Genomic DNA, 52,008 nt, shown 5'->3' with positions numbered 1-52,008 from the left:
CAGCTAACAGTTCCTACTGCCAAGCCTGTAGTGGACTTTCACCACCAAGTTATCGCCCATGCTGGGCGCACAACAAAAAAGCATGCCCTCTCCGAAGAGAAGCACATGCTTATTCAATCTACTATTAGTTTTCTTCTGCTTTTTTCTTACGTTTCGCTGATTTTTCTCTTTCGTTCTTATCGAGAATTTGTTTACGGAGACGAATGCTTTCTGGAGTAATCTCACAGTATTCATCTTCACCCATAAACTCAAGCGATTCTTCCAATGTTAGTGTGCGCGGACGCTTGATAACGTTGGTTTGGTCTTTTGTAGCAGAACGAACGTTGGTTTGTTGCTTCGCTTTGGTGATGTTTACTGCAATATCATTTTCACGAGCATTTTCTCCTACAATCATTCCTTCGTAAATAGCAGTACCTGGTTCGATGAAAATAGTACCACGATCTTCGATTTGCATGATTCCGTAAGTAGTTGTTTTGCCTGTTTCAGTTGAAACAAGAGCACCATTACGACGGCCGCCAATTTTACCTGGCAACTCTGGCAAGTATGCTTCAAATGTATGGGACATAATTCCGTATCCACGTGTCATGGAAAGGAACTCAGTGGAATAACCAATCAAACCTCTAGTAGGAACAAGGAAAATAATTCGAACTTGTCCGTTTCCACTGTTTTGCATGTCTTGCATTTCACCTTTACGAAGGCCTAGTGATTCAATTACAGAACCCATATACTCTTCAGGGGTGTCGATTTGTACACGCTCAAACGGCTCACATCTCACACCATCAAAGGTTTTCACGATAACTTCCGGACGAGATACTTGTAACTCATATCCTTCACGGCGCATATTTTCAATCAGAATGGATAAATGAAGCTCTCCACGTCCAGATACAACCCATGCATCTGGGGAATCCGTGTTTTCTACCAATAAGGAAACGTCTGTATGAAGTTCTTTCATAATTCGTTCTTCTATCTTACGAGCAGTAACATACTTTCCTTCTCTTCCTGCAAATGGAGAGTTATTCGTTAAGAATGTCATTTGCAGCGTTGGTTCATCGATATGAAGTACAGGAAGTGCTTCTTGATGGTTTAGTGGAGTGATTGTTTCCCCTACGAAAATATCTTCCATCCCAGAAACAGCAATCAAGTCTCCTGCTTTCGCTTCATCAATTTCTACACGGCTCAACCCGAAGAAACCGAACAACTTCGTAACACGGAAGTTTTTAACAGATCCGTCTAATTTCAGCAAGGAAACTTGGTCCCCTACTTTAATCTTTCCACGGAATACACGTCCAATCCCAATACGACCTACGTAGTCGTTGTAATCAAGTAGCGCCACTTGGAATTGCAATGGTTCTTCTGAATTATCGATTGGTGCTGGAATATGTTCCATGATCATGTCAAAGATAGGATCCATTGTTGGTTGTTGTGCACTTGCATCGTCTGATAAGCTAGAAGTTCCGTTGATTGCAGAAGCATATACAACTGGGAATTCTAGTTGCTCATCGTCCGCTCCTAGTTCAATAAACAACTCTAATACTTCATCCACTACTTCAGCAGGACGAGCAGTTGGTTTGTCAATTTTATTTACTACTACGATTGGAATTAGTTTTTGATCCAAAGCTTTTTTCAATACAAAACGTGTTTGCGGCATCGTACCTTCATAAGCATCCACAATCAGTACCACACCATCGACCATTTTCATAATCCGTTCTACTTCGCCACCGAAGTCCGCGTGTCCTGGTGTGTCTAGAATGTTGATGCGTGTTCCTTTATAGGATACAGCCGTGTTTTTTGCTAGAATTGTAATTCCACGTTCTTTTTCAATATCATTGGAATCCATTGCACGTTCCGCTAAGTCTGTCCGTTCATCCAATGTGTCGGACTGTTTCAATAACTCATCTACCATTGTTGTTTTACCATGGTCAACGTGGGCGATGATCGCTACATTGCGGATATCATTTCTTACTGTCATTATTTTCCTCCAAATGTTTACTTGCCAAAAAGAAAGACCCTTGCATCCATTCGTCTAAGGGCCATTGAATCTTACTTGAAATAGTTGCTACAATATTGTTGATATACGGATACCTTTTTTAACTGTTCTATTGTATCACGGCATTACCTATTTGGAAAGAAAAAACACGAATATGAAAATATATTGTTATTAATTGATAAAAGTCTTCACAATTTCTTTATGCGCTAGTGGATTTGCGATTAAAATAGCGTTTTTCTTCATTAAATCAATCGGTTCTCCCGTCCGTTGCGTGAAGGTAAGACCTAGTTCCTGCGCCATCACATATCCAGGGGCGATATCCCATGTTTGTAGGGGTGTGGTTACATAGGCAGAAACGCGGTTCATTAACACCTGCACCATCTCTAATCCTGCAGATCCGATTAAACGAACGCCGAGCGCTTCATCAATTAATTGTTGTGCTTCTTCCATTTCAGATAGGGCCATTTTGGTGTTAATCGCGAGTAGACCTTCTTTTAACGGATGCTCTTCTATCGGCTCAAGGCGGCGTTCGTTACAATAAACACCCTCTCCTTGAACGCTATAATACACGTCTTCATGAATGACATCATTGATAAAGGCCAGTACCCCTTCCCCATCCTTAAATAAGGCGAGCATGGAGCAGAAATTACTTTTCTGCTTCACATAATTCAGCGTACCATCAATCGGGTCAATTACCCAGATGAATCCATCTAAGTCATTAATCTCATCATAGGTTCCTTCTTCTCCATAGATTTTGTGGTCAGGAAAATGAGCACGAATTTTTTCGACATAGAAGGCTTCGATGGATTTATCCATTTCCGTCACCAAATCACTTGGATTAGTTTTTTCTTCCACTTTTAATGAAGTATTTTGCAATGATTCACGCAGTAAATCGCCTGCTTCTTCTACCCAACCTTTTACAAGCTCTGCCATTTCTTTGTAATTCATTCATCTACCTACTTTCTTTTTCCATGTTGTGTCGGACTCATCTTGACCATGTCCCGTTCTGTCTCTCGTGCCATTTTCACTACTTGATACAAGGAATAGCCGGACTCTTTTTCAAAAGCATTTCCGTAGCGTTTTTCTTCTCCCTTAGAGGGAACCACTTCCTTGAAATGAAGATATCTCGTTAAAAATTCGTCTTTGCGAATTCCTTTTTCGTAGGCCATCTCTACTGCGACCCATAGCTGAACCACCGTGTTCATTTCCTCTGGTGTCCAATCCAAATCAATCGGATATTGATAATCTTGCATTGATTTTCTCCTTTTGCTTCTCTGTCTTACCTCTATCATATGAAAAAGAGGCCCTGAAAACAAGTTCAAGGCCTCTTAAAAGTTTATTCGATTAAATGTGGATTGGTAGTCCCAATGCCAATTCAGAAGCGTCCATTACTGTTTCGGACAAGGATGGGTGAGAATGAATCGTCAATGCGATATCTTCTGCGTTCATGCCGGATTCAATTGCCAAACCTAGTTCAGCAATTACGTCACTTGCGCTAACTCCCGCTACTTGTGCACCAACAATTAGGTTGTCTTCTTTTGTTGTAACTAAGCGAACGAAGCCTTCTGTTGCGTTTAGAGACAATGCACGTCCATTACCAGACAATGGGAATTTCGATGCTTTGACTTCAAGACCTTTTTCTTTTGCTCCTTTTTCAGTTAAACCAACTGTTGCCAATTCAGGATCTGTAAAGGCAACTGCAGGCATTGCAACATAATCGATTGCTGCAGCTTTACCAGAAATTGCTTCAGCAGCAATTTTAGCTTCGTAACTTGCTTTGTGAGCAAGTGCTGCGCCTGGAGTGATGTCTCCAATTGCGTAGATGTTTGGCACATTTGTACGTCCTTGGTTATCTACTTTAACTAATCCACGTTCAGTCATTTCAACACCAACAACTTCCAAACCAAGATCATCTGTGTTTGGACGACGACCAACTGTTACCATTACGTAATCTGCTTCAAGTGTTTCTTCTTTTCCAGCAGCTTCGTACTTCACAGTTACGCTATCGCCATTGTCAATTGCTTCTTTAGCCATTGCATTGGTAACAAAGTTAATGCCTTTATCTTTGAACGATTTTTCTACTAATTTTACCATGTCTTTTTCAAACGATGGCAACAATTGAGGAGAACCTTCAAGGATTGTAACTTCTGCGCCTAGGTTTGCGTAAGCAGTTCCTAGTTCTGTACCAACAACGCCACCACCAACAATAACAAGTTTCTTAGGAACTTCTGTCAAGTTCAATCCACCTGTTGAATCGATGATCCGTCCGCCAAATTTGAAACCTTTGATTTCGATTGGACGGCTACCTGTTGCAACAATTGCATTGTTGAACGTGTATGTTTGTGCAGCATCTTCCGTGAACACACGTAATGTGTTTGCATCATTAAAGAATGCTGTTCCCATGATGATTTCTACTTTGTTTTTCTTCAACAAGTATTCAACACCACTTGTCAACGTTTTAACAACTTTATTGTCTTTCCATTCTTGCGTTTTTGTGAAGTCTAACTTCACGTTTTCAGCCGTTACACCAAAGACAGCAGAATCTAGTGCTTCTTGGTAACGGTGACCAGCAGCAATCAATGCTTTTGAAGGAATACATCCAACGTTCAAACAAACACCGCCGATGGAGTCTTTCTCGATGATTGCTACTTTTTGACCCATTTGTGCGGCACGGATGGCAGCTACATAGCCACCAGGTCCGGAACCAATCACAACTGTATCTAATTCAACTGCGAAATCGCCTACTACCATTCTAAAATCATCCTTCCATCAATAGTAATTCTGGGTCAGCTAACAAACGTTTGATGTTGTTCAACGCTTTTTGAGCAGTTGCGCCATCAATTGCACGGTGGTCATAGCTCAATGAAAGCTTCAATACGCGTCCTACAGCAAGTTCACCGTCTGCATTTACGATTGGTTGTTGAGCAATTGTACCAATACCCAAGATCGCCACTTCAGGATGGTTGATAACTGGAGTAAACCAGCCGCCACCTACAGAACCTACGTTACTGATTGTGATGGAACCATTTCTCATTTCATTTGCTGCTAGTTTGCCATCGTGAGCTTTTGCAGCCAATTCGTTGATTTCATCAGCAATTTGGAACATACCTTTTGAATCAGTGTCTTTTACGTTTGGTACGAATAGACCTGCATCTGTATCGGTTGCGATACCGATGTTAAAGTAATTTTTGTAAACAATTTCTTGTGTTGCATCGTCAATAGATGCATTCAAGATTGGGAATTCACGCAATGTAGCAGTCAATGCTTTCACTACGTATGGCAAGAATGTCAACTTCGTACCGCGTGCTGCAGCAACATCTTTGAATTTCTTACGGTGATCCCAAAGTTTAGATACTTCTACTTCGTCATGGTGTGTTACGTGTGGAGCAGTATGTTTGCTATTCACCATTGCTTTCGAAATAGCTCTTCTCATTGGAGTCATTTTTTCGCGCGTTTCCATTTCAGCCACGTTTGAAGTGTATGGTTGAGCTGGAGCTGCTTCTTTTGCAGGTGCTGCGGCTTGTGCTGCAGGAGCTGCTGTTTCTTGTGTTTGCGCTGGAGCCGCTGTTGGTGCAGATGCTTGAGAACCAAAGTTGTCGATATCTTCTTTCGTGATACGTCCGCCTTTGCCAGTGCCGTTTACTTGCGTAATATCAATGCCTTTTTCACGAGCATGTTGACGTACAGATGGCATAGCCAAGATACGACGGTTAGGATCTACTGCCGCAGGAACGCTTCCTTGTCCTTCAGCAACTGGTTTGTCATAAGATACAGGAGCTGCTGCTGGAGTAGCAGGTTGCTCAGAGCCGCCAGCTGGAGATGCATTGTTATGTCCTGGAGCATCGATTTCTACCAATACGTCACCAATTGTTGCTACAGTACCTTCAGCAGCAACGATGCGTACAATTGTACCAGTAACTGGAGATGGGATTTCTTCAACGGATTTGTCATTTTGGATTTCTACCAATGTGTCATCTTCGTTGATTGTGTCGCCTTCTTTAACTGGCCATGATGCGATTTCACCTTCCATAATTCCTTCACCTAGTGCAGGTAATTTGAATTGGAATACGCCGCCGCCTGTTGCAGGTGCTGCTTCTTGTGCAGGTGCTGCCGCAGGAGCTGCTTCTTCTGCAGGAGCTGCAGTTTCTTCATCTCCTTCGTAACCTGGAACATCGATTTCTACCAATACATCACCAATTGTTGCTACAGTACCTTCAGCAGCAACGATTTTCAGGATTTTACCGGTAACTGGAGATGGAATTTCTTCGACAGATTTGTCGTTTTGGATTTCCACCAACGTATCGTCTTCGTTAATTGTGTCGCCTTCTTTAACTGGCCAAGAAGCAATTTCGCCTTCCATGATTCCTTCGCCTAGTGCAGGCAATTTGAATTTAAAAGCCATTATTTTAACATCCCTTCATTTAGATCTTCGTTCGTCTTCACAATAGAAGAGAAAATACAGTTCTAAAGCAGAACCGTATTTACTCTCATCTCATTCATTCTGATTAGAAGTTGTATACTTCTTTAATTTTGTTTTCGATGTCTGTTGCGTTTGGCAACCAGTCATTTTCAGCTTGTCCGAATGGGAATACTGTATCAGGAGCAGCAACACGTCCGATTGGAGCTTCCAAGGAAAGAATAGCACGTTCTGAGATCTCAGCCATTACCATTGCACCAACACCAGCTTGACGTTGTGCTTCTTGAACAACTACTACGCGTCCTGTTTTTTCAACAGAAGCGATGATTGTTTCTACGTCTAGAGGAGCGATTGTACGCAAGTCCACAACTTCAACAGAGATTCCTTCTTTTTCAAGTTTTTCTGCTGCTTTCACTGCTTCACGAACCATTGCACCGTAAGTGATAACCGATACATCTGCTCCCTCACGAGTAATAGCCGCTTTTCCTAGTGGAACAGTGTATGCTTCATCAGGAACTTCCTCACGGAACGAACGATATAGTTTCATATGCTCTAAGTAAACAACTGGGTCGTTGTCACGGATTGCAGAGATCATCAGACCTTTTGCATCGTAAGGGTTTGAAGGGATAACTACCTTCACACCAGGAGATTGTGCAATCAAACCTTCTAGGTTGTCAGAGTGCAATTCTGGAGTGTGTACGCCGCCACCGAATGGGGAACGAACAACGATCGGCATTTGACGAGTTCCGCCCATACGGTAACGGTAACGAGCCATTTGAGCTACGATTGAATCCATTACTTCAAATACGAATCCGAAGAATTGGATTTCTGGAACTGGACGGAAACCTTCTAGCGCTAAACCGATTGCTAGACCACCGATACCAGATTCTGCTAAAGGAGTATCGAATACACGGTCTTCACCAAATTGTTCTTGGAGTCCTTGAGTAGCACGGAATACACCTCCGTTTTTACCAACGTCCTCTCCAAAAACCAAGACATTTGGATCATTTTCAAGTTCATGTGCCAACGCATCTGTGATGGCTTGAATCATTGTTTTTTGTGCCATGATTATTTATTCTCCTTTGCTTCAAAAATTGCGATTTGTTCTTTAATGTTTTGACCTGGCTCATCGAACATGTTCTTCAAGAATGTAGAAACTTTTTGTTTTGGAGCTTGGTCAGCTTCTTTGATTGCATCTTTAATTTCTTCTTTTGCTGCTTCAATTACTTCGTTTTCTTTTTCTTCAGACCATAGTCCTTTAGCGCTCAAATATTTACGCATACGGATCAATGGGTCTTTTGCTTGCCAGCCTTCTAGCTCAGCAGTATCACGGTAACGAGTTGGGTCGTCTCCAGATAGAGTATGTGGACCAAAACGGTAACAAATTGTTTCAATTAATACAGGACCGTTTCCGGCAACAGCGTACTCACGTGCTTTTTTCGTAACAGCGTAAACGGCTAGGATATCCATACCATCTACTTGAACCCCTGGGATTCCAGCTGCTACAGCTTTTTGAGCTAGTGTTGGAGCTGCAGTTTGTACGTGACGAGGAGTCGAGATTGCCCATCCGTTGTTTTGTACAACAAAGATTGCAGGAGCTTTGAATGAACCAGCAAAGTTGATTCCTTCGTAGAAGTCCCCTTGAGAAGTACCACCATCACCTGTATAAGTGATTGCAACGTTTTTCTTCCCACGTTTTTTAAGACCAAGAGCTACTCCAGCGTTTTGGATGTATTGTGCACCGATGATGATTTGTGGTGGCAAAGCATTCAAATCTTCTGCGTAGTGGTTTCCTTGTTCATGTCCTCTTGACCATAGGAAAGCTTGTGTTAAAGGTAGACCATGTTTAATCAATTGAGGAACATCACGGTAACCAGGTAGGAGTACGTCCTCTTTTTCGATTGCTGCGATACTTCCTAGTTGACTTGCTTCTTGACCAGCAGTTGGTGCATAGAAGCCCAAACGTCCTTGACGATTCAAAGCAGTAGAACGTTCATGAAGGATCCGGGACCATACCATATCTGACATAAATTGAACTAATTCTTCATCAGAAAGATCTGGCATAAGGTCAGGATTTACAATCGTACCTTCCTCGTCCATGATTTGAACCATGCGAAAATCAGTGTTCGACGGGTTCAGTAATGCGTCAATATCAATGTTCGTTTTCTTTGTAGCCATGCTAACACATTCCTCTCTTTTCCTTGAAATTTCATCTGGCGATGATCTTTTGTACAGCCTGACGGAACTGTATTATTTTTGTTACTTCACCCTCTTAATTTACCACTGAGACGTCCGTAATGCAAGGCTGAGACGTTTATTTTTTCTTATTTCTCTGTTATCACAACAATGAAAACGATTGACACACCCTCTTTTGTTAAAAAATGAACGAATTGAAAACGATGTATTTTTTGTTTCGTTCTATTTTTTCTTCCTCATACTCCCTCATTTTGATGTGAACCTTCTGTTACAACCACCTTTTCGAACTGTATTATATCTATCATCGAAATCTACATGATATCTTCTTAAACATAGGGACAGGCCAGCTTTTCTGCTGTTTCTTTCTTGTGAAATTCTCATTTTACTTTCTCCTTGTTTTCTCTTTTACCAGAGAGCATCGAAACAACTTGTTCGTTTTATCACAAAAAGAAGATGAGAAAATTCTAATTAAAAAGAGCAGGAAAACAGCTGTTATTTCCCGTTTCCTGCTCTCTTTCTACTTAAACAATCCCCTGGAAAATCATGGCATCTGCCACTTTAACGAAGGATGCGATGTTCACACCCGCTAAATAATTGCCATCCATTCCGTATTCTTTCGCTGTTGTTTCTACTGTAGCAAAAATGTTCTTCATAATCTCTTGTAATTGCTCATCAACTTGCTCAAAGGTCCAGTGACCATGTTGCGCATTTTGTGCCATTTCCAATGCACTGGTCGCTACGCCGCCAGCATTTGCTGCTTTTGCCGGACCATAGTAGATGTTGTTGGCTTGGTATACTTCAATTGCCTCAATGGTACTTGGCATATTAGCCCCTTCACTAACACAGTATACATGGTTTTCCACCAACTGTTTCGCTTGTTCCTCGTCGATTTCATTTTGCGTAGCGCACGGGAGTGCAATATCATAAGGAACAGCTAAGTTCCAAACACTTCCTTCATGGTAGGCAGCGGATTCTTTTTGTTCTGCATATGCGGTCAAGCGCTCTCGTTGGTTTTCTTTGACGTCTTTCAATAGAGCCACATCTATTCCTGTTTCATCATAGATGTATCCATCTGAATCCGAACAAGCAATGACCGTTCCGCCAAATTCATGAACCTTTTCGATTGCGTAGATGGCTACATTCCCGCTTCCCGATACGACTACTTTTTGTCCGGCAAAAGATTTCCCATTTGCCTGAAGCATTTCTTGAGTATAGTAAACGAGTCCATATCCAGTTGCTTCTGTTCTGCCAAGGCTGCCGTTCATGGCAACGGGCTTCCCAGTAATCACACCTGATTGGGAGCCATTCAGTCGTTTGTACTGACCGTATAAGTAGCCAATTTCTCGTCCACCCACACCAATATCACCAGCAGGAATATCTTCTAACGGTCCAATATACTTTTGCAACTCAGTCATAAAGGATTGGCAGAAATTCATGATTTCTACGTCTGTTTTCCCTTTAGGATTAAAGTCAGATCCGCCCTTTCCTCCGCCAATTGGTAATCCGGTCAAGCTGTTCTTGAAGGTTTGTTCAAACCCCAAAAATTTCAAGATACTTTCTGTTACGGAAGGATGGAAACGAAGTCCACCTTTATAAGGGCCTAGGGCAGAATTAAATTGTACCCGGAAGCCTTTATTGACTTGGATGCGTCCGTCACGGTCCACCCAAGGAACACGGAACGTAATAATGCGTTCTGGTTCTACAAGGCGCTCCAAAATATTCCACTTCATGTACTGAGGGTTCTTTTCTAAGGCTGGTTCAATAGTATCGAATACTTCTTTTACCGCTTGCAAAAATTCGCGCTGATGTGGTCCCCTTTTTTCTACTTTTTCATACACTTCGTTCAGATATTCTCTCGCTGTCGCCATAGAAAGACACCTCTTTCTCATTTTTTTCTCATTTTGTTATTTTACCGTGTTTTATGCCAAATAACAACAAGATTTTCTTTCGCTTTTTCACAAAACTTATAGTAAGATAAATTGATGAATAGAATCAAGAAAGGATGTCTGTCATGATTACGATGAATGATATCGTTCGAGAAGGTCACCCTGCTCTACGTGAAGTCGCAGAGCAAGTTTCCTTCCCGTTAACAAATGAAGACCAAAAATTAGCCAAGGATATGATGACTTTTTTGAAAAATAGTCAAGATCCTGAATTGGCAGAAAAGTACGAGTTACGTGCCGGCGTTGGACTCGCTGCACCTCAGTTAGCTATTTCAAAACGCATGATTGCCCTCCTGATTCCGGGTGAGTACGAAGATGACCCGCCAGAGTTAGAAGAAGTGATGTTCAACCCTAAAATTGTTAGCCATTCGGTCGAATCGGCGTGTTTGAAAGACGGAGAAGGATGCCTTTCCGTAGACCGGGAAGTCCCAGGTTTTGTCGTGCGTCATAGCCGCGTTACCGTGACGTACCAAGATCGAGAAGGAAAATCATTCAAGAAGCGTTTCAAGGGATACCCTGCCATTGTCATTCAGCATGAAATTGACCACTTGAATGGGGTCATGTTCTATGACTATATCAATGAGAAGAGCCCGTTTGATTTAGATGATGAAGTAACAGTAATTGGTTAATTTTTCTTATCAGCTCCTACTTTTTAATGAGTAGGAGTTTTTTGTATTTACAAAAAGAACATATGTTCCTATAATGAAAGTAGTTAGGAGGCGTGGCGCATGATTTATATGGATTATTCGAACGAACCATCGAGAGATATTCTTTGTATTGATATTCAATCCTTCTTCGCATCCGTTGAGGCAGTTCACCGAAACCTTCATCCACGCGATACGTCTATTGCCGTTATCAGCAGGAAGGAACAGGGCGGTGGACTTATCTTGGCCGCCTCCCCTTTTGTAAAGAAGCAGTATGGCCTGAAGACCGGTTCAAGAGGTGACGAAATTCCGCCTCAATCACACATCTACACAGTCGCTCCCCGAATGGCTCAGTACTTAGAAATCAACCAGCAAATCAACCATCTTTACTTACAGTTTGTCGCTGAAGAAGATCTGCATATTTATAGTATCGATGAATCGTTTCTCGATGTTACTCGTTCTCATGCTATTCATGGAACTACCAGAGAAATTGCCAAGAAAATTCAATATGCGATTCATGAAAAATTTGGGTTGATTGCTACGATTGGAATCGGCGACAATCCCTTGTTGGCAAAGTTAGCTTTGGATGAAGAGGCAAAGAGTAACCACCCTTCCTATCTAGCAGAGTGGCGCTATAAGGATGTGAGCGATAAAGTATGGGGAATGAAGCAGCTGACGGATATGTGGGGGATTGGTGTCCGCACCGAACGAAGATTATTGAAAGCGGGCGTCTCTTCTATTCATGATTTGGCTCAAGCTGACATTCATGCGCTGAAGAAAATGTACGGCGTAATTGGGGAGCAACTTTTCTTCCATGCACACGGCATCGATCGCAGCATTCTTTCCAAGCGCTTTTTACCAGCATCAAAAGCCTTCAGTAAAAGCCAGGTCCTTCCACGCGTCTATGTAAATCAATATGAGCTAGAAGTGGTCATTCGTGAAATGGCCGATCAAGTAGCCGCTCGGTTGCGCGCCCATGAAGTAGAGACAAACGTCATTCATTTACGAGTGGGGTTTTCTCCTGATATAGCTGATCCTGGCTTCGCTCATCAAGTGAACGTCCATCCCACTTCCAGCAGCAAAGTCATTATCGAAGAATGCCTGCACATTTTCCGGCGCCACTACCGCGGGCAACCGGTCCGTAACGTCGCCATCAGCTGTGGAAAAGTTGCTCCAAAGTCCTTATTGCAATTTAACCTATTCGAACCACCCGAAAGCACCTTGCTCCAAGAGGAACTAGAGCGAACCGTTGATCGGATCCGGCGCAAGTACGGCTACCCTGCCTTGGTACATGCCAGCAGTTTGACTTCTGGTGCTACAGCAATTAAGCGTGCGACTCTGGTTGGGGGGCATCAGGGGTAAGATAGCCTTCATTGGGGCAAAGAGAAAACCTTGGCATGTAAGCTTGGGAGCTTATGGTGCCAAGGTAGAGGGAATTGTATTACAAGAATATATACTTTAGAAATAGCCATCTTACAGTATCTTATTCCTCTTCTGCCCCATTCCTGCCCCACGAACAAAAATAAATAAAAAGAAACGTTGATACAACAGGCCTAAAAGTCTGTTGGATCAACGTTTCTATCGTATGGAGACAAGGGGGATCGAACCCCTGACCTCTTGGCTGCCAGCCAAGCACTCTCCCAGCTGAGCTATGCCCCCGTAATTGGTTGTAGCAGCTTTCATTGCCACAACCAATATTTAATCATATGTTGATTATTTTGACAAGCATAATTTTTAATCTTGTTGTTGGAATTGACTGTTATAGAGGCGGTAGTAGAATCCTTCTTTCGCAATCAATTCATTATGGGTTCCTTGCTCGATGATTTGACCTTGATCCATTACGAGAATGAGGTCTGCATCACGAATCGTAGAAAGTCGGTGGGCAATAACGAAGCTGGTTCTACCCTGCATGATTTTTTTCATTGCTTTTTGAATCATCGCTTCTAGTCTTGTATCAACGGAACTGGTTGCTTCATCCAAAATCAATACTTTCGGATCGGCAATAAAGGTTCTTGCGATGGTCAATAATTGTTTTTGGCCGAGAGAAATGTTGGAAGCTTCTTGGTTAATAACCGTATCGTACCCATCGCTGAGCGTTTGGATGAAGTGGTCCACGTTCGCTGCTTCGGCGGCACGTCTTACATCATCGTCGCTCGCATCCAAATTTCCGAAACGGATATTTTCCTTGATACTGTCTTGATACAACCAAGCATCCTGCAAGACCATACCAAACTGTGACCGGTAATCTTGACGAGAAAAGTCTCGAATATCATGGCCATCCAGCTTGATGGAACCAGAATCTACATCGTAAAAACGCATCAGCAAGTTGATCATGGTCGTTTTACCTGCTCCAGTTGGGCCAACAATCGCTACGGTCTCCCCACTCTTCACATCTACATTGAAGTCTTTTATGAGCGGCTGGTCAGGATGATAACTGAAGGAAACATTTTCGAAAGAAATAGTTCCTTGAACATCCATCGTCAACGGTTTTTGCGCATCTTCTTGCATTTCTTCTTCATCTAAGAAGCCAAAGATCCGCTGTGTTGCTGCGGCAGCTGACTGGATGATAGCGGACAACTGCGTAATCATGGTGATTGGCTGATTGATTTGCCATACATATTGGGCAGCAGCCTGTACATTCCCAATCGTCATCGTGCCAGCTAGTACTTCTACTATTCCTAGTACGGCAATGGAAATATATGCGCCATTTGAAACCAATGCGGTCAAAGGCGTCATCAATCCAGAGATAAAGGCTGCTTTGAACCCCGCTTTTTGTAAGGAAGAATTAATTTTTTGGAACTCATCTACGGAGTCCTCTTCTTTACCATATAATTTCACGACAGAGAACCCGGTCAAGTTTTCTTGAACAAATCCATTTAGTTCTCCTAAATGCTTCGCCTGCGCCCGGAAATAAGGCTGGGACAGGTTTGTCACTTTTTTCGAGATGATATAGGACAACGGAATCATAACAAGCGCAATGAGTGTCAATCTCCAGCTAATAAATAGGAGCATCGACAATGCGAAGGTAATTCCTAAAATTGCATTTACGACTTGCAAGAGCGATTGTTGCAACGCATTGGAAATGGAGTCCACATCATTTGTCACACGACTCAAAATGTCTCCTAATGATTGGCTGTCAAAGAAGGAAACCGGTAATCGATTAATCTTATTGTCTAAGTCCGCCCGCAAATCGTTCATCGATGATTGGACAACCTTTGTCATCAAACGTTGCGAGAAGAAGTTGGTGGATTGATAGCAGAGCCCTCGAATGAAATAAAGGAACAAAACCCATTTCAAATAATCATAGTTAATGCTCGCTCCCGGTACACCGCTCAATATGTCGGCTATGTTTTTCCCAAGTTCGGTAATTCCTAATCCTAAAATATACGGTTCAATAACGGACATGATGGACATCAGAATCGTTAAGAAAATAGCGGCAAAAAAGGCAATCCGGTAATTTTTCAAGTATTGCCACAGACGAAAGAGATCGGTCACTTTCTTCGGTTCGTTCACATTCATGCCAATTCCTCCTTCCGCATTTGAGAAGCAGCAATGTCATAGTAAATCGGACTCGTTTCAAGCAACTCACGGTGCGTACCTTCTGCTACTACTTTTCCTTCGTTCAATACAATAATTTTATCAGCATGCATAATCGTTGAGACACGTTGCGCTACGATAATAACGGTAGACTGCCCGGTCTCTTGTTTCAATCTGCGGCGCAGACGCATATCGGTCTGATAATCCAGCGCTGAGAAACTGTCATCGAATATATAGAAATCTGGTTTTCTGACTACCGCACGAGCAATCGACAGACGTTGCTTCTGTCCACCAGAGAGGTTGCTTCCCCCTTCTGACAAGTGTTCCTCAAAGTGTTTGGATTTTTGCAAAATAAAATCCGTTGCTTGGGAAATTTCAGAAGCTTCTTCTAATTCAGGATGAGAAGCGTCCCCTTTCCCGTAGCGCAAGTTCTCCGCAATCGTTCCAGTAAAGAGGAGTGTTTTTTGCGGGATGTAGCCAATTTTTTGGCGCAATGCTTTTAAGTTATAGTCTCTTACGTCATGACCATCAATTAAAATTCTTCCTTTGGTCACATCATAGAAACGTGGAATCAATTGAAGAATGGTAGACTTCCCGCTCCCGGTACTACCAATGAAGGCGATGGTTTGTCCAGGTCCTGCTTCAAAGTTAATTCCTTCGATAACAGGCGTTTCCTGATTACCAGGATAAGAGAACGATACATTTTCAAAACGGATGAATCCATGTGTTTCGCTTTCTGTAACTCCAGTTTCGTTCGGCGAAATGGAGCTTTCAGTATCGAATACTTCTTGAATCCGACGAGCGGACACAGCTGCACGTGGGTACATCATAAATACAATCGCAAAGTTTAAGAATGAATAGAGTGCGTGAAAACTGTATTCGATATAAGCAACCATGGTTCCTATTTCTAAGTTTCCAGTCTCCAAAAGTCCAGCTCCAAACCAAACAATCCCAATGATAATGAGATTAATGACAAGTGAGAAGATTGGTTGCGTCCAAGCCATCAAGTAGAACAACTTTTTACTTACCGTACTGTACGCTGCATTGACGGTATCGAAGCGCTCCACCATGAATCGTTCCCGCACAAAAGCCCGAACGACGCGAAGACCCGCCAACGTTTCCCGTAAGCTGAGGTTGATGCGGTCCAAATTTCCTTGTTGCGCCTCTGACAGGGGCCGTGATTTTTTCCCGATGATTATAACGGAAATTAGTAAAACCGGAAAAGCAGGAATTAATACGGCTGAGAGGGAACGGCTGGTAATAAAAATCATGTAGAAGCTGGCAAACATCATTAAGATGGTTGCTAACCCCATTCGCAACACCATCTGACTAAACTGCATCAAGACGAATGCGTCATTCGTTACTCTCGTTACTAACGACGAAACGCCTAGTTGGTCAAACTCTTGATGTGAAAAAGTTTGAATTTTATGGTAGAGATCGTTCCGCATATCTGCTACCATTTTGGTGGTCAAGCTGCTGGTCGTAAACGCCACGGTTCCCCGCCCCAATAAACCAAGAACCACAAAGAGGATCATCATTCCAATCGTTCCGGTGAGTTGATTGCGGCTAATTCCAACGACAGCGCCATTAATCAGACGTGCCAGCATGGTCGGCAATCCCAGTTCTACAAAGATGAATCCGAAAGACCCAATTACATTGAGAAAGATCAGCCATTTATATTTTTTTATGTACTTCCATATTAAAGCCAAGCATGACGCCCCCATTGTTTAACAAATTATATCTATCTATTCTAACCAATCTCCACAGAAAGGTCTACTTAAAATTGGAAAGAAGAAGAGAAAGTTATGCCAAAGGACACGGTTTGTGGTAAACTGAAAAGAGAATTGTATAGAAAATACAATAATGGACCAGTTTGGAATGATGTTGTTTTTTCAATGCGAAATTAATATAGAAATACAGGAGTGATGATACATGTTATTTAAAGTAACGTACCAAGAAAACAAATTTGAGGTTCCTACTCGGGAAACAACGCAATCCCTTTATATGAAAGCAGAAAGCGTGGTTGAAGCACGTAGAATATTGGATGAACATACCCCCTACAATATTGAGTTTGTCCAACCAGTAGAAGGAAAACATTTGGAGTATGAACAAAACAGTCCAAACTTCCAAATCACGGAGTTCCCACAATGAAACCCAACGTTCGCAATAATGAGGTAGGCGTTTTTGCCCTGGGGGGGTTAGGGGAAATCGGTAAGAACATGTATGCCGTCCAATATCAAGATGAGTTACTAATTCTTGATTCCGGTATTATGTTCCCCGAAGATGATTTATTAGGGATAGACTATGTCATCCCAGATTACACCTATCTTGTTCAAAACAAACACAAAATTAAGGGCTTGTTTATCACCCATGGTCACGAAGACCATATCGGGGGAGTTCCTTATTTGCTAAAAGAATTAAATGTACCCATTTATGCGGGTGAAATTGCCTTAGCATTGATTCGGAACAAGTTAGAAGAGCACGGCCTATTGCGCGATGCCGTTTTGCATGAAATCAAAGATGACACCGTCATTAAGTTCCGCAAAACAAGCGTTAGCTTCTTCCGTACGAATCACAGTATTCCAGATACACGCGGAATCGTAGTGAAAACACCACCTGGTAATATTGTCTTCACCGGTGACTTTAAGTTTGACTGGACACCTGTTGATGGGAAAACAGCAGACTTACACTGGATGGCTCAGCTTGGTGATGAAGGTGTGCTTCTCTTAATGAGTGATAGTACAAATGCTGAAGTACCGAACTTTACACAATCGGAACAAGTTGTCGGGAAATCCATCTCGAACATTATTCAACGTGTAGAAGGAAGAATTATTTTCGCTTCTTTTGCTTCCAATATTTCTCGTCTACAACAAGTGACGGAAGTTGCGATTGCATCAGGAAGAAAATTAGCTATTTTTGGTAGAAGTATGGAAAATTCATTCCGCACGGCTCGGGAATTGGGCTACATTCACGCTCCAGATGATACCTTCATCGATGGACGCGAAATTAACCAGTACCCTGCTGATAAGGTTATGATTATTTGTACAGGTGCGCAAGGAGAACCAATGGCTGCTCTAAGTAGAATTGCCAATGGTACTCACCGCCAGATTACCATCCAACCAGGCGATACGGTTATTTTCTCCAGCTCACCGATTCCAGGTAACACCACCAGTGTCAACCGAGTAATCAACCAGCTGTTAGAAGCTGGCGCAAAAGTGATTCATGGGAAAGTAAATAACGTCCATACTTCCGGTCACGGCGGACAACAGGAACAAAAACTGATGTTGCGTCTAATGAAACCGAAGTACTTCATGCCGGTTCATGGGGAATTCCGGATGTTGAAAATCCATGCTGGTCTTGCAGAACAATGTGGGATTCCAAAAGAAAATTCCTTTATCCTAAATAATGGTGATGTACTTGCCCTAACCAATGAAAGTGCACGTGAAGCGGGTAGTTTCCCTGCGATGGATGTTTACATTGATGGGAAAGGAATTGGGGACATCGGCAATATTGTCTTGCGTGACCGCCATATCCTTTCTCAAGACGGCCTTGTAGTGATTGTTCTTACCGTTGACTTCAAACAAAAACAATTGGCAGCTGGCCCTGACATCTTGTCACGTGGATTCATCTACATGCGTGAATCAGGTGACCTGATCAGTGAAGCTCAATCGATGATTAAACACGAAATAAAACAAGTACTGAATGCAGAAGGTAAAGTCACTGAAAAACAATTGCGAGATGCGATTACTTCGACTGTTCAACCTTTCTTATATGAAAGAACCGAACGTCGTCCTATGATTGTACCGGTTGTTATGCCGTTATAATTCTAAAAAGAGAAGCAGATAGATTTCCCTTACTGGGAGACCTACCTGCTTCTCTTTTTGATTAGGCTTTTATTTCGTGGAAAATATATTCAGGTTCGTTGTTTTGTTCGTCAAAGGAAACTTCTAAATCATACCCATTAAAAAACCAATCATCAGCAGCATCAACAAAATAAGAAATCCCATTGAGCGTCGTCATCGCAATTGGATTTTTCGGTTCTACGACTTCAAGAGCAATCGAAAAACCTTCATGAATCTGACTTTTTCCGTAGACTTTCCCTAAGAAACGAACCCCTCTGCCTTCACTGACACCTAATTCACTTTCAAACCATTTTTGTGCTTTTTCAGTAACTTTAATTTCCATATTTGTACACGCCGGAATAATTCCGACTCCTCCTCTCGCAGTAACACGATTCTTATCTTCATCATAACACAGTAAATTTGAACTGTGTTAATAGATTGCATCTCATTGACTACTCAATTAACTGATGTTTGAAAGAATAAATTGCTGCTTGGGTACGGTCCTCCACTTCTAGCTTGGAAAGAATATTTGAAACATGGGTTTTTACTGTTTTAAGAGTGATAAATAATTGATCCGCAATCTCTTGATTGGAATGCCCTTGCGCAATTAAGAGCAGGACTTCCATTTCACGTGCAGTTAGATCTTCGTGCGGATAATGAACGCTCTTCTTTGTCAGCTTATCCAACATCTTATCCGTAACTTCTGGTTCTAAAACACGTTCACCTTGAAAGGTAGAGCGAATGGCTCTAGCAATTTCACTCGCTGAAGAGGTCTTCAGCATATACCCGGCTGCTCCTGCTTCCAAGGCAGGATACACTTTCTCATCATCAATAAAACTGGTAACAATAATAATTTTCGCTTCGGGCCAATCGGCTAAAATTGCTTTTGTTGCTTCAATCCCATCCATTACATCCATTACTAAATCCATTAAGATCACATCAGGCCGTAAATCCAATGCCATTTCCCAACCTATTTTACCGTTTTCACTTTCGCCAACCACTTCAATGTCATCTTGAATGGAGAGATAGGCTGAATAGCCTAATCGGACCATCTCATGGTCGTCCACAATTAACACACGAATCACCTTTCAACGCCTCCTCAATCATTCATGGTGTTGGGTATCCGAATATCCACAATCGTTCCTTGTTGAGGAAAGCTGATGATTTTACAGGTGCCCCCTAACCCACTTACACGCTCACGAATATTCATCAAGCCATAACTGCCCGATTTCTCAACAGAGGTATCAAAACCAACTCCGTCATCGAACATTCGTAGATTAATTTCTTGTTCATTTTGTTGAAGATAGACTTCTAGATTTTTTGCCTTTGCATGCCGCAACGTATTGGAAAGCAACTCCTGCGCAATCCGGAATAAATGATCTTCAATTCCTGGGATGGTGTCAATTGGTGAAATTTCCCATTTCAAATTCATCTGAACTTTTGTACGAAGCTCGACTAATAATTGCTCAATTCCTTTTTTCAAGGTCTTCCCTTCCAGTTTAACTGGACGTAAATGTAAGAGCAACGCACGCATTTCAGATTGGGATTCGTTCACAATCGATTCAATCAACCGCAAGGGCTTCTGGATGTTTTCCGGGAGCGTATCCTTTTTTTCATTCAGAGCAGAAAGCATCATCATCGCTGCGAATAGTTGCTGGCTCACAGAGTCATGCAGTTCACGCGCAATGCGATGCCGTTCTTCCTCTAGAATTTGTTCTTTGGTTTCATTCCCAACCATTCTCGGCACACTGCTTAATTCTTGCACTTCACGAGATAACTGAATCAACTTCAAACGTAAATTTTCCATTTCTTCATAAGAATTAGCATAGTCTTCTCCCATGAAAAAAGGCTTGTTCGATTCATCTGGCTCAATTGGCTGCGTATAATTACCAACATTCAATCGGTGAAGATTCTCAGCCATGGCTCTTTCCCGTTTAAGTAAATTATACTGGATTACCCATGAAAAGATAAGCGATAAGAAGAAAACAACAGTCCCCATAAAGAGAAGCACCGGTACCCGAAAGTTTTCCGGACTCCATAAGTCTGACCAAGAAAACGTCGGGCGCAGCGAAAAGATCGTAGTAGCCACGACGAGTGAGAGAACGACGAAAATAGTAAAAAACAACTTCAGAAAATTTTTCTGTCTCATAAGTAAATCACCTCGAAATCTCCTAGTAAGGTATTCGAGACTAACTTGATGGTACGTGTAGCGGTATCGTAATCCGAACTGTACAAGGTAAGTGTTTCATTTTGCAATGGATAAGGTTCTTGATTAAAGATCACCTTCCCTTGCAATGCCGAGTGTTGCAAAGACACCCCTACTCCTTTGGGTACGATTACACGGGTTTGCCCGATTCCTTTACGGATTAACACGACGTTTTCTTTATTAGGAAGCAAGGTATTTCCGAGATCAATGATTGAATCTCCCATAAACACAGAGATATTCATATCATCCCATTCATAGACATGCTCCCCAACATGCGTGCCGCCTACCCATTTTTGTTTTTTTCTTTTCCCACTATGTTTGGCCGGTTCCTTGACCGTTACTCCCACATAGTTTTTTTTCTTCCATGGAAAGCTATCAAATGCATGAAAATGGAAGTTTTCCAGAATACTGCCGCCATTAAAGACTGCATAAACCAGAAGCAGACCTAGCATGAGCCAGATGGTGAAAGTGGAAAGAATACTCAAGGCAATCAAAAACCAACCCGTCCAATACAGCATGTTTTGCCGGTGGACGCGCTTTTTATTTGTCATAATGAGGACGGCTCCAAATAGAATAACTAATAGTAAATCCCAGTTATGAATCAGTTCGAAGATGTTTAATAGGAATAGTGCTCCTTCAAGCAGGAGAAATAATCGTAGTCTTGTTTTTTTCATTCTGTTCCCTCCTGTCTTTTTCCTTTTATTATAGCGGAATATTCGTTGTTTGGGCGGGAGCAAAAGTCCCAACTCGCTCTCCGTCTAAAGGCTGACTTTCTTTCAAGAAAAAAAGATTCAGAACGACTTATTCGCTTCTGAATCTTTTTATTTCTTGATTAAATCATTCCTACGTTAACGATTTTCACTTGCATGTCTCCACCAGGAGTCGCAATGGAAACTTCATCGCCCACTCTTTTCCCTAGCAAAGCTTTTGCAATGGGGGAGTCGTTGGAAATTTTTCCTTCTAATGGGTTTGCTTCTGCACTGCCGACGATGGAATAAGTTTCTTCCTCTTCATCTGGAAGCTCTACAAATGTTACGGTTCTTCCTAATGAAACAACGTCTTCTTCCACATTTGTATCATCGATGATTTCCGCAAAACGAATCATTTTTTCAAGAGTAGAAATACGTCCCTCTACGAATGCTTGCTCGTCTTTTGCAGACTCATATTCAGAGTTTTCAGATAAGTCCCCATAGCTTCTCGCAATTTTGATGCGTTCTACGATTTCTTTTCTTTTAGTAATTTTCAGATATTCTAATTCATCTTCCAATTTCTGTTTTCCTTCAACAGTCATGGGGTACATTTTTTCAATCATGTGTTTATCTCCTTCGTATTTTCCTTGATATTCGGTATACATTTAAGAAAGCAGGCATCTGTCTTCTGACTGATCCCTACTTTCTTCACTATTGTAATATTTATTAAAAGTATTGCTTTATAACGGTATTAAAATACCACCATATGTCTAAAAAAGCAATTGATTTTTACGCTTTTTCTGTTTCTGTCAGAATAGAAGCGATTTTTGTGGTCATCAAGTCGATGGCAACTTGATTTTTGCCGCCTTCAGGAATGATGATGTCGGCAAATTTTTTGGTTGGTTCCACAAATTGATGATGCATTGGTTTCACAACGGACAAGTATTGTTCAATCACGCTGTCCAGTGTTCTGCCCCGTTCCTCAATGTCGCGCTTAATTCTGCGAATGATGCGGATATCGTCGTCGGTATCGACATAAACTTTGATATCCATTAAATTACGCAATCGTTCATCTTCAAGGATGAGGATTCCTTCTACAATAATTACTTCTTTTGGTTCGCGGTGAATGGTCTGGGGGCTTCTTGTATGCAAGGTATAATCATATACCGGTTGATCCACAGCTTCCCAAGCCATTAGCCTTTCTAGGTCAAGAATGAATCGGTCATTGTCAAAAGCAAAAGGATGATCGTAGTTGGTCTTCAACCGTTCCTCAAAAGGTAGGTGACTTTGGTCTTTATAATAAAAGTCTTGCTCGAGCAAGAGGATGGATAAATCAGAAAACTTCTCAAAAATAGCTCGGCTGACTGAGGTTTTCCCACTACCGGATCCCCCCGTTACCCCAATTACAATCGGTTTCTTCATAGCTGATTTCCTTTCTTACTGGTAGTACTTATCCTTCATTTGGATCTTCTACGTATTGGTCTTGTAATTCTAAATGTTCTTCAAATGTTTCGGAGAAGTAAACCTCTCCCGTTTCTAAATCAGCTAGGAAGTAAAAATAATCTGTCTCTGCTGGTGTTAACGTTGCTTTAATGGCGTCTTCACTTGGATTATTGAATGGACCAGGTCCAAGCCCACGATGCAGGTACAGGTTATACGGTGAATCAACTTCCGTATCGGCAATCGTAACATACTCCAAATGCTCTTCCAATGCATAAATAATACTGATATCAGATTGCAAAGGCATATCATTCGCTAGGCGATTATAGAAAACTCCTGCAATCATTTGACGGTCTTCATAGGTAACCCCTTCTTTTTCTACTAAAGAAGCAATGGTTAAGAGGGAATGCAAATCCAATTCGCTGTTTTCAATCATCCCGCGATATTGCCTTAATACTTCGTCCGTCTTTTGTACCATTGTACGAATCATGTCTTCGGGGGTGTAATGGGACAGATAATCATAAGTAGCTGGGAACAGATAGCCTTCTAAACGGTGGCGAATTCCTTCTTTCTTCACTGCATCGGTCAAAAGATGAGGAAATTCTTCCATCAACTCTGCTACAAATGCTTCATCATCCATTACCTTTAGAAATTCTTCTACCGTGTAATCGGATTTTGCTGCAAACTCTTCTGCAATTTCTTCCGCAGTAGCACCTTCTTTTACCAGAATCTTATAATCATCTGATAAAGGCGTTGGTGTGCCTCCTACTTCCAAAGTTTCGATAATTTCATCTAGTTCCATGGAAGCAGACAGCTGATAGAAACCAGCTTGAAATTCAGGAGCATTCTGTATTTTCATATAATAATTAAATACGGTCGCATCTTTTACGATGGACTCCTCTTCCAAAATTTCCGCAATCCCTTTCGTAGATGTACCCATTGGGATTTCTACTTCTTTTATTTCTTCGCTCGACTCATCTAACGGAACAAGCGCGCCGGTTACGTAATTGTATCCTACAACACCTAACACCAGCAGTAAAAGTACACCAATAAAGATAATCGAAAAAACAATTTTCTTAATCAAAGAACTCTCGCGGCGACGCATATCATAACGCTCCTCCGCCCTCTTTTTATAACTGTCGTTTTTTTCAGGATGGGTTTCGATATCCTGTTCCTTGTTGGGCTGATTGGTACTTTCCTTTACCAAAATCTAACCTCCCTATTTACCGATTTACTCGGGTTTTGGTAGACTTAACTCAAACCATTATACATGAAACACTATTAAAAATGAACGTTTTATCTCATTTTTCATCAGAATACAATCGAAAAAAGCAATAATCTTTTTTGCCGTCCTTGTTTATTTTCCGAAAACGACATAAAAAGAAGTGCCAGTGAACCGATGTGGTTTACTGGCATCTTCTGTTAGAGTGATTTATTTCTAGTCGTTTAGTTCTTCGTCTTCCATGAAGGTATTCAAAACTTCTTCAATCATATCCCATTCTTCTTCGGTTTCGATTGGTTCCAAGTCGCCTTCTGTTCCATCTTCTTGTTCCACGTAAGAGTAAGCTTGTAATTCAATCTCTTCTCCTTCTGGAACTCCAGCTGGATATACTAATACGTAAGATTTGCCGAAGTCATCGGATTCAAACGTAAATAAAATTTCGTATAGCTCTTCATTACCGTTTTCGTCAACGATGGTAATGTGGTCATGGTCATGATCATGGTTATGATCATGGTCGTGATTATGGTTATGTTCTGTCATAGTTGCACCTCTTTATCATTTTATGTTTTTATGAATGAGCATCTAAATAATTCTGCAGCAGAAGAACAGCTGCAAGCTTATCGATTACTTTCTTCCTTTTCTTACGGGAAACATTGCCTTCGTTAATCAGCATCTTCTCAGCTTGTACCGTGGTCAGGCGTTCATCGATATAGTCTACAGGCAAGCCAGTTTCTTCTTCTACTAACTTCCCATAGGCAAGTGATGCTTCTGCACGAAAACCAATACTATTATTCATATTTTTCGGCAGACCAATAACCACTTTTTCCACTTCGTATTGCTCAATTAATTCTTTTAATCGTTCCAAGCCAAATTCCTTTGCCTCTTCGTTGATGGCAATGGTTTCGATGCCTTGTGCGGTCCAGCCCATCAGGTCGCTCATCGCAACGCCGACGGTCTTGGACCCCACGTCTAATCCCATAATCCTCATTCTTGCTCCCCTTTTTCCGGAGCTAAATAAGCTTTCAACATTTCTTCGATGATTTCATCCCGTTCAAGGCGACGAATCAAATTCCGTGCGTCGTTATGACGTGGAATATAAGCTGGATCGCCCGATAGAAGAAAACCTACAATTTGATTCGTAGGATTATAGCCTTTTTCTTCCAAAGCCTTGTAGACAATCTGTAAGGTATCTTTTACATTTTTCTTATCTTCGTTATTTCGATCGAATAACATAGTTTTATCAAACGAGTTCATACAGACACCCCAATTTTTAATCTTTGTATCTATTTTACCGGACTTAGCTTTAACTTACAACCCAAGTGCGTAAACAATTGAAAACATTACCAAAAATTAAAAATTATTCTCCAACCATGGTCCCACAGCTTTCAGTGCATTTGGAATACCATCTGGTTTCTTCCCGCCTGCTTGAGCGAGATTTGGCCGGCCGCCACCGCCACCTTCTACGTGAGAAGCAATGCCTTTGATGATGTCTCCTGCTTTCAGGCCTGCTTTTACTTTGTCATCCGCTACAGCAACTAGCAGGCTGACCTTGTCATCGATTGCAGATGCAGCAACAAAAACGTCGGAGCTGCCTTTTTGACGCCATTGGTCTGCCAATTGACGCAGTGCATTCATATCTTGGTTCTTGGTTTCATACGTAATATAGCTGATTTCTCCTGCTTTTTGCACTTCATCAAATAAATTCGCTGCTTCAGCTTGCATCATTTTTGCTTTCAATGATTCATTTTCTGATTGAGCGTCTTTTAGTTCTTGGCGCAAGGAAACAATTTTATCTGCTACTTCTTTGGTTTGTTTAGCTTTCAATAAGCTAGCAGCTTCTTGCAGTTCCCGTTCTTTCTCTGTAAACCATTGGTAGGCAGCCTGGCCAGTGATTGCTTCAATCCGGCGTGTTCCTGCTCCAATACCTGATTCAGATAGAATCTTAAACAAACCAATTTCTTGGCTGTTCCGTACATGGACACCGCCACATAGTTCAATGGAGTAGTCACCAATGCTGACTACACGCACTTCATTGCCGTACTTTTCACCAAACAAAGCCATAGCGCCCATTTCTTTGGCTTTTTCAACCGTCGTTACTACTGTTTCAACTGACAGGGCAGCCCAAATTTTTTCATTTACTTTGCGTTCCATTTCCATCAGCTCTTCAGCCGTTGCTTGCTCGAAGTGGGTGAAATCAAAGCGCAGATGATTTGGTGTTACCAGAGAGCCTGCTTGGTTCGCATGCGTACCCAATACATCCTTCAATGCTTGGTGCAACAAGTGAGTAGCAGTGTGGTTTTTAGTGATATTGCGACGACGTTCTTCATCCACTTGCAAGGTATAACGTTCATTTGCCCGCAAGATTCCTTCCACTTCAACAAAATGTAAATGTTGTCCATTTGGTGCACGTTTCACATCTACAACTGTTCCTACAACGTGGCCCGTTTCATCTAAAATGGTACCTGTATCCGCTACTTGTCCACCCATTTCTGCATAGAATGGTGTTTGAACAAAGATTAATTGAGCGGTGCCATCTGCTTGATCAACTTGTTCCTTCAATTCATCGGCTGCGATAATCGCTGCTAGTTCTGCTGGAGCAGACGTTTGATAGTAGCCAATGAAATCACTCGGAATCACGATTTCAGCTAAAATACTGGATTGCACCGAGAAGGAATCCTCTACTTGGCGTGCAGCACGAGCTCGGTTCCGTTGATTTTGCATTTCTTCGTTGAAGCCGTCTCGGTCAACCGTAAAGCCTTTTTCTTCCCCATACTCTTCAGTTAACTCCAATGGGAAACCATATGTATCATATAATTTGAAAGCATCCGAACCAGCAAGAACCGTTTCCTTGTTTTCCGTCATTCTTTCAAAAACAGTTTGTAAAATTTCTAGTCCTTCATGAATGGTTTCTTGGAAACGTTGCTCTTCATTGGAAATAACTTTGATGATAAAGTCTTGATCACGTTGAACTTCTGGGTAATAAGCGACCATGATGTCCGCTACAACCGGTACTAATTCAAACAAGAATAAACGGTTGATGCCTAATTTTTGTCCGTGCATCACGGAGCGGCGAATCAAGCGGCGTAAAATGTAGCCTCTTCCTTCGTTGGAAGGCAGTGCACGGTCTCCGATTGCAAAACTTACTGCACGGATGTGATCTGCAATTACCTTAAAGGAAGTATCCGTTTGGTTGCTGTCGCCATACTTGAAGCCAGCACTCAACTCTTCTACTTTCTTGATGATTGGCATAAACAAGTCGGTTTCAAAGTTTGTTTTCGTATCTTGGATAATGCTGGTAACCCGTTCCAGACCCATTCCGGTATCCACGTTTTTATGTGGCAATGGTTCGTAGCTGCCGTCTGGCTTGTGATTGAATTCAGAGAAAACCAAGTTCCAGATTTCTAGATAACGTTCATTTTCGCCGCCTGGATACATTTCTGGATCTTCATCTGGCAGATCTTGATAAGATACTCCGCGGTCATAGAAAATTTCAGTATCCGGTCCACATGGTCCAGCGCCGATGTCCCAGAAGTTATCTGCTACAGGTACGACATGGTCTTCAGCTAAGCCGACTTTTTCCAACCAAATGCGTTTTGTATCTTCATCTTCTGGATAGTAGGTAACATAGAGGAGTTCTGAGTCAAAACCTAACCACTCTTCACTCGTTAGAAATTCCCATGCCCAAGGAATTGCTTCTTCCTTAAAGTAGTCACCGATGGAAAAGTTCCCTAACATTTCGAACAACGTATGGTGACGTGCGGTTACCCCCACATTTTCAATATCGTTGGTACGAATACTTTTTTGTGAGTTGGTGATTCTTGGATTTTCTGGAATGATTGTACCGTCGAAGTATTTTTTCAAGGTAGCTACGCCAGAGTTAATCCATAATAGTGTAGGATCGTTTACAGGAATAAGCGAAGCACTTGGCTCTACGCTATGCCCTTTTGAAGCCCAAAAATCTAAAAACATTTGACGAATTTCGCTGCTTTTTAAGTTTTTCATCATGATTTCCTTCCTATCTTTTTATTGGTGGAAAAGAAAAAACACCCCATCGCATTCAAGGGCGTTTTACCGCGGTACCACCTTGATTGCAATGGAGTGTTCACCTTCTTCATTACTTCTCAAAGCCGATAACGCTGGCAGCGACGATATTTCTACCGTATCTTAGAAAGGGAGCATCATTCCAACTGTCTCCTTTCACCAATGGAAGACTCGCTGTTGTTTTTGGCATGATATGGCCTTTCGCAATCGATAATAGTATAGCTAAATTCGCCAAAACTAGCAAGCACTAAAAATAGAAAATCTGCTATACTGATGATGTGAAAGTTTGATTTGAAGGAGTCTATCATTATGAGCAAGACGTACCACCTCATCGCCAATTTCCAGGCCGGTTCTGGAAAAGGAAAGAAACTTACCCTGATGGCGATGGATTATTTTAGTAAGTTAGAGATTCCCTATTGCTTATACCAAACGGAATATCGCGGCCATGGCTCCGTACTGATTCAAAAGGTCAGCCAAAAATTAGCCCCCGAGGATCGAATTATCGTAATCGGCGGCGACGGTACGTTACATGAAATTGTGGCTGGCATAAAAGAAGCCGGCTTCACGCTTCCGATTGGATACTTGCCAGCTGGTACAGGAAATGACTTTGCTCGTTCTATGAAACTACCCAAAAAGCCCCTGCAACATTTGAAGCAGATCATTCGTGCAACAGAACCTAGCGAAGTTGAGTGTTTACTCTACTCGGATGAGGAGCTGGGTATAAAAGGGATTGGCTTAAATAGTTTAGGTTTTGGCTTTGATGGCAAGGTAGTGGAAATCATTAATCAATCCGTTGCCGATAAAGGATATCTTGCGAAATATTTTTCTACTGGTGTATATGTAAAGACGCTAGTAGAAGCTTTTCGAAAAAGAGAAACGTTAACGGCTCATGTTACGGTTGACGGCACCACAAAAGTCTTCCATGATGTGCTCGTAGTGGGCGTGATGAACCACCCTTATTTTGGCGGCGGCATCAAGATTGATCCAGCCTCCAGCCCAAATAACCATGAACTCGCAGCAATGGTTATTCAAGATTTACCTTTCTTCGCCCTCCTACGGTTGTTGCCAAAAATCGTGACAACGGGTGGCCACATTCACTCATCTTACTTTTCTCGCAATCCGGGTCAGAGCATCCAGATTGAATTAAAGGAACCAAGTGTTGGTCAAGTTGACGGAGAATGGCTGCCTGCACATCTTTACAAGATGGATTTTCAGCTGGCATCTTTTCTTTTGTGGAAATAAAATTTAAAGCGTGCAAGTGACCCCATTTTTTGGAGGCCACTTGCACGCTTTTTGACATTTTGGTATAAGTGAGACTTTTTTTAGAGCTCACTTGCACGTTTTTGGCTGTTTTGGTATGAGTGAGTCCTTAATTTTGCTTCACTTGCACGTTTATATAAATTTATTTATTTTACCGATAAAAACATTTCCGGAGTGACTTCTTCCATGCCAATCATTGGGTCAATCTTGCCGTTTGTGACCTTTTCCATGGTGAGCACATAGTCTTCTGCCGGCTCAACTGGTTTGGCTGGCGTAATCTTCACTTGGAAGGTATGTTTATCCTTATCTCGATTGCGCACGAGTTTCTCAACTAGCATCGTTTTCCTAAAATCACCTGTGTTTTCGGTCGCAAAAGAAAAGGCAGCTTCTTCGCCGCACAATATCAGCTTGCTCTTGCTGCGAGTGATGGCGGTATAGAGAAGATTCCGGCGCAACATGCGGCCATATTGTCGAACCATCGGCAAAATAACCATCGTGAACTCACTACCTTGCGCTTTATGGATTGAGCAGCAATACGCTAAGGTAAATTTGTTCCATTCATTTTTTTGGTACGTCACTTCGACAGCATCAAATAAAATGGTCACTTCATCTACTTTGTCTTCGGTTTCACGTGCATATTGGATACTCGTAATCTCGCCTATGTCACCGTTAAAGACATTCAATTCTGGCTGATTGACTAGTTGCAATACCTTATCCCCTACCCGGTAAACAAAATCAAAGTGAGTCACTTCTCTTCTCTTTTTATTCGGATTCGGGTTCAAAATTTCCTGCATCATCGCATTCAGCGCATGAATCCCGGCTGGCCCTTTATACATGGGAGCCAGGATTTGAATATCCTTGGCGGTAAAACCTTTCGCCTTTGCCTTCTCTACAATTTGGCGAATGAGTGGCTCAATCTGTGTGGCTTGGCACGAAAAGAAGGATCGGTCCGCTTGATTCGTACGGAAATCTGCAGGAAGTTTCCCTTTTTTAATCTCATGCGCGAGCGATACAATCGATGAACCATCCGCCTGACGGTAAATTTGTGAAAGCTCGATATGGGGAATTGCTTCGCTCGCAAGTAAGTCATGCAAAACTTGACCAGGCCCAACGGAAGGCAATTGGTCCTTGTCTCCTACGAAGATGACTTGCATCCCAGCAGGAATCGACTTCAACAAGCGGTTCATCAGCCATGTATCGACCATCGACGCTTCGTCGATAATTAAAAGCTTTCCTTCTAATTCTTGTGTATAAATCTCTTCATTTGGATTTTCCTGTCCTGTTAAACCGAGTAAGCGATGGATGGTACTACTAGGAATACCGGTCATTTCATTCATCCGCTTCGCCGCACGTCCAGTTGGTGCCGCCATAATAATTGGATAAATGCCATCCGTATACTTCATTGCATCAGTTGGCAAATCATTCAACTCACAGAACAAGGTTACAATTCCTTTTAATACAGTTGTTTTCCCTGTCCCTGGCCCACCTGTTAAAATAAAGAACGGGTTGGTGATCGCTTTTTCAATCGCGGTTGTTTGGATTTCATCGTACACAATGCCCAATTCTTTCTGCACCGCTTTTATCTCATCGTGAATGTTAATCCCAGGGTAGTTCACTTCTTTTTTCCGATTCAGGAGTTTATCTAAGCTAGAGGCGATTCCTTCTTCTGCAAAGTAGAGAGATGGCAAAGCAAACCGTTGTTCATCTTCTACAATCTTCATCTCTTCAACCATCTCCACAATGGCTTCAATCAAGGCACCGTCTTCTATTAAAAAGCGGCGGCTCGATTCCAATAGTTGAAGCGAGCGGTCCATAAGCTCCTCGCTCACCACATAGGTATCCCCGTTAGCCATGCTCAAGTTCTGCAAAGTTGCGATAATGGCACCTTTGATGCGGTTCTTATCATCAGGTGGAATCTCTAACTCTTCCGCGAGCTGGTCTGCCCGGCGAAAGCCGATTCCTTCGATGTCCTCCAGCAATTGATACGGATTCGCGCGCAAGACGTTCATCGTTTCATTTTGATAACGGTGCATGATCATCGCTGCTTGGTTGTTCGAAAAACCAAAGTTGGCTAAATCAATCAGAATTTTCTCCGTTCCTTGTGTTTGTTGCAAGACGTCATGGATTAAATTACGTTTCTTTTCATTGAGCCCGCTAATTTGAGCGAGCACTGTTTTATCTTCTAAAATCAAATCAATCGTATTTTCACCAAATGTCTCGACAATTTTTTCGGCTGTTTTTTGTCCAATCCCCGGGAAACGGTCACTCGATAAAAATGCGATCACACCATTTTTCCCAGCCGGTTTTTCTCTTTCGTAACTCCGTGCTTGGAATTGGGTGCCATATTTTGGATGGGTTACAACCGTCCCATAAAAGCAATAAGGAGTGTCCTCTGTGATTTCCCCAAAGTTCCCTGTTACCACAATCTCATCTTTATCGAAAGGGAAACTCGTCTCTTGAACTTCAAGCAAAAGAACCTTGTAGAAGTTTGCATGGTTTTCAAAGAAAATCGCCTTTAGTTCCCCTTTTAAGTAAGGCTCTTGCCTTTCATCCATGTTCTCCACTCCTTTCGTATCCTATTCATTTAATCATTATAGCATTTCAGACAAAAAAACCGAACCCGGTTTACGGATTCGGTTGGCAAAAAATATTAAACGTATTGTAACTCCGTTTGTGCTTGGAACGCTTTGTCGATGGTTCCTCCACCTAGACACTCCATGCCGTCATAGAAAACAACCGCTTGTCCTGGAGTGATGGCGCGAACGGGCTCATCAAAAATCACCGTTGCTTCTGTTTGGTCTTCGTTCAGGTGAACCGTAACGCCGGTGTCTTTTTGACGGTAGCGGAACTTCGCTGTACATTTAAATGTTTGTGGCATCTTCTCGTCTCTCGTGAAGTGGACATCTGTCGCAAACAATTTTTCTGCATAAAGTCGTTCGTGATGGTACCCTTGTCCGACATATAGTGTGTTGGTTTCAAGCTCTTTTCCGATTACAAACCACGGATCATCACTCACGCCGCCGCCACCAATACCTAATCCTTTGCGTTGGCCGATTGTATAGTACATCAATCCTGCATGTTCGCCCATCTTCTTGCCATCCAAGGTCATCATGTTGCCGCCTTTTGCTGGTAAGTAATTGGTCAGGAACTCTTTGAAATTCTTTTCGCCGATAAAGCAGATTCCAGTTGAATCTTTCTTCTTCGCGGTCGCCAAGCCTGCTTCTTCTGCAATGCGGCGCACTTCAGATTTTTCCATTCCACCTAACGGGAAGAGAGTTTTCGCTAATTGTTCTTGAGAAAGTTGATTCAAGAAATACGTTTGGTCTTTGTTGTTGTCTACGCCTCGCAGTAAACGAGTGGTTCCATCCGCATCACGTTCCACTTGTGCGTAGTGGCCGGTCGCCACGTAATCGGCTCCCAAATCCATCGCATAATCTAAAAATGCGCGGAATTTTATTTCCTTGTTACACATGACATCGGGGTTTGGAGTACGCCCTTTCGTATATTCATCCAAGAAGTATTGGAAAACTTTGTCCCAATATTCTTTTTCGAAATTCACGGAGTAGTAGGGAATCCCAATTTGTTGCGCCACGGCTTGCACATCTTTGTAGTCTTCAGTAGCGGTACAAAAGCCAAACTCATCTGTGTCATCCCAATTTTTCATGAAAATTCCTATTACTTCATATCCTTGCTCTTTCAATAATAAAGCAGTAACAGAAGAATCCACACCGCCACTCATACCGACTACTACACGTGTTTTTGCGTGCTCATTCATGGTCCCTGCCTCCTTTCAAATCATTATATTTTTACTTCCAAAAAATAAGTGAGTGTTACACAAGTAGAAATCTTACACTATTTTGAAGTGTAATTCAAGCCCTTTGTTTATAAATACCAGCCTATGCCAATTAGAATCAATTGGTGAATCGGATAGTAGACGTAGCCAAGCCATTTTGGTAACCTCGGAAGTTTATATGGAAAAGGAAGGCAAAAAGGAAGCAACGCGAATACGGCAAAGAATTGAACGGAGCCAAATTCTGGCAGATGGAGCAGAAGAATCAAAGCCATGCCAAGCCAACGATTTCCATCAACCGTTATTTTGATTGCCCACCCTAATAAAAAACCATAAAGACCGTATTCAGTAAAATTGGCAAGCAAAAGACCTGGTAAAATGAAACGCCGATCATACAAGCTGAGTGAAAAAATAGCTAGAGAAAATAAAATATTCCAGATATTGCCAAAGAGACTGGTCACCAAGATACTGACTACCCCAGTTCCTACTAGACGTAACCAATAGTTAGGGAAATTTCGTGTGACGGAAACTCCTTGAATGGTTGTATAAAGAAAACAAGGAAAGGCAATCCGCCCGATGATACGCAGCCACATTACTCCTGGAAACAGGAAGAAACCAATGTGATCAATCGTCATGGTGATAACAGCGAGCCATTTAATAAAGTTTGTTTTCTGATTCATCCCTTTCACCTCCACCTCATTATAAAAGAAAACGAAGCCCGCGCATACGCCGCAGCTTCGTTTTCTTTTCGATTAATCGTAATAAACAGTTTCGCCCCGGTTCAACCACGAATAGCCAAGGCCAATCAATAAGCCTCCACCAATGTAATTGCCAATTAAAGCGAGTGCATAATTTTGTAAAACAGAGCCTACTGTCATCCCCTCCATTGCACCGCCATTAATGAAGAAAGCCATGCTAAAAGATGAAAAGTTGGCAATCACGTGCTCGAAGCCAAGAAAAGCAAAAATAAAAATAATAAACATAATAGCAAAAAATTTCCCGGCATCATCTTTCATCCGAGCTGAGGAAATAATAGCGGTATTCACAATCACATTTGCGAAAATTCCTTCCATAACAATCTGTCCCGCAGATTTTCCTAACTTTGCTTGTACCGTTGTAAAAAGAAAATGATCCGAAGTTAATTCAGCGAATGTGCTTGTTTGAGCAATCATAAGCGAAAATATCGTTCCACCAATGAAATTAAAGAATACACAGACAAATAAAATCTGTAAAGCGCGTCTCACTCGAACCACATTGCGAGAAACTCCGGTAGTAAGGTACATCATGTTGCTCGTACCAAGCTCTGTATCCATATAAATGATCATAACCAGAGACAAACTAAACGTAAACGCATAGAAAAATTTTCCTAAATCAGGATGTATGTGATTTCCTTTCTCACCTACCGTTACTGCGACGGCAGTCCCAATCGTTAAATACATTCCAGCTAAGATTGCCCGGAAAATGTACTTGGGAATCGAGTTTTGAAAGAGATGTTCTTTCTTTTTTGCATTTTTATCAAGTACCAGCATGAGCCCTTGATTATCTAATTCCAATCGTTCCAACCCCTTCTTTGTGATTTACTGAATTAGTATAGCATAGAAAAGGGAAAGCGCAATAGTGAAAAAAAGGAACTGGAAAGATTCCAATTCCTTTTTCTATAGAGAATATGTACACGCACATTTATTTCACTTCTTCTAAGACGTTTCGTTCGACGAAGTCACTTAACATGTATTCTAAGTTTTCAATCGCTTGTTCCATACTCTTTAGATTATAAATATCGATATTTTTAAGTCCATTTGCGGTCGTTGTAGAAATTCTAAACGAATCCAAGTCTTTGGCAACTACTACTTTTAGCATAACGCCCTGCTTCGGATTGGTAGAGGTGCTTAGGCTGCGAACGTATTGAAAGTTTCCCGACTTTGTTTCTTGGAAACCATAATCTCGCAAGGTGTACTTTTTAACGTTTGGGTTCAAACGGTATTGCTTGGATGAACCTTTTAAGCCACTGATTTTGTCAAATGCCATCGTTATCTCTCCTGTGCTTTTTCTTCATTTTAACATAGTTGGAAACGCCTCACTATGTTAATTCTGGTATCTTTTTTGCAAAGAGGCAATTAAGTCAACCAATTCCTCTATTTCCTCTTTTGTATTCTCATTGCCGAATGAAATACGGACAGATTCCGCAATTCGAGGCGTTTTATCGCCATACATGGCCATCAATACATGACTTGGCTCCAAACTTCCGGCTGTACAAGCAGAACCCGCAGAAAGCATGATCCCCTTTAGGTCACACTGGATTAAAAATTTATCTGATTGCAGATGAGGTAGCCAAATATTCAAGATATGCGGCAAACCACCTTCCGCCATCCCATTCACAAAAAATTGGACGTCTCTTTCTTCCAATCGTTTTAAGAAGAAATGTTTTAATCCAGCTTTATGTGCATTGCTTGCTTCTCGGTTCGCAATAGTCTTCTTCACTGCTTGAGCAAACCCTCTGATATACGGCGTGTTCTCTGTTCCAGCACGGTGCGTATTTTCCTGCGTGCCTCCGTGAATAAAGGAAGGCAGGTGCAGGGCCTGACGGCGAAAGAGGAAGCCGATTCCCTTTGGCCCATTGATTTTATGAGCAGTAGTAGAAAGCATGTCTATGTGAGAAGCTTCTACGTCTATCGTTTGGCTGCCATATGCTTGAACGGCATCAGTATGAAACAATACATCCTTGTCAGACAATCGTTTGCCGATTTCTTCGATTGGATTAATGCTGCCCGTTTCATTATTTCCATAGATGATGGAAACGAGGATGGTGTCAGGTCGCAGGGCGGCTTCCACTTGATCTGCTGTTACGCTTCCCGACTCATCGACTGGCAGGTAGGTAACGTCAAACCCGATTGTTTCCAAATATTCCATCGGATGCAACACAGAATGATGTTCCACAGCGGTCGTGATGAGGTGGTTCCCCTTTTCCCTCCGTGCAAGGGCCGTTGTAATGAGGGCCGTATTGTTGGACTCCGAAGCACCGCTCGTAATGATGATATCTGCAGGCTTTGCGCCGATGGAATCGGCAAACACCCACCGAGCATCCTCCACTAATTTCCTTCCTTCCCGTCCTTTTTGATAGAGGCTGGATGGATTGCCATAATCGTTTTGCAAGGTTTCCATAATGACCTCTGCGACAGAAGCATCCACGGGAGTCGTTGCAGCATGGTCTAGATAAATCATGTTCTTTCCTTCTTTCTCTAAAAACTAAGCGTGCGACTGCTTCACAAAGGTTTCCAACCATTCTATCAAGGAATCTTCTAAGGCTTCCTCCGCATTGTTTAAGCCCAATAATTTTGGACTTTGTTTTCTTTCTTGAATCAGGGTTCTTGTCTTCTCGATGTCTCGCTCGATAAATAAGGTATAGGCAGCTTGGATTCGTGTAGAACGATCGTAGTACAACTTTAATCCCGACATCGACTGGATGTGCTCCCACCATTTCTTTGCTTCTTCTCTTCGACCGAAGATGGCGTGACAAAACAATGTTTCGCTCGCAATATTTCGTACATAAGGAGATTTCATGTAATCCCAGGTAGCGTTGTATTCTTGTAACAGTTGGTCAGCCTCTTCAAATCTTTGGTGGGATAATAACCTGCTGTATTCCACCATGATGCTGTATTCTCCCAGCGGTGACTGCTTTGCCTCTCCCGTTTTTACTTCTTCAAAGAAATCTTCGGGTATTTCAGGATACGTTTTGCCTTGCTCGAATAGAGCGGATGTCTCTAATTGTTTGAAGTATAGTTTCTTCGTAAGGGGTGACTTGCGAATTTCTCTAATAACCCGCCCATCGGTGTAACCAAATGACACAACGTTCGTCAAAAACAAGTACAACGGTGCCAAACTAAACAAAAAGGAAACGAAGCCCCATTCAATCGGCAAGACAAAACTACCAATATATAATAACAGCGCCGTTAGAAAGTTTAAGATGAGTCCTCCTGATAAGTAGAGGAAATACGGTTTCTCTTCGACGGTCCCTTTTTCAGGCGGGCTCATCAAACATTGACCTAACAATCCACCTGCCCGCGCTTTTTTTTGCGAAAAAGTTTTCTTGTACCCATCATAGTAAAAGAAGGGAGCTTGAAAATAAATGAGTTGATAACCGGTCGCCTTTCCAAAAATCAGGTGCCCGAATTCATGCATCACGATATGGAAAAGGAACGAGTATGCTGCTAGTATGGCGGCGATTCCCATTGTTAAAAAGGGGATACTCATGACCAATTCTGTCCAGCCTATTTGGTTCCCAAGAAAATACCCGGCTGTCCAGCCAATTATGACGATTAAAATCAGATATTTTTGCGAATTCTTCATTCCGTTCCCTCCACTCTACCCGTTGAAAGATTCAATTCTGGAAATAGAAGAGCTAATACATCCATTGTTAAACGACGGCTTTTCCCTTGATAAGGATAGATATGCATCATCATCATCGGGTTAAAGTTGGCTTCAATGACACCGTATCCTGGATTTTGAGGAGTACTTGGAACTTGATAATCAGGAATCATCATATCAATCCCAGCAATGGTTGCCCCTACTGCCTTGGTAATCCCTACTGCAATTTGCTTGTAGCTTTCATCCATCAAATCCGTGTAATCAATGGAGTCTCCACCCGTACTGACATTCGAATTGTCGCGCAAGTACACAATTTCTCCTGCTGGAGGAACGCTTTCCATGCTGTATCCTTGTTCTTCAACCGTCATCTGTTCGATTTTACCAAACTGAATTTTCTCTAATGGACTACGGTGATTTTGACCTCTTAATGGATCTGCATTTTTCATTTCTACCAGTTCTCGAATGGTGTGTGTTCCGTCGCCCTTAACGTTGGCGGGTACGCGCAACAAGACTGCCTTCGTTTCGTCCCCAATAACAAAGAAACGATACTCCGTTCCATTAACGAAATCTTCCACCAAAACAGTCTGATCTTCTGCAAAGGCAATCTCAATCGCTTCTTTGAAGGAAGACTCTTTAGCTCCTTCACGGAAAATCGAAATTCCTAGGCCAAAATTCGTGGACTTTGGCTTAATCACGAAACTCTTGTCAGCGAATAACGGATAATCTGCTATTGCTTCTTCGGGTTGATTGTACTCTTTGCTTGCTGGAACTACGTAACCATTTTTAGCTAATACCTTTTTAGTAACCACCTTATTCTCCATGATTAATGGGGAGATATAGGTATCTTTGGCAGTCATATTGCCGTTTTTAACGTATTCTAGGTGGCCGTTATGACGCAGAGCCAAGAATTGATCGGCTCGGTCTAAAATTTCAATGTGAATTCCTTTTTGAATGGCATCGAACAATAAAATTTGGGTAGAAAGTTCCATGTCCGTAAAACCGGTCAGGGCGTATGGCTGAGCCAATGAATTCGCCTTGTTAGCCACGGCCTGCTCATTTCCCCACGCAATCAAGTCTGTCCCAGCTTCTGCAAGCTGAACCAATCGTCCTGCCAAGGTTTGCTCTGGTTTATGGAAAGCCACTAATTTCGTTTCCACCAATTCTAGTTGGTCATTACTTGCACCGAGTTCTTGAAGCATTTTTTTCATGCTTTCTAAGATTTGGATTCCTTCAGCTTGGTAAGCGGAAGGAGCAAGCGGCTGTTCAAATGCTGTTTGTTCGTTCATCTGTTTTCCTTTTTCCCATTCAACTGCTCCTGCTTCCTCTTCCATCCATAGCATTTGCATGAAGAAATAATGGATAAACTGCATGTCTTCAGCCAATAACCCGTATGGTGCAAAAGGATTCAGGTCGAATAAACGGAATTCCAGATAAGAAATTCCATTCTCCATCACTTCTCGCGCACTGCTTCCGCCACGAAAACGAATGGATGAATAAAATTCTTTTTCATGGATGAGTTTTCCTTCTTCAACCATTTGTTCAATCGTTCTGACGTATTCTGCCATGGATTCAAAGGAAACATGAATATCCCCTTTGTTCACGTAGCCGTACTTACTGCTGCGTAAGCTGCGGATAAATCCGTTTGGAATATCAGCAGGAATCTCGTTGTTTTGGAAATATTCTTCCTTTACGAGAATCGAGGCACCATATAAGTAGGTCAAGATCCATTGATAACGTAGAAAGTTATGCGCTACTTTTAAATAGGCTTCCGTCTGAAAATCTTTGTAAGCCAAGTCTCGGTTTTGTTTTTGATACAGCGCCTGTAAAAAGTCAGGATGAAATTCAAAGTTATAATGAATTCCGCTCATCATTTGTTTTCTCTTGCCATATGCATCGACTAAATATTCACGGTAATGAACGTCTTCTTCGTTTTCTAGCTTCGCTACTTGAATAAACTCTTCGGTTGGCATATACGAAGGAAGACTAAAAGGAAGCAAGTATTCTTCTTCTGGAATGGTTTGGTAGACTACATCATGAATCGCAGCCAACCACTGCATCGTTTCCTCAATGGACTCTGTCGGCGGTGTCACTAATTCTAGTTGGCTCTCAGCGAAGTCTGTTTGAATATACGGGTGGAAATTACGATTCCCGAACTCTTCGGGATGATCTTTTTTTGAAATCGTTCCCTCATGCTGGATTCGTTGTGATTCTTTTTCGATTCCAAAGATTCCTTTCATAAATAAACGCTCTAAATTATTTTCTTTGATGATGGATTTGATCTTCATCTTTTAATTCTCGCTTTCCTCTACATATTTGCACTATTCCTATTATAGCGATAATCTATTACTTTGATAAGAGTGTTGCTCTTAATCTATGAAACTTACTAGCGAATGTTTGTTCTAATTGTTTTCTTCGCTTATAATAAAAGGGACGAAACGCCTATTCAAATGAAAGGAGCTCATCCTCCCCCTATGAAAAAACCATTAGCTTACCGGATGCGCCCAACTACGATTGACGAAGTTGTGGGACAAGAACATCTGGTTGGACCCAATAAAATTATTCGCCGCATGGTGGAAGCACGGATGCTGTCTTCCATGATTCTGTATGGGCCTCCCGGCACTGGGAAGACCAGCATCGCCAGTGCGATTTCCGGCTCCACTCAATCTGCATTTCGGCAATTAAATGCTGCCACTGATTCAAAAAAAGACTTACAAATTGTTGTAGAAGAAGCTAAATTTTCGGGCCAAGTTGTTCTTTTGCTAGATGAGATTCATCGCTTGGATAAACCAAAACAAGACTTCTTGCTTCCTCACTTAGAAAGTGGCTTGGTCATTTTAATTGGAGCCACTACTGAGAATCCTTATATCAGCATCAGTCCAGCAATTCGCAGTCGAACCCAAATCTTCGAAGTCAAGCCGCTCTCGATTGATGACATTCGTACAGCCATTGAACGAGCCATCACAGACCCGAAGAATGGTCTTGGTGAACGGAATGTCACAGTTACGGAAGAAGCACTGCTTCATCTGGCGCGCAGCTCAATGGGGGATTTACGCGGCTCACTGAATGCTCTGGAACTGGCTGCTCTATCTACGCCACCGAATGAAGACGGGAAAACTGTCATCACCTTGGCGGTAGCTGAAGAATGCCTCCAGCGAAAAGCACTGGTCCATGACAAAGACGGCGATGCCCATTATGATGTCATCTCGGCTTTCCAGAAGTCCATTCGAGGCAGCGATGTAGATGCGGCTCTCCATTATCTGGCTCGCTTACTGGAAGCTGGTGAATTAATCGTTTCTTGCCGGCGTCTCTTGGTATGTGCCTATGAGGATATCGGGTTAGGGAATCCTGCTGCGGTTGCGCGTACTGTTTCTGCGGTTCAAGCTGCTGAGAAGTTGGGACTTCCAGAAGCGCGTATTCCGCTCGCTCACGCCGTCATCGACCTCACCCTGTCTCCTAAGTCAAACTCAGCGATTGAAGCCATTGATGCGGCTCTATCAGACGTTCGAAGCGGCCAGGCAGGAGAAGTGCCCCTTCACCTCAAAGATGCCCACTATCAAGGGGCAAAAGATCTGGGACGTGGGGTTACTTATCAGTATCCGCATGCTTATCCAGAGCATTGGGTGAAGCAACAATACTTACCAGATTCGCTGAAAAATAAGCAGTATTACGATCCGGTTATAACCGGCAAATACGAGCAAGCCCTGTCGCAGCAACTGGATAAATTCAAAAAATCTTGACGGACTCTCCGTTATGGTTCCGTTACCAATGTTTATCTTATCATCTTTCTTTCATTATTCATTTAAGCATTCGCCTTGCATATCTAAAATGGATATGCTACTATAATGACAAGAAATCTGAGGTGTACGATATATTCTCAATGTGTTGACCGAACAAATAATTACTACATTGGGATCCTTGATATAGCGCCCGATAGCTAGCCACGTCATATGGACACTAGAAGGCCTATTGTGGAGCCCACCTAATTGAACTGCGGGTTCAAAACTAGTAGAATAACATAAACCGGCACCACCGGATTTTCTTATAAAGTACTATACTTTAGAAGCCGCTCACTGAGCGGCTTTTTTCTTTAGGAGGAATACGTGTGATTCAGATTCTGATGACAATCTTCGCCCTTTTATTAGCTGCAGTTGCTTGGTTTCTTACTACGAAAGCCGCTTCTGTATTTGTAAATCCTTCAAAAATCGACAAAAGGACGCAATCCTCTTTTCGAACCAGCGGAATGATTTATTTTATTTTTTCCCTTCTCACCTTTAGTAGTGTTTTCTTGAATCAAACCCTTCTTTACGCCCTTCTATTAGTACTGATTTCTTTTTACACTGCTTATCTTACCTTCTGGTTGGCAAAAATTTTCAAGCTCTAGAATGGTTTTTAATTCTTTGTATTCCTTCTCAACTGGGTTACACTGTCTATATAAACAACAAAACAGAATGGAGTGGGAAACATGTTGCATGAATACGAAACAATTTTAGCGCCGGTGGATGGTTCGAACGAATCGGAATTATCTTTTCGCAAAGCAATTGAAGTGGCGAAAAGGAATAAGGCCAAATTAATCATCGCGCACATTATTGATACCAGAGCAATCCAGACACCAAGTGGTTTTGAAGGGAATTTCACTGATGAGATTGTCCGCCAAACCAAAATGATGATGGATGAATACATCGCAATTGCGAAAGAAGCTGGGCTATCAAACATCGAGCACAGGATTGAATATGGTTCACCGAAAGTGATGATTGCCAAAGAACTTCCCACTCAATATCCCATTGATTTAATTATGATTGGAGCAACTGGATTAAATAAAGTGGAACGTTTATTTATTGGTTCCGTTTCTGAATATGTCATTCGGAATGCACCCTGTGATGTTCTGGTTGTAAGAACGGATTTAGATAACAAGATGAAATAAATTCAGATAAAAAGGCTCTCAGCCCCTTTTATAGAGGGAACTGAGAGCCTTTTATTGTTATTATTCGCTAGCGCCTAAACGAATGACGTCGTTCAAGATTACTTTCTCTTCGTCAGTTGGCACAAGTACCACTTTAACTTTAGAGTCGTCTGTAGAGATGATACGCTCTTCTCCACGTACATTGTTCTTCTCGTCATCGATTTCACAACCGAACCAAGTAATGCCGTCAATGATGATTTGACGTGTCATTGCGGAGTTTTCACCAATACCAGCAGTGAAGACAATCGCATCGACGCCGTTCATTGTCGCAATGTATTGGCCAATATATTTCCGAACACGGTCGTAGAAAATGTTAAGCGTTGTTTGTGCTCGTTCATTTCCTTCTTCAGCAGCTGTTTCGATATCGCGCATATCACTTGATACGCCAGATAGTCCGAGCATTCCTGATTTTTTGTTCAAAATATTAACCATTTCTTTGATGTCGGTGATTTCTAATTTGTCCATTAAGTATGGCAATAGAGATGCATCGATATCACCAGAACGAGTACCCATGGTTACACCAGCTAGCGGTGTGAAGCCCATTGATGTATCGACTGATTTTCCACCGTCTACTGCAGTAATGGAAGCTCCATTTCCTAAGTGACAAGTGATTAACTTCAAGTCTTCTAACGGTTTGCCTAGAAGTTCAGCTGCACGTTCAGAAACGTATTGATGGCTGGTACCATGCGCTCCGTATTTACGTGCTGCGAAATCTTCATAGTATTCCATTGGGATGCTGTAAAGGTAGTTTTCTTTTGGCATCGTTGTGTGGAAGGCAGTATCAAATACTGCTACACTTGTGATTTCTGGCAATAATTTCTTGAACGCACGAATTCCAGTAGCATTTGCTGGGTTATGTAATGGAGCTAAATCGCCTAGTGCTTCGATTTTTGCCAATACTTCATCATCGATCAAGGTTGATTCTTTGAAGTCTTCTCCTCCGGCAACTACACGGTGACCTACCCCTGTAATTTCTTCAAAGTTTTCAATGATTCCCAAGTCAACCAATTGTTTCAACAATTTTTCAACCGCAATTTCATGGTTGTCGATGTCTTCAACCACGTTATACTTTTGGCCTTCACCATATTTAATAGTAAAGATGGAATCTTTCAAACCGATTCTTTCTACAATTCCGGAAGCAATTGCTGTTTCTTCAGGCATTTGGTACAGGGTAAACTTCAAACTAGAACTACCTGCATTAATGGCAATAATTTTAGACATTTCTTGTTCGCTCCTAACAATTTATACATTTGATTCAAATCAAAAACATTATAACATTAAAGTACTCCAATTGTGGAATTCTTTGATAAAATCCTGTATTTTTCGTGCATCTTTTAGGGCTGGAATGGTTCCAAGTAAAACTTGTTCCGCTTGTTTGGCTCCTGCGCCTGCTTTTTGAATCATTAAAATAGATTTCTGTGCTTGTGCGGATTGGAATAGGTTTTCCGGCAAATGAAGCATCCCTTGTAAGTAACCTGTTTTTTTCAGCCACTTCATTAAGATACCCGTCTCATCGCTCTCAAACAAATTTTTCGGTACAATGAAGAATCCCCAACCGCCTTCTTTTAAGTATTTCATATGCTGTTCAAGCATTAAAAAGTGGGCATAGGGATGACCTTCCGCAAAAGCAGTCTCAAATTTCTTCGACCGTTCCTCAACCGGATAGAATCCTACAGGCAAATCGGAAACAGCCACATCAGCTGGTTCAATCAGCAATTCTTGCAGACTGTCGGAATGAGTGAACTTGACTTGATCATCCCATTGTTGCAAATGAGCACTGTTGGCAGCCAGGGTAACAAGCAGGTCATCGTTGTCGACTGCTTCCGCAGTAACTGGATTTCCTCGTTTGTTTAAGTAGTCCATGACGACAAACAGCAAGTTCCCTGAACCGGCAGCCAAGTCATGCAGATGAATGGTTTCTTCTTTGTTCGCCTTAATCGCATCTATAAAGTAAGCAAGCAAAAAGGCTATTGTATCTGGGGTAATTTGATGATTGGATTGAATTTTATCTTCACGGATGGCTTTGATAAAACCGATTTGAACCAACTTCCGTACGAGTTCTCGTTCTTCTTCAGCCAAGTTCAGCTTGCGATACATCCGGTTTAACTGTGCAATGACTTCATCAGAAGGAAGTCCGTCCATTTGTTGAGCTTTTCCTTCATAAGATAAGTTCTGAATGGTTTCGGCTAGCGCTTCAATGTACGAAACATCCAATTCCTTTTGCAGCAAGGTGACTGCCTCATCCAACTTCTCGAAGAGTTCTTGGAGTTTGTCCATATTCATCCACTTCCACCCTTTCTCTAATAAAAAACTTGCGTCAGGTTACCCTTTCGCAAGTTCTTTTGTGTATGTAAATTGGAATAAATGTTATTTCTTATTGAGCTTTTGGATAAACAGAAACTTGCTTTTTATCGCGGCCTAGACGTTCGAAACGTACCACTCCGTCTACTTTTGCAAACAAAGTGTCGTCTCCGCCTCTACCCACGTTCACGCCTGGATGGATTTTTGTTCCGCGTTGACGGTACAAAATAGAACCACCAGAAACCATTTGGCCATCAGCACGTTTTGCGCCTAGACGTTTGGATTCGGAATCGCGGCCGTTAGAAGTAGAACCGCCCCCTTTTTTGTGAGCGAATAGTTGTAGATTTAATTTCAACATGAGGTGCACCTCCCTATTTCGGTTTTTATTGTGTATTTTTTAGTTGCACAAAGTCAGGATAAGTCGCGCTGACATCCTGCAGTGATAAGTACAAATGCTGCAGCAAAATCTGCGAGATTTCTTGCTGTTTAAGAGAAAGGTTGGATTGAACGTGAGCATATAAATATCCTCCGTCTTGATCCGCTTCCTTCACGATCATTTGGTGATCGACCATCTTGTCGATGCTGTTAACTGTTTCGATTGCTAGAACCGAAACCGCAGCACAGACGATGTCTTCTCCAGCATCCGCGTAGCCGGCATGACCGGTAATTTCAAAGGAACAAATTTGCCCTTCTTCATCGTGACTAAATTTTGCTGTAATCATTGCTTTCACATCTCTTATGCGTTGATTGCGTCGATAATAACTTTTGTATAAGGTTGACGATGACCTTGTTTACGGTGAGAGTCTTTTCTTCTCTTGTATCTGAAAGTTGTTACTTTCTTGTCGCGGCCTTGTTTTTCAACTGTACCTACAACTGTTGCACCTTCTACAAATGGAACACCAATTTTAGTGTCTTCTCCACCTACGAATACAACTTCTTCAAATGTAACTTGTTCACCAGCTTCAACATTCAATTTTTCAATGTAGATTGCTTGGCCAACTTCAACTTTAACTTGTTTACCACCAGTTTTGATGATTGCGTACATATATTCTGCACCTCCTTATTAGACTTAGACTCGCCGAACGAAGTGCCACAAGGGACTTACCTAACTTCTAATCGAGCGGTTGTAGCTGTGGTGCGCACATTTACAACACGAGTAGTTTACCAGAAACCCAACTTTCCGTCAATAAAAAGATGACTTTTAGATAAAAGTGGTGGAAGAAAGAATTCGAGTTCCGTACTTTTCCCCAAATTCCAAGTCATGCGTAACAATTAAGATACCTGTTCCCCGCTCGGCGATTCCTTGAATCAAGCGTCCGATGCTGTCTGAAGACTCGCGGTCCAGCGCTGAAGTCGGCTCATCAAAGCATAGTACCTTTGGATTCAACATCATGGACCGAGCAATGGCTACACGCTGTTTTTGGCCGCCAGACAGCGTACTTGGCATCCGGTCTTTTTGCTCTAAAATATCCATTTCATTTAATAATTCTTCGGCCTTTTTTGTTAAGTCTTGGCGGCTGCTCAATTTCTGTGCCAAGGGAGCTTCCAATAGGTTTTCCAGAACCGTTAAATTTGGGAACAAGGAATAATCTTGGAATACCATTCCGATTTGATTTTGATAGAGTCTGCGTTCTTTACGAGAGACATATTCCGCTCCGTTTGGCGACTCCTGACAGAGATAAATGCCTGCAATCGCCACGGTTCCTTGGTCTGCACGTTCTAGATTATTAATAATTCGCATTAACGTTGTCTTTCCAGTTCCTGATTTCCCCGCTAGAACAACGATTTCTCCTTGATCGATGGTGAAGGAGAAGTTCTTTAAGACCGCTCCTTCACCATAGTCTTTCGTTAGATTGGTTGCTTCTAAAAGCATCTTCATTCCTCCTAATATTTTCTACGTGCTTCTAAGTTGTTTAAGATTACGGTAATGATTGCCGTCACCATCAAGTACAAGGCCCCTACTCCTAAAAATGGAATGAGGGATGCATAGGTGTTGGAAGCAATTTGACCGGCCCGTAAAAGCTCGCCGATTCCCAAAATGTAAACGAGGGAAGTATCTTTAACCAGGGAAATAACTTCGTTCCCTACTGACGGAAGCACGACTTGGAATACTTGAGGAATGATGATGCGGATGAATCCGCGTACCCGTCCGATTCCCAGTACGGAAATCGATTCGAATTGACCACGCGGAATTGCTAAGATTCCGCCGCGGAAGATTTCCGCATAGTAAGCTGCATAGTTAATAATAAAAGCTAAAATGGCAGCTGTGAATCGGTCCATGACAATTCCTACGAAAGGAAGGCCGAAGAAAAAGAACATCAATTGAAGCAAGAGTGGAGTTCCACGCATAACGAAAACGTAACCCTGTACCAATGCTCCAATCCATTTTGGGGCATAAACCCGAATGACTGCAATCAAAAAGCCCAAGGGAATACTGGTGATCCCAACGATGAAGAATATTTTTAGTGTAGTGATAAAACCATCCAGTAAGGAAGGCCAAATTGTTTGTAGCAGTTCCATTTTATTCCTTCTTTCCGTTACTCAGTGAAAAACCATTTTTGATAGATTGCGTCATATGCGCCATCTTCTTGCATCTCTGCCAATGTTTGGTCGATTTTCTTTTTCAAATCTGTATCTTCTTTGCGTAGCGCAACCGCTACGTTATCTTGACCGAAGTTCTCTTCCAAAATGCGGAATGTATCTTCATTGCCGCTTTCTTTGATGTAATATCTGCCGTATGTTTCACCGACTACAATTGCATCCACCCTGCCAGCTTCTAAGTCCATGAAACTGTTGTTGTTAGTTGGATAAAGCACCAAGTCGCCTTCAATTTCTTGATAAATTCCAGATGGATCTGCTTTAATTTTATCAATTGAGCTGGATGATTGTTGGGTAGAAAGGATCTTGCCAGTCAAGTCTGCTTTCAGTTGAATGTCACTATCTTTGCGAACGACAATCATTTGTGAATCTGCTAGGTACGGTTCGCTCAGCAAGACCTTCTCTTCGCGCTCTGGTGTTACGGCGTATCCGTTCCAGATCAAATCAATATTTTTTGTATTCAATTCTGTTTCCTTCATTGCCCAATCGATGGATTGGAATTCAATATCGTATCCCAGTCGGTCAAACGTTTCCTTCGCCAAGTCAACATCGAATCCAACGACATTGTCGTCTTCATCCAAGAATCCCATTGGCGCAAACGTCTCGTCCATACCAATGACGAGCGTTTCCTCCTGCTCTGCTGCTTCTGCACATCCGGTTAAAAATAAGAGGCTCATGAGTAAGAATAATTTTTTCATAGCGGCCACCTACTCTGCAAACCAAGTTTGGTAGATTTCATCATAGGTCCCATTTTTCTTCAGTTCATCTAGGGATTCGTTCAAGTTGTCCAGTAATTCAGTATCATCTTTGCGTACCCCAACCCCGTATTCTTCTTCGCCGAAGTTCTCTTCCAATACTTTATAGTTTTCCTGACCCTTTTGCTTCATGATGTAGCGGCCTAGTACTTCATCCACCACAATCGCTTCGCTGCGTCCGCTATCTAAGTCGTTAAATACATCGGTAAACGTTGGATAAAGGATTGGCTCACCACCGTCAAACTCCTCAACCACACCTGTTTCATCTGCATTCAAAGCGTCCAGTGTTGCGGATCCTTGTTGCGTTGCGACTACTTTTCCAGCCAAGTCTGCTTTCGTTTCAATATCGCTGTCTGCTAATGTAACTATAATTTGTTTGTTGTCTAAATACGGATCGGTAAAGGCAACTTTTTCTTTCCGTTCCTCTGTAATACTGTACCCGTTCCAGATTAAATCAATATTCCCAGCGTTCAATTCCGTTTCTTTCATGACCCAGTCAATTGGCTGAAAAGTAAAAGTTACTCCCATCATTTCGCCAACTTCTTCTGCTAAATCCACGTCAAACCCGACAATGTCTCCCTCATTATTACGGAAGCTCATTGGAGCAAATGTCTCATCAATTCCGACTACATACGTATCTTTTACTGAACCTGTCTCTGTTTCCTCATTACCACAAGCTGCCAAAATGGATACAGATGCAAATAATAAAAATAATTTTTTCATGTTCTTTTCCCCCTATAATTTGGATAATGGTTTTCCCAAATGAAATGGAATGATTTCGCCAACGGTTTTATTGGTTGCATGCGGACCAATAAAAAAAGTCCTTTAAACTCCTGATATAGGAATTTAAAGGACGATAGCTATTTGCTACGTGGTTCCACCTTTTTTCGCAATGCCTTTGCAGGACACTGCCTCATCGCGTTCAAAACTACTAAACGCTAGTGCTGTAACGGGCACGACCGAGTTCGCTTACTCGAGACAGAAGTCTTTTCAGCTCACTTGCTCTGAGATGTGTGTTCATCTTCTTCAAACACTTGCTTTCACCAAACGCAAGCTCTCTAGGGATTGAAAGAAAACTACTTTTTCTCTTCTTCGCATTTCTATTAGGTAGGAATATCATATCACAGCTTTTTTAAATTGCAAGAAAATAATCTCAAAAAAATTTACGATTGATTTTACTGATACATCCACTGACTCATCCGGTAGAGCGGATAGTAGCATGCGAGGAACAGAATAATATTCAACAGCAGCGTTGGCCCTAGCCTCGAGGACAAGAATACTTCAAAGGAAAGATTTGCATAACCTAAGAAGGTATACATGCCAAAAATAAAAATTTCCAGATAACCAATCGCTAAAACAAACAAGGCAATCATTACGATGGGAGTCGGTACAATATGAGGCTGGATTCGTTTCAACACATACATAATCGTGGCTAATCCCGCAGCATAGAGGCCAATTACACCCGAATAAAAGCTATCATAGACAATCCCAAACAACAACGCATAAAGAAACAGCGGTTGTTTGGGAAAAAATACCGTAAACAAAACAAATACTAATAAAATGAAGCGAGGCGTTAAAACATAGTTTTGATCAATTAATTGCCCAGCGAACAAATTCATCACGATTCCATCGAACACCAATGCTAGATACAGGAAAATGGGAATCAGATAAACATGGTTCAAGGCGCGATTTTGTCCCATTATTCTGCACCTTCGCTTTCACGCATGATTACCGTTACGTAACGGACGTCCGTTAAATTACCAGCCGGCTCAATGGTCACTTCTTGGAACAAACCATATTCGTCCATTCGAACTTCTTTTACGGAGCCGATTAATAAGGAACTTGGAGAAAGTCCGCCAAGACCTGAAGTAACAACAGGTGTACCCTCTTCGATCTTGGCTTTCGGATCAATTTCTGACATAATCAGCGTGCCCTCTTCACCGTCATAGTTATCAACAATTCCGTGTACAGGTGTGTCAGCCATTTGAATTTCTGCTGAGACACGGTTGACAGAGTCGTTCCCCGTTGATAAAAGAAGTACTTTCGCAGTCGTCGGACTTACTTCAGCAACGCGACCAATTAAACCGTTCCCTGACATCACAGACATATTTACTTCGATACCATCTTTACTACCCTTATCAATGACCACTTGATCCAGCCAGTTATCTGGATTGCGTGCAATCACTGTAGCGCTCGTACGCGCATATTCAGTGAGCGTGCTCTGCAATTCCAACTCTTCTTTCATTCCCAAGTTTTCTTGTTCAAGAGAATAAATACGTCCTTGCATTTCATCCATCGATTCAATCTTTTTCTTCAACGCTTGATTTTCTTCATACGTATGCAGCAAATTGTCCACGGAATCGACATAGCGATTCACGGCTTCCGCTGGTTTGGAAAAAAGATTCGTCGCAATCCCCGTCACATCATTGAGAAAAACTTGTGGAATGGAGGCATCTTCACGATTGCGCGAGATCGAAAAGGCTATGGTACTGATAAAGATGATCACAGAAATTAGTAGTACGATCATTCTCTTGTTATTAAAAAATTGATTCATCTTAAATCTTCATTTCCTTTCCACTTTCACCGCATAGTTTGCAGGTAATTCTTTTTCCATTTATCAATATTTTTTAAGGAGTCTCCTGTACCTAGTACAACAGAATGCAATGGGTCTGCTGCCACTCGAACAGGTAATTGGAGTGCTTCTTGGAATACTTCTGCTATATCTCGCAACAAGGCTCCTCCCCCCGTCAATACTACGCCTTGAGTAATGACATCAGAAGCAATTTCTGGTGCCGTTTCTTCCAAGACTTCCTTAACGAGTTGAATGATGACCTGAATGTTTTCTTGGATCGCCTCTGCTACTTCTGTAGCTTCTAGCGTGACCGTTCTTTGAATACCGGTCCCTTCTTCTCTTCCCTGCACTTGAAACGTGCCATAACGAGACGCAAGTACTGGACTTGCAGAACCTAATTTTTTCTTAACAGCTTCAGCTGTACGTTCACCGATAAGCAGTGAATAATTTTTCTTTACATAAGTGAGAATCGCTTCGTCCATTTTATCGCCGCCCACTTTTTGCGAACGACTTTTAACCAAATTTCCAAGAGAAATGGTCGCAACATCCGTTGTTCCGCCGCCAATATCGATAATCATCGTTCCAATCGGCTGCAGAACCGGCAATCCTGCTCCCAGTGCGGCCGCATAAGGCTCGTCAATCAAGAACGTATGGCTCGCTCCGGCCTGCTGTGAGGCATCTATGATAGCTCTTTTCTCTACATTGGTGATACCGCTTGGTGCACAGATGAGAATGGATGGTTTCTTCAAAGAAAACTGTACCGCTTTTTTGATAAAGTACTTGATCATTTCAACTGTTGATTCAAAGTCTGCAATCACACCGTCTTTCAGTGGACGTGAGGCAACGGTACTGCCAGGAGCATTGCCAATCTTCTGAAAGGCTTCATTCCCAACCGCTAAAATTTCTCCCGTATAAATATTTCGCGCAATTACAGAGGGTTCTTCAACTACGATGCCCTTTCCCTCTACGTAAACAATCGTATTGGCAGTGCCTAAATCGATTGCAATCTTGGGGGCTTTAAGAGAAAAAACAGCCAATCATGTACCTTCTTTCCTTTGTTAATGCTAGGATAACACAAATTACTTCATATTTTACCACAAATTGGCGTATGAAAAAGTAGAAAGAAGAAATCTAAGAAAAAAGATAATAATTAACTTTATTTGTATGGGAAATCGAGTAGGAGGAGCCTCACGGCTCCGACCTCTCACACCACCGTACGTACGGATCCGTATACGGCGGTTCAATA

General features: G+C 42.0%; 49 protein-coding genes, 1 tRNA gene, 1 other RNA gene and 2 other annotated features. Of the genes, 9 read left to right on the top strand and 42 right to left on the bottom strand.

Annotated elements, in window-relative coordinates; genetic code table 11:
* Window positions 1–124: 124 nt before the first annotated feature.
* From typA to gdhA, 8 genes are all read right to left on the bottom strand, one after another.
* On the bottom strand, window positions 125–1,969 hold the full coding sequence (gene typA / locus PVE40_RS04250) for a translational GTPase TypA (protein ID WP_274730646.1): 1,845 nt from the start codon (window positions 1,967–1,969) through the stop codon (window positions 125–127).
* A gap of 189 nt (window positions 1,970–2,158) precedes the next feature.
* A complete protein-coding gene (locus PVE40_RS04245; RefSeq protein WP_274730645.1) occupies window positions 2,159–2,935 on the bottom strand; it encodes an inositol monophosphatase family protein in 777 nt (258 codons plus the stop codon).
* Between the two features lie 8 nt (window positions 2,936–2,943).
* Window positions 2,944–3,240, bottom strand: a complete 297-nt coding sequence (locus PVE40_RS04240) for a UPF0223 family protein (protein WP_274730644.1) — start codon at window positions 3,238–3,240, stop codon at window positions 2,944–2,946.
* A gap of 91 nt (window positions 3,241–3,331) precedes the next feature.
* The gene (gene lpdA, locus PVE40_RS04235) at window positions 3,332–4,738 is read right to left on the bottom strand and encodes a dihydrolipoyl dehydrogenase (protein ID WP_274730643.1); all 1,407 of its coding nucleotides are present in this window, start codon (window positions 4,736–4,738) and stop codon (window positions 3,332–3,334) included.
* Between the two features lie 7 nt (window positions 4,739–4,745).
* Window positions 4,746–6,389, bottom strand: coding sequence for a dihydrolipoyllysine-residue acetyltransferase (locus tag PVE40_RS04230; protein ID WP_274730642.1), 1,644 nt, complete (start codon window positions 6,387–6,389; stop codon window positions 4,746–4,748).
* 103 nt (window positions 6,390–6,492) lie between these two features.
* The gene (locus PVE40_RS04225) at window positions 6,493–7,470 is read right to left on the bottom strand and encodes an alpha-ketoacid dehydrogenase subunit beta (protein WP_274730641.1); all 978 of its coding nucleotides are present in this window, start codon (window positions 7,468–7,470) and stop codon (window positions 6,493–6,495) included.
* 2 nt (window positions 7,471–7,472) lie between these two features.
* A complete protein-coding gene (gene pdhA, locus PVE40_RS04220; RefSeq protein ID WP_274730640.1) occupies window positions 7,473–8,582 on the bottom strand; it encodes a pyruvate dehydrogenase (acetyl-transferring) E1 component subunit alpha in 1,110 nt (369 codons plus the stop codon).
* 539 nt (window positions 8,583–9,121) lie between these two features.
* Window positions 9,122–10,468: an NADP-specific glutamate dehydrogenase gene (gene gdhA / locus PVE40_RS04215; RefSeq protein ID WP_274730639.1), complete on the bottom strand. Its 1,347-nt coding sequence runs from the start codon at window positions 10,466–10,468 to the stop codon at window positions 9,122–9,124.
* A 143-nt stretch (window positions 10,469–10,611) separates the two neighbouring features.
* On the opposite strand from gdhA, the gene def reads away from it, so the two are divergent.
* Both def and PVE40_RS04205 read left to right on the top strand, forming a co-directional pair.
* Window positions 10,612–11,172: a peptide deformylase gene (def, locus tag PVE40_RS04210; protein WP_274730638.1), complete on the top strand. Its 561-nt coding sequence runs from the start codon at window positions 10,612–10,614 to the stop codon at window positions 11,170–11,172.
* Between the two features lie 99 nt (window positions 11,173–11,271).
* Window positions 11,272–12,549: a Y-family DNA polymerase gene (locus PVE40_RS04205; RefSeq protein WP_274730637.1), complete on the top strand. Its 1,278-nt coding sequence runs from the start codon at window positions 11,272–11,274 to the stop codon at window positions 12,547–12,549.
* A 224-nt stretch (window positions 12,550–12,773) separates the two neighbouring features.
* Here the strand turns inward: PVE40_RS04205 and PVE40_RS04200 are convergent.
* The 3 genes from PVE40_RS04200 to PVE40_RS04190 all read right to left on the bottom strand — a co-directional run bounded on the left by PVE40_RS04200 (window position 12,774) and on the right by PVE40_RS04190 (window position 16,433).
* Window positions 12,774–12,846 (bottom strand) — tRNA-Ala (locus PVE40_RS04200).
* Window positions 12,847–12,921: 75 nt separating this feature from the next.
* Window positions 12,922–14,706 (bottom strand): ABC transporter ATP-binding protein, encoded by a 1,785-nt coding sequence (locus PVE40_RS04195; protein ID WP_274730636.1) that lies wholly within the window; start codon window positions 14,704–14,706, stop codon window positions 12,922–12,924.
* Window positions 14,703–16,433, bottom strand: a complete 1,731-nt coding sequence (locus PVE40_RS04190; protein ID WP_274730635.1) for an ABC transporter ATP-binding protein — start codon at window positions 16,431–16,433, stop codon at window positions 14,703–14,705. The genes PVE40_RS04195 and PVE40_RS04190 overlap by 4 nt, the downstream gene beginning before the upstream one ends.
* Before the next feature lie 223 nt (window positions 16,434–16,656).
* On the opposite strand from PVE40_RS04190, the gene PVE40_RS04185 reads away from it, so the two are divergent.
* Entirely contained in the window at window positions 16,657–16,875 is a 219-nt protein-coding gene (locus PVE40_RS04185) for a DNA-directed RNA polymerase subunit epsilon (RefSeq protein WP_274730634.1), read from the top strand.
* Window positions 16,872–18,548 carry a ribonuclease J1 gene (gene rnjA / locus PVE40_RS04180; protein ID WP_274730633.1) on the top strand — a complete coding sequence of 559 codons (1,677 nt, stop codon included), beginning with the start codon at window positions 16,872–16,874 and terminating at the stop codon, window positions 18,546–18,548. The genes PVE40_RS04185 and rnjA overlap by 4 nt, the downstream gene beginning before the upstream one ends.
* A gap of 61 nt (window positions 18,549–18,609) precedes the next feature.
* Here rnjA and PVE40_RS04175 read toward each other — a convergent pair whose 3' ends face one another.
* The 11 genes from PVE40_RS04175 to alaS all read right to left on the bottom strand — a co-directional run bounded on the left by PVE40_RS04175 (window position 18,610) and on the right by alaS (window position 28,125).
* Complete coding sequence (locus PVE40_RS04175) at window positions 18,610–18,909, bottom strand: HesB/YadR/YfhF family protein (protein ID WP_274730632.1); 300 nt, start codon at window positions 18,907–18,909, stop codon at window positions 18,610–18,612.
* Window positions 18,910–19,018: 109 nt separating this feature from the next.
* Window positions 19,019–19,651: a response regulator transcription factor gene (locus PVE40_RS04170; RefSeq protein WP_274730631.1), complete on the bottom strand. Its 633-nt coding sequence runs from the start codon at window positions 19,649–19,651 to the stop codon at window positions 19,019–19,021.
* Window positions 19,652–19,665: 14 nt separating this feature from the next.
* Complete coding sequence (locus PVE40_RS04165) at window positions 19,666–20,715, bottom strand: sensor histidine kinase (RefSeq protein ID WP_274730630.1); 1,050 nt, start codon at window positions 20,713–20,715, stop codon at window positions 19,666–19,668.
* Window positions 20,712–21,446, bottom strand: a complete 735-nt coding sequence (gene liaF, locus PVE40_RS04160; RefSeq protein ID WP_274730629.1) for a cell wall-active antibiotics response protein LiaF — start codon at window positions 21,444–21,446, stop codon at window positions 20,712–20,714. Before liaF ends, PVE40_RS04165 begins: the two co-directional genes overlap by 4 nt.
* A gap of 158 nt (window positions 21,447–21,604) precedes the next feature.
* Entirely contained in the window at window positions 21,605–22,084 is a 480-nt protein-coding gene (gene greA, locus PVE40_RS04155) for a transcription elongation factor GreA (RefSeq protein WP_274730628.1), read from the bottom strand.
* A 166-nt stretch (window positions 22,085–22,250) separates the two neighbouring features.
* Window positions 22,251–22,883 (bottom strand): uridine kinase, encoded by a 633-nt coding sequence (gene udk, locus PVE40_RS04150; protein ID WP_274730627.1) that lies wholly within the window; start codon window positions 22,881–22,883, stop codon window positions 22,251–22,253.
* Between the two features lie 28 nt (window positions 22,884–22,911).
* The gene (gene mltG, locus PVE40_RS04145) at window positions 22,912–24,108 is read right to left on the bottom strand and encodes an endolytic transglycosylase MltG (protein WP_274730626.1); all 1,197 of its coding nucleotides are present in this window, start codon (window positions 24,106–24,108) and stop codon (window positions 22,912–22,914) included.
* A 231-nt stretch (window positions 24,109–24,339) separates the two neighbouring features.
* On the bottom strand, window positions 24,340–24,663 hold the full coding sequence (locus tag PVE40_RS04140; protein WP_274730625.1) for a DUF1292 domain-containing protein: 324 nt from the start codon (window positions 24,661–24,663) through the stop codon (window positions 24,340–24,342).
* A gap of 28 nt (window positions 24,664–24,691) precedes the next feature.
* Window positions 24,692–25,111: a Holliday junction resolvase RuvX gene (gene ruvX / locus PVE40_RS04135; RefSeq protein WP_274730624.1), complete on the bottom strand. Its 420-nt coding sequence runs from the start codon at window positions 25,109–25,111 to the stop codon at window positions 24,692–24,694.
* On the bottom strand, window positions 25,108–25,377 hold the full coding sequence (locus tag PVE40_RS04130) for an IreB family regulatory phosphoprotein (protein WP_274730623.1): 270 nt from the start codon (window positions 25,375–25,377) through the stop codon (window positions 25,108–25,110). Before PVE40_RS04130 ends, ruvX begins: the two co-directional genes overlap by 4 nt.
* A 96-nt stretch (window positions 25,378–25,473) precedes the next feature.
* On the bottom strand, window positions 25,474–28,125 hold the full coding sequence (alaS, locus tag PVE40_RS04125; protein ID WP_274730648.1) for an alanine--tRNA ligase: 2,652 nt from the start codon (window positions 28,123–28,125) through the stop codon (window positions 25,474–25,476).
* Window positions 28,126–28,473: 348 nt separating this feature from the next.
* Here alaS and PVE40_RS04120 point away from each other — a divergent pair, with 348 nt between their 5' ends.
* Window positions 28,474–29,406, top strand: a complete 933-nt coding sequence (locus PVE40_RS04120; RefSeq protein ID WP_274730622.1) for a diacylglycerol/lipid kinase family protein — start codon at window positions 28,474–28,476, stop codon at window positions 29,404–29,406.
* Window positions 29,407–29,570: 164 nt separating this feature from the next.
* On the opposite strand, the gene recD2 is transcribed toward PVE40_RS04120, so the two are convergent.
* The 8 genes from recD2 to gshAB all read right to left on the bottom strand — a co-directional run bounded on the left by recD2 (window position 29,571) and on the right by gshAB (window position 39,861).
* Window positions 29,571–31,979 carry an SF1B family DNA helicase RecD2 gene (recD2, locus tag PVE40_RS04115; protein ID WP_274730621.1) on the bottom strand — a complete coding sequence of 803 codons (2,409 nt, stop codon included), beginning with the start codon at window positions 31,977–31,979 and terminating at the stop codon, window positions 29,571–29,573.
* Window positions 31,980–32,074: 95 nt separating this feature from the next.
* Entirely contained in the window at window positions 32,075–33,199 is a 1,125-nt protein-coding gene (gene mnmA / locus PVE40_RS04110; RefSeq protein ID WP_274730620.1) for a tRNA 2-thiouridine(34) synthase MnmA, read from the bottom strand.
* 107 nt (window positions 33,200–33,306) lie between these two features.
* Window positions 33,307–33,894 (bottom strand): TraX family protein, encoded by a 588-nt coding sequence (locus PVE40_RS04105; RefSeq protein WP_274730619.1) that lies wholly within the window; start codon window positions 33,892–33,894, stop codon window positions 33,307–33,309.
* A 72-nt stretch (window positions 33,895–33,966) separates the two neighbouring features.
* Window positions 33,967–34,743 carry a formate/nitrite transporter family protein gene (locus PVE40_RS04100; RefSeq protein WP_274730647.1) on the bottom strand — a complete coding sequence of 259 codons (777 nt, stop codon included), beginning with the start codon at window positions 34,741–34,743 and terminating at the stop codon, window positions 33,967–33,969.
* Window positions 34,744–34,894: 151 nt separating this feature from the next.
* Window positions 34,895–35,239 carry a cysteine desulfurase gene (locus PVE40_RS04095; protein ID WP_274730618.1) on the bottom strand — a complete coding sequence of 115 codons (345 nt, stop codon included), beginning with the start codon at window positions 35,237–35,239 and terminating at the stop codon, window positions 34,895–34,897.
* Window positions 35,240–35,296: 57 nt separating this feature from the next.
* Window positions 35,297–36,433: a cysteine desulfurase family protein gene (locus PVE40_RS04090; RefSeq protein WP_274730617.1), complete on the bottom strand. Its 1,137-nt coding sequence runs from the start codon at window positions 36,431–36,433 to the stop codon at window positions 35,297–35,299.
* A gap of 24 nt (window positions 36,434–36,457) precedes the next feature.
* The gene (locus PVE40_RS04085; RefSeq protein WP_274730616.1) at window positions 36,458–37,558 is read right to left on the bottom strand and encodes a hypothetical protein; all 1,101 of its coding nucleotides are present in this window, start codon (window positions 37,556–37,558) and stop codon (window positions 36,458–36,460) included.
* Entirely contained in the window at window positions 37,555–39,861 is a 2,307-nt protein-coding gene (gshAB, locus tag PVE40_RS04080) for a bifunctional glutamate--cysteine ligase GshA/glutathione synthetase GshB (protein ID WP_274730615.1), read from the bottom strand. The genes PVE40_RS04085 and gshAB overlap by 4 nt, the downstream gene beginning before the upstream one ends.
* Window positions 39,862–40,047: 186 nt before the next feature.
* Between gshAB and PVE40_RS04075 the strand changes: the two genes are divergently transcribed.
* From PVE40_RS04075 to PVE40_RS04060, 4 genes are all read left to right on the top strand, one after another.
* Complete coding sequence (locus PVE40_RS04075) at window positions 40,048–41,313, top strand: replication-associated recombination protein A (protein ID WP_274730614.1); 1,266 nt, start codon at window positions 40,048–40,050, stop codon at window positions 41,311–41,313.
* A 111-nt stretch (window positions 41,314–41,424) separates the two neighbouring features.
* A non-coding RNA gene (gene ssrS, locus PVE40_RS04070) (6S RNA) lies at window positions 41,425–41,616 on the top strand.
* Between the two features lie 62 nt (window positions 41,617–41,678).
* Window positions 41,679–41,957, top strand: a complete 279-nt coding sequence (locus PVE40_RS04065) for a hypothetical protein (RefSeq protein ID WP_274730613.1) — start codon at window positions 41,679–41,681, stop codon at window positions 41,955–41,957.
* A gap of 81 nt (window positions 41,958–42,038) precedes the next feature.
* Window positions 42,039–42,497: a universal stress protein gene (locus PVE40_RS04060; protein WP_274730612.1), complete on the top strand. Its 459-nt coding sequence runs from the start codon at window positions 42,039–42,041 to the stop codon at window positions 42,495–42,497.
* A gap of 60 nt (window positions 42,498–42,557) precedes the next feature.
* On the opposite strand, the gene PVE40_RS04055 is transcribed toward PVE40_RS04060, so the two are convergent.
* The 12 genes from PVE40_RS04055 to mreB all read right to left on the bottom strand — a co-directional run bounded on the left by PVE40_RS04055 (window position 42,558) and on the right by mreB (window position 51,799).
* Window positions 42,558–43,757 carry an acetate/propionate family kinase gene (locus PVE40_RS04055; RefSeq protein ID WP_274730611.1) on the bottom strand — a complete coding sequence of 400 codons (1,200 nt, stop codon included), beginning with the start codon at window positions 43,755–43,757 and terminating at the stop codon, window positions 42,558–42,560.
* Between the two features lie 48 nt (window positions 43,758–43,805).
* On the bottom strand, window positions 43,806–44,819 hold the full coding sequence (locus PVE40_RS04050) for a class I SAM-dependent methyltransferase (protein WP_274730610.1): 1,014 nt from the start codon (window positions 44,817–44,819) through the stop codon (window positions 43,806–43,808).
* A gap of 91 nt (window positions 44,820–44,910) precedes the next feature.
* Window positions 44,911–45,195: a 50S ribosomal protein L27 gene (gene rpmA / locus PVE40_RS04045; RefSeq protein ID WP_274730609.1), complete on the bottom strand. Its 285-nt coding sequence runs from the start codon at window positions 45,193–45,195 to the stop codon at window positions 44,911–44,913.
* A gap of 25 nt (window positions 45,196–45,220) precedes the next feature.
* Window positions 45,221–45,559 (bottom strand): ribosomal-processing cysteine protease Prp, encoded by a 339-nt coding sequence (locus PVE40_RS04040; RefSeq protein ID WP_274730608.1) that lies wholly within the window; start codon window positions 45,557–45,559, stop codon window positions 45,221–45,223.
* 14 nt (window positions 45,560–45,573) lie between these two features.
* On the bottom strand, window positions 45,574–45,882 hold the full coding sequence (rplU, locus tag PVE40_RS04035; RefSeq protein ID WP_274730606.1) for a 50S ribosomal protein L21: 309 nt from the start codon (window positions 45,880–45,882) through the stop codon (window positions 45,574–45,576).
* A gap of 16 nt (window positions 45,883–45,898) precedes the next feature.
* Window positions 45,899–45,973, bottom strand: a sequence feature (ribosomal protein L21 leader region).
* A gap of 65 nt (window positions 45,974–46,038) precedes the next feature.
* On the bottom strand, window positions 46,039–46,710 hold the full coding sequence (locus PVE40_RS04030; protein WP_274730604.1) for an amino acid ABC transporter ATP-binding protein: 672 nt from the start codon (window positions 46,708–46,710) through the stop codon (window positions 46,039–46,041).
* Between the two features lie 11 nt (window positions 46,711–46,721).
* Entirely contained in the window at window positions 46,722–47,357 is a 636-nt protein-coding gene (locus PVE40_RS04025; RefSeq protein WP_274730603.1) for an amino acid ABC transporter permease, read from the bottom strand.
* Between the two features lie 17 nt (window positions 47,358–47,374).
* The gene (locus tag PVE40_RS04020; RefSeq protein WP_274730602.1) at window positions 47,375–48,133 is read right to left on the bottom strand and encodes an amino acid ABC transporter substrate-binding protein; all 759 of its coding nucleotides are present in this window, start codon (window positions 48,131–48,133) and stop codon (window positions 47,375–47,377) included.
* Window positions 48,134–48,142: 9 nt separating this feature from the next.
* Window positions 48,143–48,913: an amino acid ABC transporter substrate-binding protein gene (locus PVE40_RS04015; RefSeq protein ID WP_274730601.1), complete on the bottom strand. Its 771-nt coding sequence runs from the start codon at window positions 48,911–48,913 to the stop codon at window positions 48,143–48,145.
* A gap of 123 nt (window positions 48,914–49,036) precedes the next feature.
* Window positions 49,037–49,292 (bottom strand) — a binding site (T-box leader).
* A gap of 73 nt (window positions 49,293–49,365) precedes the next feature.
* A complete protein-coding gene (gene mreD, locus PVE40_RS04010; RefSeq protein ID WP_274730600.1) occupies window positions 49,366–49,890 on the bottom strand; it encodes a rod shape-determining protein MreD in 525 nt (174 codons plus the stop codon).
* Entirely contained in the window at window positions 49,890–50,744 is an 855-nt protein-coding gene (gene mreC, locus PVE40_RS04005) for a rod shape-determining protein MreC (protein ID WP_274730599.1), read from the bottom strand. Before mreC ends, mreD begins: the two co-directional genes overlap by 1 nt.
* A 26-nt stretch (window positions 50,745–50,770) precedes the next feature.
* Window positions 50,771–51,799 (bottom strand): rod shape-determining protein, encoded by a 1,029-nt coding sequence (gene mreB, locus PVE40_RS04000; RefSeq protein ID WP_274730598.1) that lies wholly within the window; start codon window positions 51,797–51,799, stop codon window positions 50,771–50,773.
* Window positions 51,800–52,008: the final 209 nt, after the last annotated feature.

This window comes from Jeotgalibaca caeni (genome assembly GCF_028863945.1).
Lineage (GTDB): Bacteria > Bacillota > Bacilli > Lactobacillales > Aerococcaceae > Jeotgalibaca > Jeotgalibaca caeni.
Note: the sequence above shows the minus strand (reverse complement) of the source record. Positions and strands in the feature narration are given on the sequence as shown.

Coding starts and splice junctions, on each gene's coding strand:
- typA (WP_274730646.1), bottom strand. CDS start 1,969: ATGACAGTAAGAAATGATATCCGCAATGTAGCGATCATCGCCCACGTT.
- PVE40_RS04245 (WP_274730645.1), bottom strand. CDS start 2,935: ATGAATTACAAAGAAATGGCAGAGCTTGTAAAAGGTTGGGTAGAAGAA.
- PVE40_RS04240 (WP_274730644.1), bottom strand. CDS start 3,240: ATGCAAGATTATCAATATCCGATTGATTTGGATTGGACACCAGAGGAA.
- lpdA (WP_274730643.1), bottom strand. CDS start 4,738: ATGGTAGTAGGCGATTTCGCAGTTGAATTAGATACAGTTGTGATTGGT.
- PVE40_RS04230 (WP_274730642.1), bottom strand. CDS start 6,389: ATGGCTTTTAAATTCAAATTGCCTGCACTAGGCGAAGGAATCATGGAA.
- PVE40_RS04225 (WP_274730641.1), bottom strand. CDS start 7,470: ATGGCACAAAAAACAATGATTCAAGCCATCACAGATGCGTTGGCACAT.
- pdhA (WP_274730640.1), bottom strand. CDS start 8,582: ATGGCTACAAAGAAAACGAACATTGATATTGACGCATTACTGAACCCG.
- gdhA (WP_274730639.1), bottom strand. CDS start 10,468: ATGGCGACAGCGAGAGAATATCTGAACGAAGTGTATGAAAAAGTAGAA.
- def (WP_274730638.1), top strand. CDS start 10,612: ATGATTACGATGAATGATATCGTTCGAGAAGGTCACCCTGCTCTACGT.
- PVE40_RS04205 (WP_274730637.1), top strand. CDS start 11,272: ATGATTTATATGGATTATTCGAACGAACCATCGAGAGATATTCTTTGT.
- PVE40_RS04195 (WP_274730636.1), bottom strand. CDS start 14,706: ATGAATGTGAACGAACCGAAGAAAGTGACCGATCTCTTTCGTCTGTGG.
- PVE40_RS04185 (WP_274730634.1), top strand. CDS start 16,657: ATGTTATTTAAAGTAACGTACCAAGAAAACAAATTTGAGGTTCCTACT.
- rnjA (WP_274730633.1), top strand. CDS start 16,872: ATGAAACCCAACGTTCGCAATAATGAGGTAGGCGTTTTTGCCCTGGGG.
- PVE40_RS04175 (WP_274730632.1), bottom strand. CDS start 18,909: ATGGAAATTAAAGTTACTGAAAAAGCACAAAAATGGTTTGAAAGTGAA.
- PVE40_RS04165 (WP_274730630.1), bottom strand. CDS start 20,715: ATGAGACAGAAAAATTTTCTGAAGTTGTTTTTTACTATTTTCGTCGTT.
- liaF (WP_274730629.1), bottom strand. CDS start 21,446: ATGAAAAAAACAAGACTACGATTATTTCTCCTGCTTGAAGGAGCACTA.
- greA (WP_274730628.1), bottom strand. CDS start 22,084: ATGATTGAAAAAATGTACCCCATGACTGTTGAAGGAAAACAGAAATTG.
- udk (WP_274730627.1), bottom strand. CDS start 22,883: ATGAAGAAACCGATTGTAATTGGGGTAACGGGGGGATCCGGTAGTGGG.
- PVE40_RS04140 (WP_274730625.1), bottom strand. CDS start 24,663: ATGACAGAACATAACCATAATCACGACCATGATCATAACCATGATCAT.
- ruvX (WP_274730624.1), bottom strand. CDS start 25,111: ATGAGGATTATGGGATTAGACGTGGGGTCCAAGACCGTCGGCGTTGCG.
- PVE40_RS04130 (WP_274730623.1), bottom strand. CDS start 25,377: ATGAACTCGTTTGATAAAACTATGTTATTCGATCGAAATAACGAAGAT.
- alaS (WP_274730648.1), bottom strand. CDS start 28,125: ATGAAAAACTTAAAAAGCAGCGAAATTCGTCAAATGTTTTTAGATTTT.
- PVE40_RS04120 (WP_274730622.1), top strand. CDS start 28,474: ATGAGCAAGACGTACCACCTCATCGCCAATTTCCAGGCCGGTTCTGGA.
- recD2 (WP_274730621.1), bottom strand. CDS start 31,979: ATGGATGAAAGGCAAGAGCCTTACTTAAAAGGGGAACTAAAGGCGATT.
- mnmA (WP_274730620.1), bottom strand. CDS start 33,199: ATGAATGAGCACGCAAAAACACGTGTAGTAGTCGGTATGAGTGGCGGT.
- PVE40_RS04105 (WP_274730619.1), bottom strand. CDS start 33,894: ATGAATCAGAAAACAAACTTTATTAAATGGCTCGCTGTTATCACCATG.
- PVE40_RS04100 (WP_274730647.1), bottom strand. CDS start 34,743: ATGCTGGTACTTGATAAAAATGCAAAAAAGAAAGAACATCTCTTTCAA.
- PVE40_RS04095 (WP_274730618.1), bottom strand. CDS start 35,239: ATGGCATTTGACAAAATCAGTGGCTTAAAAGGTTCATCCAAGCAATAC.
- PVE40_RS04090 (WP_274730617.1), bottom strand. CDS start 36,433: ATGATTTATCTAGACCATGCTGCAACGACTCCCGTGGATGCTTCTGTC.
- PVE40_RS04085 (WP_274730616.1), bottom strand. CDS start 37,558: ATGAAGAATTCGCAAAAATATCTGATTTTAATCGTCATAATTGGCTGG.
- gshAB (WP_274730615.1), bottom strand. CDS start 39,861: ATGAAGATCAAATCCATCATCAAAGAAAATAATTTAGAGCGTTTATTT.
- PVE40_RS04075 (WP_274730614.1), top strand. CDS start 40,048: ATGAAAAAACCATTAGCTTACCGGATGCGCCCAACTACGATTGACGAA.
- PVE40_RS04060 (WP_274730612.1), top strand. CDS start 42,039: ATGTTGCATGAATACGAAACAATTTTAGCGCCGGTGGATGGTTCGAAC.
- PVE40_RS04055 (WP_274730611.1), bottom strand. CDS start 43,757: ATGTCTAAAATTATTGCCATTAATGCAGGTAGTTCTAGTTTGAAGTTT.
- PVE40_RS04050 (WP_274730610.1), bottom strand. CDS start 44,819: ATGAATATGGACAAACTCCAAGAACTCTTCGAGAAGTTGGATGAGGCA.
- rpmA (WP_274730609.1), bottom strand. CDS start 45,195: ATGTTGAAATTAAATCTACAACTATTCGCTCACAAAAAAGGGGGCGGT.
- PVE40_RS04040 (WP_274730608.1), bottom strand. CDS start 45,559: ATGATTACAGCAAAATTTAGTCACGATGAAGAAGGGCAAATTTGTTCC.
- rplU (WP_274730606.1), bottom strand. CDS start 45,882: ATGTACGCAATCATCAAAACTGGTGGTAAACAAGTTAAAGTTGAAGTT.
- PVE40_RS04030 (WP_274730604.1), bottom strand. CDS start 46,710: ATGCTTTTAGAAGCAACCAATCTAACGAAAGACTATGGTGAAGGAGCG.
- PVE40_RS04025 (WP_274730603.1), bottom strand. CDS start 47,357: ATGGAACTGCTACAAACAATTTGGCCTTCCTTACTGGATGGTTTTATC.
- PVE40_RS04020 (WP_274730602.1), bottom strand. CDS start 48,133: ATGAAAAAATTATTCTTACTCATGAGCCTCTTATTTTTAACCGGATGT.
- PVE40_RS04015 (WP_274730601.1), bottom strand. CDS start 48,913: ATGAAAAAATTATTTTTATTATTTGCATCTGTATCCATTTTGGCAGCT.
- mreD (WP_274730600.1), bottom strand. CDS start 49,890: ATGGGACAAAATCGCGCCTTGAACCATGTTTATCTGATTCCCATTTTC.
- mreC (WP_274730599.1), bottom strand. CDS start 50,744: ATGAATCAATTTTTTAATAACAAGAGAATGATCGTACTACTAATTTCT.